At 60.5% G+C, this 55,587-nt stretch carries 57 protein-coding genes, 1 other RNA gene and 2 pseudogenes (2 of these 60 cut by a window edge); 27 read left to right on the top strand and 33 right to left on the bottom strand.

The annotated features are described in order from the left end of the window. From PH562_RS10855 to PH562_RS10835, 6 genes and pseudogenes are all read left to right on the top strand, one after another. Positions 1–722: pseudogene (locus PH562_RS10855) on the top strand (sigma-54-dependent transcriptional regulator) (its annotated part extends 530 nt beyond the left edge of the window); the annotation flags it as partial. A gap of 104 nt (positions 723–826) precedes the next feature. Next, positions 827–1,039: pseudogene (locus tag PH562_RS30810) on the top strand (helix-turn-helix domain-containing protein); the annotation flags it as partial. Positions 1,040–1,214: 175 nt separating this feature from the next. Next, complete coding sequence (locus PH562_RS10850; RefSeq protein ID WP_285172954.1) at positions 1,215–3,167, top strand: peptidoglycan L,D-endopeptidase MepK; 1,953 nt, start codon at positions 1,215–1,217, stop codon at positions 3,165–3,167. A 284-nt stretch (positions 3,168–3,451) separates the two neighbouring features. Continuing rightward, positions 3,452–4,069 carry a glycosyltransferase family 29 protein gene (locus PH562_RS10845; RefSeq protein ID WP_285172953.1) on the top strand — a complete coding sequence of 206 codons (618 nt, stop codon included), beginning with the start codon at positions 3,452–3,454 and terminating at the stop codon, positions 4,067–4,069. 123 nt (positions 4,070–4,192) lie between these two features. Then, a complete protein-coding gene (locus PH562_RS10840; protein ID WP_285172952.1) occupies positions 4,193–5,035 on the top strand; it encodes a glycosyltransferase family 25 protein in 843 nt (280 codons plus the stop codon). An 11-nt stretch (positions 5,036–5,046) separates the two neighbouring features. Next, positions 5,047–5,748, top strand: a complete 702-nt coding sequence (locus PH562_RS10835) for a polysaccharide deacetylase family protein (RefSeq protein WP_285172951.1) — start codon at positions 5,047–5,049, stop codon at positions 5,746–5,748. A 14-nt stretch (positions 5,749–5,762) separates the two neighbouring features. Here PH562_RS10835 and PH562_RS10830 read toward each other — a convergent pair whose 3' ends face one another. Next, the gene (locus tag PH562_RS10830) at positions 5,763–6,035 is read right to left on the bottom strand and encodes a hypothetical protein (protein WP_285172950.1); all 273 of its coding nucleotides are present in this window, start codon (positions 6,033–6,035) and stop codon (positions 5,763–5,765) included. A gap of 347 nt (positions 6,036–6,382) precedes the next feature. Between PH562_RS10830 and PH562_RS10825 the strand changes: the two genes are divergently transcribed. From PH562_RS10825 to PH562_RS10810, 4 genes are all read left to right on the top strand, one after another. After that, positions 6,383–7,645 (top strand): flavin monoamine oxidase family protein, encoded by a 1,263-nt coding sequence (locus PH562_RS10825; RefSeq protein WP_285172949.1) that lies wholly within the window; start codon positions 6,383–6,385, stop codon positions 7,643–7,645. Positions 7,646–7,836: 191 nt separating this feature from the next. Continuing rightward, complete coding sequence (locus PH562_RS10820) at positions 7,837–8,934, top strand: branched-chain amino acid aminotransferase (protein WP_285172948.1); 1,098 nt, start codon at positions 7,837–7,839, stop codon at positions 8,932–8,934. Positions 8,935–9,033: 99 nt separating this feature from the next. After that, positions 9,034–9,960, top strand: coding sequence for an NAD(P)-dependent oxidoreductase (locus PH562_RS10815; RefSeq protein ID WP_285172947.1), 927 nt, complete (start codon positions 9,034–9,036; stop codon positions 9,958–9,960). Positions 9,961–10,025: 65 nt separating this feature from the next. Continuing rightward, positions 10,026–11,066: an NAD(P)H-dependent flavin oxidoreductase gene (locus tag PH562_RS10810; protein WP_285172946.1), complete on the top strand. Its 1,041-nt coding sequence runs from the start codon at positions 10,026–10,028 to the stop codon at positions 11,064–11,066. Between the two features lie 65 nt (positions 11,067–11,131). Here the strand turns inward: PH562_RS10810 and PH562_RS10805 are convergent, their stop codons facing one another. The 3 genes from PH562_RS10805 to PH562_RS10795 all read right to left on the bottom strand — a co-directional run bounded on the left by PH562_RS10805 (position 11,132) and on the right by PH562_RS10795 (position 12,683). After that, the gene (locus tag PH562_RS10805; RefSeq protein WP_015341059.1) at positions 11,132–11,383 is read right to left on the bottom strand and encodes a DUF2312 domain-containing protein; all 252 of its coding nucleotides are present in this window, start codon (positions 11,381–11,383) and stop codon (positions 11,132–11,134) included. Between the two features lie 172 nt (positions 11,384–11,555). Continuing rightward, entirely contained in the window at positions 11,556–11,861 is a 306-nt protein-coding gene (locus PH562_RS10800; RefSeq protein ID WP_113230733.1) for a DUF1244 domain-containing protein, read from the bottom strand. A 27-nt stretch (positions 11,862–11,888) separates the two neighbouring features. Then, positions 11,889–12,683, bottom strand: coding sequence for an N-formylglutamate amidohydrolase (locus PH562_RS10795; RefSeq protein ID WP_285172945.1), 795 nt, complete (start codon positions 12,681–12,683; stop codon positions 11,889–11,891). A 204-nt stretch (positions 12,684–12,887) separates the two neighbouring features. On the opposite strand from PH562_RS10795, the gene PH562_RS10790 reads away from it, so the two are divergent. The 4 genes from PH562_RS10790 (at position 12,888) to PH562_RS10775 (ending at position 16,596) form a co-directional block, all read left to right on the top strand. Further along, on the top strand, positions 12,888–13,376 hold the full coding sequence (locus PH562_RS10790) for a DUF1036 domain-containing protein (RefSeq protein WP_285172944.1): 489 nt from the start codon (positions 12,888–12,890) through the stop codon (positions 13,374–13,376). Further along, complete coding sequence (pyk, locus tag PH562_RS10785; RefSeq protein WP_015341054.1) at positions 13,376–14,815, top strand: pyruvate kinase; 1,440 nt, start codon at positions 13,376–13,378, stop codon at positions 14,813–14,815. The genes PH562_RS10790 and pyk overlap by 1 nt, the downstream gene beginning before the upstream one ends. A gap of 126 nt (positions 14,816–14,941) precedes the next feature. Beyond that, a complete protein-coding gene (locus tag PH562_RS10780; protein ID WP_285172943.1) occupies positions 14,942–15,823 on the top strand; it encodes an NAD(P)-dependent oxidoreductase in 882 nt (293 codons plus the stop codon). Between the two features lie 137 nt (positions 15,824–15,960). Then, complete coding sequence (locus tag PH562_RS10775) at positions 15,961–16,596, top strand: LysE family translocator (protein ID WP_285172942.1); 636 nt, start codon at positions 15,961–15,963, stop codon at positions 16,594–16,596. Positions 16,597–16,604: 8 nt separating this feature from the next. Here PH562_RS10775 and PH562_RS10770 read toward each other — a convergent pair whose 3' ends face one another. The 4 genes from PH562_RS10770 to PH562_RS10755 are packed head-to-tail and all read right to left on the bottom strand — an operon-like array spanning position 16,605 to position 19,034. After that, on the bottom strand, positions 16,605–17,576 hold the full coding sequence (locus PH562_RS10770) for a threonine ammonia-lyase (RefSeq protein ID WP_285172941.1): 972 nt from the start codon (positions 17,574–17,576) through the stop codon (positions 16,605–16,607). A gap of 59 nt (positions 17,577–17,635) precedes the next feature. Next, complete coding sequence (locus tag PH562_RS10765) at positions 17,636–18,238, bottom strand: DUF4865 family protein (RefSeq protein ID WP_285172940.1); 603 nt, start codon at positions 18,236–18,238, stop codon at positions 17,636–17,638. Between the two features lie 2 nt (positions 18,239–18,240). Next, positions 18,241–18,636, bottom strand: a complete 396-nt coding sequence (locus PH562_RS10760; protein ID WP_285172939.1) for a cupin domain-containing protein — start codon at positions 18,634–18,636, stop codon at positions 18,241–18,243. A gap of 5 nt (positions 18,637–18,641) precedes the next feature. Continuing rightward, positions 18,642–19,034 carry a tautomerase family protein gene (locus PH562_RS10755; RefSeq protein ID WP_285172938.1) on the bottom strand — a complete coding sequence of 131 codons (393 nt, stop codon included), beginning with the start codon at positions 19,032–19,034 and terminating at the stop codon, positions 18,642–18,644. A gap of 111 nt (positions 19,035–19,145) precedes the next feature. Here PH562_RS10755 and PH562_RS10750 point away from each other — a divergent pair, with 111 nt between their 5' ends. Further along, positions 19,146–20,087 (top strand): LysR substrate-binding domain-containing protein, encoded by a 942-nt coding sequence (locus PH562_RS10750; RefSeq protein ID WP_285172937.1) that lies wholly within the window; start codon positions 19,146–19,148, stop codon positions 20,085–20,087. Here PH562_RS10750 and PH562_RS10745 read toward each other — a convergent pair. The 6 genes from PH562_RS10745 to PH562_RS10720 all read right to left on the bottom strand — a co-directional run bounded on the left by PH562_RS10745 (position 20,066) and on the right by PH562_RS10720 (position 23,982). Further along, positions 20,066–21,115, bottom strand: coding sequence for an alpha/beta fold hydrolase (locus tag PH562_RS10745; RefSeq protein WP_285172936.1), 1,050 nt, complete (start codon positions 21,113–21,115; stop codon positions 20,066–20,068). The two genes, PH562_RS10750 and PH562_RS10745, sit on opposite strands and share 22 nt — an antisense overlap. A gap of 99 nt (positions 21,116–21,214) precedes the next feature. Continuing rightward, on the bottom strand, positions 21,215–21,844 hold the full coding sequence (locus tag PH562_RS10740; RefSeq protein ID WP_285172935.1) for a tetratricopeptide repeat protein: 630 nt from the start codon (positions 21,842–21,844) through the stop codon (positions 21,215–21,217). An 88-nt stretch (positions 21,845–21,932) separates the two neighbouring features. Next, on the bottom strand, positions 21,933–22,058 hold the full coding sequence (gene ykgO, locus PH562_RS10735) for a type B 50S ribosomal protein L36 (protein ID WP_003582204.1): 126 nt from the start codon (positions 22,056–22,058) through the stop codon (positions 21,933–21,935). 151 nt (positions 22,059–22,209) lie between these two features. Beyond that, positions 22,210–23,268, bottom strand: coding sequence for a 5-(carboxyamino)imidazole ribonucleotide synthase (locus PH562_RS10730; protein ID WP_113230721.1), 1,059 nt, complete (start codon positions 23,266–23,268; stop codon positions 22,210–22,212). Then, positions 23,265–23,762: a 5-(carboxyamino)imidazole ribonucleotide mutase gene (gene purE / locus PH562_RS10725; protein ID WP_173002428.1), complete on the bottom strand. Its 498-nt coding sequence runs from the start codon at positions 23,760–23,762 to the stop codon at positions 23,265–23,267. The genes PH562_RS10730 and purE overlap by 4 nt, the downstream gene beginning before the upstream one ends. A 16-nt stretch (positions 23,763–23,778) precedes the next feature. Next, positions 23,779–23,982, bottom strand: a complete 204-nt coding sequence (locus PH562_RS10720; RefSeq protein WP_015341042.1) for a YdcH family protein — start codon at positions 23,980–23,982, stop codon at positions 23,779–23,781. A gap of 231 nt (positions 23,983–24,213) precedes the next feature. On the opposite strand from PH562_RS10720, the gene PH562_RS10715 reads away from it, so the two are divergent. After that, positions 24,214–24,387: a YdcH family protein gene (locus PH562_RS10715; protein WP_069613224.1), complete on the top strand. Its 174-nt coding sequence runs from the start codon at positions 24,214–24,216 to the stop codon at positions 24,385–24,387. Positions 24,388–24,789: 402 nt separating this feature from the next. Here PH562_RS10715 and PH562_RS10710 read toward each other — a convergent pair whose 3' ends face one another. Next, the gene (locus PH562_RS10710; RefSeq protein ID WP_015341040.1) at positions 24,790–25,050 is read right to left on the bottom strand and encodes an ArsR/SmtB family transcription factor; all 261 of its coding nucleotides are present in this window, start codon (positions 25,048–25,050) and stop codon (positions 24,790–24,792) included. Positions 25,051–25,273: 223 nt separating this feature from the next. On the opposite strand from PH562_RS10710, the gene PH562_RS10705 reads away from it, so the two are divergent. From PH562_RS10705 to PH562_RS10685, 5 genes are all read left to right on the top strand, one after another. Further along, positions 25,274–25,927: a thiamine phosphate synthase gene (locus PH562_RS10705; protein ID WP_113230921.1), complete on the top strand. Its 654-nt coding sequence runs from the start codon at positions 25,274–25,276 to the stop codon at positions 25,925–25,927. A gap of 9 nt (positions 25,928–25,936) precedes the next feature. Continuing rightward, positions 25,937–27,157 (top strand): tetratricopeptide repeat protein, encoded by a 1,221-nt coding sequence (locus PH562_RS10700; protein WP_285172934.1) that lies wholly within the window; start codon positions 25,937–25,939, stop codon positions 27,155–27,157. Between the two features lie 190 nt (positions 27,158–27,347). Beyond that, a complete protein-coding gene (locus tag PH562_RS10695; RefSeq protein ID WP_113230719.1) occupies positions 27,348–28,148 on the top strand; it encodes an inositol monophosphatase family protein in 801 nt (266 codons plus the stop codon). Between the two features lie 135 nt (positions 28,149–28,283). Continuing rightward, positions 28,284–29,327: a flagellar motor protein MotA gene (locus PH562_RS10690; RefSeq protein ID WP_113230718.1), complete on the top strand. Its 1,044-nt coding sequence runs from the start codon at positions 28,284–28,286 to the stop codon at positions 29,325–29,327. Between the two features lie 3 nt (positions 29,328–29,330). Then, positions 29,331–30,362: a peptidoglycan -binding protein gene (locus tag PH562_RS10685; RefSeq protein ID WP_113230717.1), complete on the top strand. Its 1,032-nt coding sequence runs from the start codon at positions 29,331–29,333 to the stop codon at positions 30,360–30,362. Positions 30,363–30,366: 4 nt separating this feature from the next. Here PH562_RS10685 and PH562_RS10680 read toward each other — a convergent pair whose 3' ends face one another. The 4 genes from PH562_RS10680 to PH562_RS10665 form a co-directional block, all read right to left on the bottom strand. Next, complete coding sequence (locus PH562_RS10680; protein ID WP_113230716.1) at positions 30,367–31,614, bottom strand: RNA polymerase sigma factor; 1,248 nt, start codon at positions 31,612–31,614, stop codon at positions 30,367–30,369. Positions 31,615–31,619: 5 nt separating this feature from the next. Then, on the bottom strand, positions 31,620–31,958 hold the full coding sequence (locus tag PH562_RS10675; protein ID WP_113230715.1) for a YciI family protein: 339 nt from the start codon (positions 31,956–31,958) through the stop codon (positions 31,620–31,622). 249 nt (positions 31,959–32,207) lie between these two features. Further along, positions 32,208–32,396 carry a YegP family protein gene (locus PH562_RS10670; protein WP_007701263.1) on the bottom strand — a complete coding sequence of 63 codons (189 nt, stop codon included), beginning with the start codon at positions 32,394–32,396 and terminating at the stop codon, positions 32,208–32,210. A gap of 108 nt (positions 32,397–32,504) precedes the next feature. After that, positions 32,505–34,325 carry an ABC transporter transmembrane domain-containing protein gene (locus PH562_RS10665; protein WP_483315339.1) on the bottom strand — a complete coding sequence of 607 codons (1,821 nt, stop codon included), beginning with the start codon at positions 34,323–34,325 and terminating at the stop codon, positions 32,505–32,507. 174 nt (positions 34,326–34,499) lie between these two features. Here PH562_RS10665 and rpmE point away from each other — a divergent pair, with 174 nt between their 5' ends. Further along, entirely contained in the window at positions 34,500–34,721 is a 222-nt protein-coding gene (rpmE, locus tag PH562_RS10660) for a 50S ribosomal protein L31 (RefSeq protein ID WP_015341030.1), read from the top strand. A gap of 76 nt (positions 34,722–34,797) precedes the next feature. Here the strand turns inward: rpmE and PH562_RS10655 are convergent, their stop codons facing one another. From PH562_RS10655 to PH562_RS10640, 4 genes are all read right to left on the bottom strand, one after another. Continuing rightward, positions 34,798–36,735, bottom strand: a complete 1,938-nt coding sequence (locus PH562_RS10655; protein WP_285172932.1) for an elongation factor G — start codon at positions 36,733–36,735, stop codon at positions 34,798–34,800. 275 nt (positions 36,736–37,010) lie between these two features. After that, the gene (rcdA, locus tag PH562_RS10650) at positions 37,011–37,526 is read right to left on the bottom strand and encodes a protease adaptor protein RcdA (RefSeq protein ID WP_285172931.1); all 516 of its coding nucleotides are present in this window, start codon (positions 37,524–37,526) and stop codon (positions 37,011–37,013) included. Positions 37,527–37,910: 384 nt separating this feature from the next. Beyond that, positions 37,911–38,102, bottom strand: a complete 192-nt coding sequence (locus tag PH562_RS10645) for a DUF1192 domain-containing protein (RefSeq protein ID WP_285172930.1) — start codon at positions 38,100–38,102, stop codon at positions 37,911–37,913. A gap of 29 nt (positions 38,103–38,131) precedes the next feature. Continuing rightward, positions 38,132–39,406, bottom strand: a complete 1,275-nt coding sequence (locus PH562_RS10640; protein WP_113230712.1) for an MFS transporter — start codon at positions 39,404–39,406, stop codon at positions 38,132–38,134. Between the two features lie 226 nt (positions 39,407–39,632). Here PH562_RS10640 and PH562_RS10635 point away from each other — a divergent pair, with 226 nt between their 5' ends. Continuing rightward, entirely contained in the window at positions 39,633–39,794 is a 162-nt protein-coding gene (locus tag PH562_RS10635) for a hypothetical protein (protein ID WP_285172929.1), read from the top strand. 48 nt (positions 39,795–39,842) lie between these two features. Here PH562_RS10635 and PH562_RS10630 read toward each other — a convergent pair whose 3' ends face one another. From PH562_RS10630 to tkt, 8 genes are all read right to left on the bottom strand, one after another. After that, positions 39,843–40,760, bottom strand: coding sequence for a PhzF family phenazine biosynthesis protein (locus PH562_RS10630; RefSeq protein ID WP_285172928.1), 918 nt, complete (start codon positions 40,758–40,760; stop codon positions 39,843–39,845). A 157-nt stretch (positions 40,761–40,917) separates the two neighbouring features. Beyond that, positions 40,918–42,180: a serine hydrolase domain-containing protein gene (locus PH562_RS10625; protein ID WP_285172927.1), complete on the bottom strand. Its 1,263-nt coding sequence runs from the start codon at positions 42,178–42,180 to the stop codon at positions 40,918–40,920. A gap of 334 nt (positions 42,181–42,514) precedes the next feature. After that, a complete protein-coding gene (locus PH562_RS10620) occupies positions 42,515–43,540 on the bottom strand; it encodes a class I fructose-bisphosphate aldolase (protein ID WP_113408244.1) in 1,026 nt (341 codons plus the stop codon). Between the two features lie 213 nt (positions 43,541–43,753). Further along, a complete protein-coding gene (locus PH562_RS10615) occupies positions 43,754–44,956 on the bottom strand; it encodes a phosphoglycerate kinase (protein WP_285172926.1) in 1,203 nt (400 codons plus the stop codon). A gap of 173 nt (positions 44,957–45,129) precedes the next feature. After that, positions 45,130–46,980 carry a potassium/proton antiporter gene (locus PH562_RS10610; protein ID WP_285172925.1) on the bottom strand — a complete coding sequence of 617 codons (1,851 nt, stop codon included), beginning with the start codon at positions 46,978–46,980 and terminating at the stop codon, positions 45,130–45,132. 718 nt (positions 46,981–47,698) lie between these two features. Then, positions 47,699–48,283 carry a putative glycolipid-binding domain-containing protein gene (locus tag PH562_RS10605; protein WP_285172924.1) on the bottom strand — a complete coding sequence of 195 codons (585 nt, stop codon included), beginning with the start codon at positions 48,281–48,283 and terminating at the stop codon, positions 47,699–47,701. A gap of 2 nt (positions 48,284–48,285) precedes the next feature. Further along, positions 48,286–49,296: a type I glyceraldehyde-3-phosphate dehydrogenase gene (gene gap / locus PH562_RS10600; RefSeq protein ID WP_092850606.1), complete on the bottom strand. Its 1,011-nt coding sequence runs from the start codon at positions 49,294–49,296 to the stop codon at positions 48,286–48,288. Positions 49,297–49,359: 63 nt separating this feature from the next. Beyond that, positions 49,360–51,342, bottom strand: coding sequence for a transketolase (gene tkt, locus PH562_RS10595; RefSeq protein WP_285172923.1), 1,983 nt, complete (start codon positions 51,340–51,342; stop codon positions 49,360–49,362). Between the two features lie 402 nt (positions 51,343–51,744). Between tkt and PH562_RS10590 the strand changes: the two genes are divergently transcribed. From PH562_RS10590 to ssrS, 3 genes are all read left to right on the top strand, one after another. Beyond that, positions 51,745–52,020 (top strand): DUF4164 domain-containing protein, encoded by a 276-nt coding sequence (locus PH562_RS10590; RefSeq protein ID WP_015341018.1) that lies wholly within the window; start codon positions 51,745–51,747, stop codon positions 52,018–52,020. Between the two features lie 47 nt (positions 52,021–52,067). Beyond that, complete coding sequence (locus PH562_RS10585) at positions 52,068–52,445, top strand: cell division protein ZapA (protein ID WP_285172922.1); 378 nt, start codon at positions 52,068–52,070, stop codon at positions 52,443–52,445. A gap of 65 nt (positions 52,446–52,510) precedes the next feature. Then, a non-coding RNA gene (gene ssrS, locus PH562_RS10580) (6S RNA) lies at positions 52,511–52,669 on the top strand. A 72-nt stretch (positions 52,670–52,741) separates the two neighbouring features. Here ssrS and PH562_RS10575 read toward each other — a convergent pair. Further along, positions 52,742–54,541 carry a chloride channel protein gene (locus tag PH562_RS10575; protein WP_285172921.1) on the bottom strand — a complete coding sequence of 600 codons (1,800 nt, stop codon included), beginning with the start codon at positions 54,539–54,541 and terminating at the stop codon, positions 52,742–52,744. Positions 54,542–54,870: 329 nt separating this feature from the next. Between PH562_RS10575 and PH562_RS10570 the strand changes: the two genes are divergently transcribed. Beyond that, entirely contained in the window at positions 54,871–55,308 is a 438-nt protein-coding gene (locus tag PH562_RS10570) for a MarR family winged helix-turn-helix transcriptional regulator (protein WP_113230702.1), read from the top strand. A 42-nt stretch (positions 55,309–55,350) separates the two neighbouring features. Here the strand turns inward: PH562_RS10570 and PH562_RS10565 are convergent, their stop codons facing one another. Next, a protein-coding gene (locus PH562_RS10565; protein WP_285172920.1) for an SDR family oxidoreductase crosses the window boundary here: on the bottom strand, positions 55,351–55,587 show its 3' end. The gene runs 474 nt beyond the window's last position; 237 of the gene's 711 nt are visible here — the last part of the coding sequence; its start codon lies off the right edge, out of view — the gene reads right to left on this strand; its stop codon occupies positions 55,351–55,353.

Genomic DNA, 55,587 nt, shown 5'->3' with positions numbered 1-55,587 from the left:
CGTGCTGGAAGGCGAATCCGGCGTCGGCAAGGAACTGGTGGCACGTGCCATTCAGGCTGCCAGCGACCGCGCCGGCAAGCCGTTCGTGACTGTCAACTGTGGCGCGATCCCGCACAATCTCGTCGAAAGCATCCTGTTCGGCCATGAGAAGGGCGCGTTCACGGGGGCGGCCGAACGTCATGTCGGCAAGTTCATGGAAGCCGATGGCGGCACGCTGTTTCTCGATGAGATCGGCGACCTGCCGCTTGAAGTCCAGGTCAAGCTTTTGCGCGCAGTGCAGCAGGGCGAAATCGAGACCGTCGGCGCGCGCGTCGCGCAGAAGGTCAACGTCCGGCTGATTTCGGCGACCAACAAGGATCTGATCGAAGAGGTCAAGGCCGGGCGCTTCCGCGAGGATCTCTATTATCGCCTCAATGTCTTCCCGATCACCATGCCGGCCCTGCGCCGCCGCAAGGAAGACATCCCGCATCTGGCGCGCGCTTTTGCCGACCGGTTCGCACTGGAGCAGAAGCTCGATCATCCGCTCGGCATCAGCAACGACGCCCTTGCGCTGCTGACCGCTTATGACTGGCCGGGCAATATCCGCCAGCTCGAAAACGCGGTCTTCCGCGCGGTCGTTCTCTCCGAAGGCCCCGAGCTGCTCGACACGGATTTCCCGCAGATCGCCGCGCAGTTGCCCGGCTATTTCGCCGCCGAGCATCCGACCTTGGTTGTGGATAATTCGCATGCCTCCTCGGCCGATCTTCTGGCGGCTGAAAGAAGCGAGCGAGTCTCTTACGGGGTCTCGCACGGATCGGCTGCAACCACTCCGCTTGCTTCAGCCGATGCTTCCGACAATGTCATCGTCAGCACGAATACATCGGGCGATGTCAGAAAACTGGCGGATGTCGAGGAAGAATTGATCCGATTTGCCCTCAAATTCTATCGTGGGCAGATGAGTCAAGTCGCGAGAAAGCTGGGTATTGGCCGCTCGACTCTCTACCGAAAGTTGAAAGACTACGGCATAGACCCGGATGACCCGCAAAAAAACGCGGCTTGAAGGAAAGCTTAACGTTTAGGCAAGCATATTTTGTTACCCGTCGTAAAGCACTTGTTAGTGCATCGTTCACCATGTATGAAGGGGTCGATCATGTGTGGCATTTTTGCCATCGTGTCACCGCAATTGACAGCCATTTGGAACACGATGCGACATTGTCTGTCGGACGGGGATCGAATTGCCGAATTTGAGTGCAAATACCAAGCCTAATAGCTTGAGCTGGCATTCTGCGTGCTCTAACCTATTTAGCAAGGTGGCCAAGGTCGTAGCCGTTGGCCTCCTTGCTTTGGCTGTTTCTACCCCTGTTTTCGTCGGCACTCCCTCTCAGGCTGGCGGTGAAACCCGCAGCCTCAAGATCTATTACGTCCATACCGGCGAGAAGGCCGTCATCACCTACAAGCGCAACGGCAAGTTCGATCCGGACGGCTTGGAGAAGCTGAATCGCATCCTGCGCGACTGGCGCAAGAATCAGCCGACCAAGATGAACCCGCGCCTGTTCGACCTGATCTGGGAAGTCTACCGCGAAAGCGGTTCGCATGAATTCATCTACGTGATCTGCGGTTTCCGTTCGCCTGGCACCAACGAGATGCTGCGCACACGCTCGGCCCATACCGGCGTTGCCAAGAAGAGCCAGCACATGCTTGGCAATGCGATGGACTTCTATATTCCTGACGTCAAGCTCACCAAGCTGCGCGAAATCGGCATGAAGCTGCAGGTGGGCGGCGTCGGCTACTATCCGACCTCCGGCTCGCCCTTCGTGCATATGGATGTCGGCGGCGTGCGCGCATGGCCGCGCATGGATCGCCAGGAGCTCGTCCGTCTCTTCCCGGATGGCAAGACGATGCATATTCCGGCCGACGGACGGCCGCTGCCGGGCTACCAGCAGGCAGTCGCCGATTACAAGCGCCGCATCTCGTCCGACGATATCCAGGTCGCCAGCTCCTCTTCGCCGCGCCGCGGTTTCTTTGCCCGGCTGTTCGGCGGTGGCGGTGCGGATGAGGAAGAGGATAATGCAGATAGCGGAACGACGGCGGCACCGGTAGCTATCGCCTCAGCTGCTCGGAAGGGCCAGCCGGCTCCGGCTGCCAGTGATGATGGTGACGATAGCGCTGCTCCGGCCCCGGCCCAGGTTCAGGTTGCCAGCGTAAACGCGCCTGTTCCGCAGGTTCGCCCGGCCTTCGGCAATCAGCCTGCCGGCAGCGATGTGGCTTCCGCTCTCGTCTCGCCGTCGCGTAACGCGGCACAGGATGCGCTTGCCGCCGCCATGCCGGATACCGGCGATCAGCCGCAATATGCCGATCTTCGTTCCTATCATGTGCCCGTGCCGTCGCTGCTTGATCGCCGCTCACCTGGCGATGCCGAAGTGGCATCGGCCGAGGCTGACATGAAAGGCCAGCTGGCTGCCGTTCCAGTGCCGGCGCAGCGTCCGGAATTGGCCGAAAGCCTGCTGGCATCTGCCGATGCCGATCAGGAGGCCGCCGACGACCAGGCTGACGCAGGAGCACTTTCGCCTTCGGTCATTGCGGCTCTCGAGCAAAGCCGTCCTGATCGATCGGATGCCAATAGTGCGGTTCCGGTGGCGCAGCCGTCAAACAACGTCGCGTCGAAGGATCAGCTAGCGCCCGCAAGCAGTGGCATGGCTGACGGCAACGATGCGGCGCAGGCAATTGCCGCCGTGCTGCCGCAGCAGAGACCGGCACAGCAAATGCCGATGCAGGTGGCCGCACTTGCACCGGTCCGCAACGAGGTGAAGGCCAGCAGCCGTCGCTTCAACGACGGATTCGAGCCGACAACGCCGCAGGAACGTCCGATTGCCGCTGGTATCGCGACCAAGGGCGGCCGGCCGAACAAGCAGGATGCCGTCGTGGCCGATTCGAGCCGCGCGACGGTGACGACTGCGCCGACGCTGACGGAGAAGATGATCTCGCAATGGGCGATCGCAAAGGCCCGGGTCGAGATTGTGAACCGCCCGGTCAAGGCGCCGCGCTTCGTGAGCCCGACGCTTCGTGCTCAGCCGACCGCCGTTTACACGGATGGTTTCAAGGTGCAGACGGCATCGATCGATCCCGAACGCTTCAGCGGAAGTGCAGTGAATTTCCTTCAGGTGAAGAAGTTCAATTCGGTCGAATAGGCCAGGCTTCAACTTCCACGTGATTTCAGGGAGCCCGTTTTGGCTCCTTTCTGATTCGGCAGGATACCATCCGTTTGCGATCGCAATCGGGTTTGCGTGGCCCTGGGCTGCATGCAAATCTGAGCTGAAGCGCGGTTTTCAGGCACTGCTGTTGCTTGCAAGTGACATTGCGGCAGCTTTCAGGTTCGTGTCAGGATTTATGCGTCCCTCCCTGATCCGGCATTCAGTTTGGCTTCATTTGGCTCCATTAGGTCGGCGATTTCAGACCTGATGGATGTTCATATTTGACCCGCAAGACGGCAATCATCATTGGCAATGGCAAGCTGCAGCGCGACCTCTCGGAGATCGTGGACAATGCCGAATTTGCCATGCGTTTCAACGAGCCGAAGGCCTCGATCGGCCTGAGCGGTTCACGCACCGATATTCTCATGCTTGCAGCTTCCAGCAAGCCCATGCAGCGCCGACTGACGGACCCGACCTTCCTGACCAGCGCGACGTTCACGGCAGCCAAGGAGGTCGTGCTGGCCTATCATCCCGATATCATCCGCAAGTATCACCCCAAGCCCAATCTTCTTTCGCGCCTCAAAGGCAGGAGAAGCGATTGGACGATGCGGACGATCGAATTGGTGGGCGGTGCCGGCAAGGAAATCCGCATCATGCCGCCACAGTTCTACATCGAGGGCTGCGAGGAACTCGGTGTGAGCCAATGCCGGATGCACCAGCTCTTTCCGAGTACCGGCTTCTTCGGCATCCGATATGCGCTGTCGCGATTGCCCGCCGACGAGTGGGACGTGAAGCTGTGCGGTTTCAGCTGGGAAGGGTGGAAACGCCATGCCTGGCTGGATGAACGCCGCTGGGTTGAAGACAAAATGGCGAGTGGCCGCATCAGCATGCTCGTTTAGCTTCCTTCAGTTGTTCAGATCCGTTGAAAACAACCGTTTTCAGTTTCGCCTCAGGTTTGCCTAAGCTCGCTTTCATTCAGGGTTGCTAGAGCCTCGCGAAATATGATCTCGAGGTATCCATTCATGCAAGCCCACGAATTCAACCCGTCTTCGGCGATGCCGCTCGAAAGATCTCATACGGGATTCGAGTTCGCTCCTGCGTCCAATCCGGTCGGTGCTGTTCTGGACGCGCCCGGCCAACCCGTCATTCGTGGTTTCATCATCCATCTGGATCGCGCCCGTGACCGCATGCCGCAGGTCGAAAGGCTTGCTGCAAAGCTTCCGGTGCAAAGCGAGGTCATCGAGGCAGTCGATGGGCGCACTCTGAGTGCCATCGAGATCGACAGCGTCTATCGTCCTCGGCTGCAGAAGCCATATTATCCGTTCGCCATGAGCACGGGCGAGATCGCTTGCTTTCTGTCGCATCGCAAGGCCTGGGCTGCGATCGTCGAGCAGAATATCGACGCAGGTCTCATCTTCGAGGATGATGTCGAGATCGACGATGCGTTCCATGCTGCTTTTGCTGCCGCCAAAGCCTGCCTGAAGCCAGGTTCTTTCATTCGCTTTCCGTTTCGCATGGGCAAGGAGCACGGCAGATGTGTTCTTTCCCAGGGAGAGACCGATGTCATTCAGCCCACGAGGATCGGTCTCGGCATGGTGGCCCAGCTCGTCAGCCGCGATGCTGCCATCCGCCTGCTGGAGGCTACCCTCGTCTTCGATCGGCCCGTCGATACCACCGTGCAGATGAGCTGGTTTACGCGCGTGTCGCCGCTCACCGTCCTGCCTGGCGGCGTGCGTGAAATTTCCCCTCAGCTCGGCGGCAGTACGATTAAGAGTCACAAGACGTTGGCAGAGCGGCTCTCCAGAGAGGTATTGCGGCCGCTCTATCGTGCCAAGATCGCGCTGCGCTCGCGCCGCATCATCTGAGACGATCCATCGTGGCTGTTCCAATCCTCGCATATCACCAGATTGCGGTGCCGCCGTCGCGCAAGGCGCCGTTCAGAAGCATGGTCGTCCATCCCGAAGCCTTCCGTCGTCAGATGGAATGGCTGAAAAAGCTTGGAGTTCAGGGTGTGTCGCTGCGTGAGGCAATGCCTTACATCCGTGGCGAGAAGGCCGGCAAAGTCGCTGCCATCACCTTCGATGACAGTTACGCAAATGTCTATGAGAATGCCTTGCCCGTGTTGCAGGAGTTTGGTTTCACCGCCACGAATTTCGTTGTGGCGAACCAGATCGGCGGCAGCAATGTCTGGGATGTCCCCCTTGGCGTGGCTCAGGCGCCCTGCATGTCGGTCGAACAGCTGAAGCATTGGCACAGTCTGGGGCATGAGGTGGGGTCGCATACGCTGGATCACGTTCGCCTGCCGCAATTGCCCATGGAAGAGGCGCGCCGTCAGATCACGCATTCGCGCGAGCTGCTCGAAGATTTGCTCGACGAGGGCGTTTCGTCCTTCTGCTTTCCCTATGGCGACGAAACGCCGCTCGATCGGGTGCTTGCCTATGAAGCCGGTTACAGCGCCGCAACCACGACACGCCGCGGCCGGGCAAGGCCAGGCGATGATCCGTTCGGCCTGCCGCGCGCGACCATCCGGCGCAACGACAGCTGGCTGCATTTCGTCAAGAAGTGCGTCGTCGGATAGCCGCATGCCCGCTGTTATCCGGGCGCGACCGTAGAGCCAAAACCGCGCCCATGCATCTTAGTCTTCATTCCTGCGTCATCGCCGCTGCGGCCGTTACTTCTGTTTTGGGGCGCGGAATTGGCCGTCGGATGAGCACTGCTATCGCTGAGTATGGCAGCTCCACCGACATGGTTCTGTGCTGTCGCCGCCGGCGGCAGGAGGGTCCAGGTGAAATAGGCGATCAGACCGCAGACGCCGAGCAGGAAGACGGTGAGGATCGCGGGGATGGACCACTCCTTCGTGAACATCGGTGTTTCCTGACGCGACTTGAAAGAAGTCCGACGTCCGGCCGCCGTCTTATTGAGCTGTGTTGGCACAAGCGCCTCCAATACTGCGCGTCTTGGTCGAACGTGTTTTTGCGAAGGTCGGTTTCCGCACGATCTTCCTCATTATCTGCCTCGATGAAGCACCTACGACATTCGTCATTTCCGCTCAATGCGGCAATTTGGTATGCCCATCATTGTGACCGTTTACAGGCCGCGCCGAGGTCGGCTACAGATGATCGACAGGGCTCCCGCCGGCGGATTGGCAAGCCTCATATCACCAAGTCGCGCGGCTGGATTATTCTCCAGCGCATGTGCGAAGAGGAACGGGAATGCCCATCGAATCCTGGAGAGGCGGCGAGGTCGACGTTACTGTGATCGGTGCCGGCGCAGCCGGTGTGGCTGCAGCCCGGCAACTGCAATTGCTTCGGCCGGATCTCTCGATCCTCTTGCTCGAAGCCTCCGATCGCGTCGGTGGCCGCGCCCGCTCGATCCATCCGTTCGGAGCCGATGCCGCCGCGCTCGACTTGGGCTGCGGCTGGCTGCATGGCGCGCGCACCAACGCCTGGACTGATATTGCCGAGGAAGTGGGCCTGACCGTCGATCGCACGCCCGCGCCCTGGAGCGACGGCGGCCATCGGTTGGAACAGAACGATCCCGATGCGAAGGCTGCAGCTGCCGCCGTCAACGACTTCTTCGAGCGGGTCTATGGGTATGAGGGAGATACAGATGCCGATCTCTCGGCCATGTTGTCGCCTGATGATCCGTGGAATGAAAGGATTTACGCTGTCGGCGCCTTCATGACCGGGGGAGAGCTCGACAAGTCCTCGGTGATCGATCTTGGCCGCTACGATCCCGGCCCCGGTCCTGACTGGCGCGTGCGGCAGGGCTACGGCATGGTGGTCGCCACTTACGGCCTGCGGGTACCGACCGTTGTCGGCGCCGAGGTCAGCCGCATCGATCACAGCGGCGCTGAGCATATCGTGCTTTCGACCGCCAAGGGTGAGCTGCGGGCAAAGGCCGTCATCGTCACCGTTTCCACCAATGTGCTTGCGGCCGAACGCATCGCCTTCTGGCCACCTCTTCCGGAGAAGATCGAAGCGGCATCCCGCCTGCCGCTCGGCTTGGCAAACAAGCTCTTTCTTCGCACAGCCGAACCTCGGATGTTCCCGGAGGATGCGCATGTGATGGGATCGCAGCATAGCCGCCGGACGGGAGCCTATCAGCTGAAGCCATTCGGCATGCCGGTCATCGAAGCCTATTTCGCCGCCGATCTTGCGCTCGATCTGGAGCGAGAGGGCGTAGATGCCATGTTTGATTTTTCGGTCGAGCAGTTAAAGCGCACCTTCGGCGCCGATGTCGGTAGGAAGTTGTCGCCGTTGGCGGCGTCAGCCTGGGCGGGAGAGCCCTTCTTCGGCGGCTCCTATTCTTATGCGACGCCCGGTGCGTCCGATCTCCGCGGCGTCCTCGCCGCTTCCCATGACGGGCGCTTGTTCTTCGCCGGAGAAGCCTGCTCGAAGGCGCGTTATTCTACCGCGCATGGCGCCTATGAAACTGGCGCTGCCGCCGCCGAAGCCGTTGCGAAATCGCTCTGATGGAAGCCCAATGAGACCGATAGTCGGCTTGCAAACGAGAAATAGCGATTCGCCTCATAATTTTATGCAAATCGCTCTTAAACTTGCGTGAGAACAGGCGTAAACGCAATCAAATACCACCCGATTTGATTTACACCATCCTTCGGGAGATGGGCGGCGAAAGCCGCGACACAAGAAGCATTGGAGGAGCCATGAGCAACGGCGAAACATTAACCTTCGACATCCAGAAAAACCCCAATCCCGCGACGGCCAGCGAGCGGGAAGCGCTGCTGCAGAACCCGGGCTTCGGCCGCATCTTCACCGACCACATGGCGACGATCCGCTATTCGCAGGATCGCGGTTGGCACGGTGCCAAGATCGAGCCGCGCAAGGCGCTTGCTCTCGATCCGGCGACCGTAGTGCTTCACTATGCCCAGGAAATCTTCGAGGGCATGAAGGCCTATCATCTGCCCGACGGCGGGGCTGCCCTTTTCCGCCCGAGCGCCAATGCGCGCCGCTTCCACAATTCGGCCGAGCGGCTGGCGATGCCGACCCTGCCCGAGGATCTTTTCGTCGAATCCGTTCGCGAGCTCGTCAAGATCGATCGCGCGTGGATTCCGACGGCCGAGGGGTCATCGCTCTATCTGCGGCCGTTCATGATCGGCACGGAAGTCGCGCTCGGCACAAAGCCATCGGCAGAATACATCTATTGTGTCATTGCATCCCCGGTTGCCTCTTTTTTCAAGGGCGGCGGATCGGCCGTCACGCTTTGGCTTTCCGAGAATTATACGCGTGCCGCTCCAGGTGGCACCGGTGCAGCCAAGTGCGGCGGCAATTATGCCGCAAGCCTTTCCGCGCTTGCCGAAGGCCAGCGTGAAGGTTGCGATCAGGTTGTCTTCCTCGATGCCGTCGAAAAACGCTGGATCGAGGAGCTTGGCGGCATGAACATTTTCTTCGTGTTCAAGGACGGTTCGCTCCAGACGCCGCCGCTGACCGGCACGATCCTGCCGGGCATCACCCGCGACTCCCTCATCAAGCTGGCACGCGACATGGGCCTGACCGTGCGCGAGGAGCCCTATTCGATCGAGCAGTGGCAAGCCGATGCCGAGAGCGGCCGCCTGAGCGAAGCCTTTGCTTGCGGCACGGCAGCCGTCGTGACGCCGATCGGCAAGCTGAAGGGCCGCAAATACGGCTTCACTATCGGCGATGGTGAAGCTGGTCCTACGACCCTGCGCCTGAAAGCTGCGCTGACCGACATCCAGTTCGGCCGCGCGCCGGACAAGAATGAGTGGCTGGACCGCCTGTTCTAAGTAAACCATGAACCCATATCCGGCGGGAAAGGCAAGTGAGCTCTCCCGCCGGCTTCTGACATCAGAGTTCGCATAGTCACCCGAACCGTCGGAGTTGTTATGATGACCAACGTCAGCGAACGTCCCGGCATCGAGCCGGGCGAGGAGGTCGGCTTTGTCGGTCTCGGCGTCATGGGCCAGCCGATGGCCCTCAATCTTGCAAGGGCCGGCACGAAGCTCGTGGTTTGGAATCGTTCGCTCGCCGCTGTGGAACCATTGCGCGAGGCCGGCGCGGCCGTTGCTGCAAGTGTCGAGGACGTATTCGAGCGCGCCCGCATCGTCATCCTCATGCTTGTTAATGACATAGTGCTGGACGAGGTACTGCGGCGCGGGACACCGGACTTTGCCAGGCTGGTCTCCGGTCATGTTGTCGTGTCGATGGGCTCCAATCCGCCTGACTATTCGCGTGGGCTTGCGGCCGATATTCTTAGCGCCGGCGGGCGATATGTCGAAGCCCCGGTTTCGGGATCGAGGAAGCCTGCCGAGACGGCACAGCTCGTCGCATTGCTCGGCGGCGATGCGGAGACGGTAGCCGAGGTGCAGCCGCTGCTTGCGCCTATGTGCCGCGAGACGATCCTGTGTGGCCCGGTCGGCAATGCGCTGCTCATGAAGCTGACCGTCAATCTCTATCTCTGCACGATGCTGGCGGGGCTCGCCGAGGCCGCGCATTTTGCCGAGAGCAACGGGCTCGATCTCAAGACCTTCCAGGCCGCGATCGATTCCGGCCCGATGGCCAGCGATCTGACGCGGGTGAAAATTCCGAAGCTTATCGCACAGGATTTTTCAGTGCAGGCGGCGACGGCCGATGCGTTCAACAGCACGAAACTGATCGCGGAGGCGGCCCGCGCCGCGAACATGGCATCGCCTGTCCTCGATCTCTGCCGCACTCTTTATGGCGAGAGCGTCGAGCTCGGCAATGGCCGGCTCGACATGGTGTCGGTGATCAAGGCGATCGAGGCCCGCACCGCGGCGCTTGGTCGCTCCTAGCAACTCATCGCGCAACACCTATGTTGGGTTGAGATTTGGGCGGGCATTTCCGGAAGGACGATCCTATGGACGGCAATCTTTTTCAACAGCTTGGCTTGAAACATCCCTTGATCGTCGCCCCGATGGCCGGTGGTCCCTCGTCGGTGGATCTCGTGGCTGCGGCTTCCGCTGCCGGCGCTCTCGGCGCCATGGGCGGCGCGTACTCCAATGCCGCGGCCATAGAAGCCTTTGCAGCCCAGGTGCGCCAGCGAACCGACAAGCCGTTTTCGATCAATCTCTTCATCCCGCATTCAATCCCGGAGGTCTCGGCCGATAGGCTTGAGCGCGCGGCGGCGGCGACCGCGCGATATCGCCAGGAGTTGAAGCTGCCGTCGCCGCAGCTTTCTCCTCCCTATGAAGAGGATTTCGATGCGCAATTTGAAGCTGTCTTGCGCATCAAGCCGGCCTGCTTCAGCTTCGTCTTCGGCCTGTTGCCGACCGATCACGTACGCGAGGCGAAAAAGGCAGGTATCCCGCTGATCGGCACGGCGACGACGCTCGACGAGGCGAGGAGGCTGGAAGAGAGCGGCGCGGATGCGATCGTGCTGCAGGGCTTCGAAGCGGGGGGCCATCGCGGCATTTTCGATGCCAAGGCAGCGGATCCGGAAATCAGCATGCGCGATCTCCTGGCGCAATGCGTCGGCACCATTCGTGTGCCGCTGATCGCAGCCGGCGGCATCATGACCCCGAGCGATATCCGGGCGGCGCTGCAGGCGGGTGCGCAGGTCGTGCAGATGGGCACGGCCTTCCTTGCCTGCACGGAGGCCGGAACGTCGGCTCCCTATCGCAAGAAGCTTGTCGAAACATCGGAACGCAGGACGCGCACGACACGCGCCTTTTCGGGCCGCTTTGCGCGCGGGATCGAGAACCGCTTCATGGACGAGATGGATGGGAAGCCGGACGCCATCCTTCCCTTTCCGGCGCAAAACAAGTTCACGCGGGACATCCGTGGTGCTTCGACGGCGACGGGATCACCGGATTTCCTGTCCCTATGGTCAGGAACCGGCAAGGGTGAGCTTTGGCAAGGCAGTGCTGCCGAATTGATCGGTCGTCTTTTCGCTGAGTAACACGCAAAAAGAATGGAGCCGGCAAGCCGGCTCCCGATCATCTCTCAAGGCTGATAACGCCTCGATTATTCCATGCCGAGTGCGGCCATGTAGGTCTGCAGGATGGATTCTTCTTCCAGGCGTTCGTTCGCGTCCTTCTTGCGAAGGCGGATGATGGTGCGGATCGCCTTGGTGTCGTAGCCGCGGCCCTTGGCTTCGCCCATGACGTCCTTGATGTCGGATCCAATCGCGGCCTTTTCTTCTTCGAGGCGCTCGATGCGCTCGATGAATTGACGCAGTTCCGCCGCGGCCACGTTCTCGACGCTGTTCTCTTCCATGCACTTCTCCTAAAGGGTCTCAAAGGGGTCGCTTGCAGCCCGTCGCAGATGAGATCGGCCGGTCACCGATGGGGCACATCGCTTCGTGGCTTGCGCGGTATTTCGAATTCGATCGGGCAGTTGACGTGCCGCGAATGACGCGCAAGGTCAAGCCGAATTGGTGAAGGGAGCGTTAATCTTTTGGCTTGTTCTGCTCGAAAGCGGCTTTTTGCACAGGCGAGGCTTCGTTCTGGTGCAGGTTTTTCCAATCTTCGTAGGGCATGCCATAGATCACTTCGCGCGACTCGTCCTTACTGACGGGGAGGCCCGCTTCTTCGGCCGCTTCGCGATACCAGTTGGAGAGACAGTTGCGGCAGAAGCCGGCGAGGTTCATGAGGTCGATATTCTGAACGTCGCTGCGTTCGCGCAAATGCGAAACGAGGCGGCGAAAGGCGGCGGCCTCAAGCTCGATCTCTTGTTCCTTGGTGAGTGTGGTCATCTCTTTCTCCTCTATCCGCTTGCCGGCTCACGCCTCGTAAGGCCCAGTGCGCGAAGGATAGCGCTTATATTCATGCAGTGCCGGATCGGCATTGATCTCTGAGAAGATCGGTGCCAGGCGGTCCGCCCATTCGGCAATGCCGGCCTCGTCAACGATCAGATCCTGCCGGATCTCCAGCAGCGCATGCGCAATACCTTTCATCATGCAATGGCGGAACATCGTGTCGTTGCGCAACGCACCGTCATAGGGCTCATTGTCTCCGATAACGAGATCGGTATCGGCGCCGAGCTTTGCAAGGAGCGGCGCGACGGCGCGCCTGTCGCTATCCCAGAGCACGCTTGCATGCCAAGGGCGCGGCACGCCTTTCCATGCCGGCGTGAAGGAGTGCATCGAGAAAACCAGGGGCGCCTTGCCCGTTGCCGCGGCCACGGCTGATATCGTTTCGTCGACCGCATGATGATAGGGCCGGTGGAAGGCTTCTATACGGTGGTTCCATTCCTCATCCGTGATCGGATGATTGCCCGGGATGATCGCTCCGTCCGAGATCTTCATGATGAGTGTCGGGTCATCCTCGCCGCGGTTTGGATCGATCAGCAGACGGGAAAAGCCGCCCAGCACGCCCGGCACATCAAGCCGCGCGCAGAGATGACGGCACAGGCTTTCGATGCCGATGTCGTAGGCGATGTGGCGGGAAAAGGCGGTCTCCGGCAGGCCCAGGCTGCCATAATGCTCAGGCAGGCGCCGCATGGCGTGATCGCCGAGGATGACCATGCCTTTGTCACGATTGCCGGGTATAAATTCGAACGGTCTGAAATCGGTCATGCGGATTGTCGATTATTGAAATTTTCAACTCTTTGTTTGATTGCATGTGCGGATGGAAGGTGCAAGGTTTGCAACTTCGATCGGATGAGGAGCGGCGCATGGTGCCGTCACCATCCCGTGAAGAAAATATAATCGATTAGAGTTGCGTTGACATTCATGGGATGGCGGCGCAAGAAGACGCAACAACGAATAACCGGGAGCCAATTGGAAGCCGTGTCCAGCCAAGTCGCGCCACGTTTCGTTAAGCGGTCAGGTCCGCTCGCCCGAATCGCCTTCCTCATCCTCGTTGCGGCAGCGCCGTTCTTCCTTATGCCGAATGCAGCTCATGCCGATTTCCGAACGTGCAACGGTACGCAGAACCTTGTTGGCGTTGCGATCGGCTATCGCGCCAAGGACGGCTGGGTGACGGAGGGCTGGTGGCAGATTCCGGCCAATACCTGTGCGACTTTGATCGAGGGGCCGCTTCAATCCCGCTATTATTATCTCTACGCAGAAGATGCGGCCCGCGGCGGCCGCTGGACGGGCGACGTCGAAATGTGCGTGGCGGAAAATGAATTCAAAATCCCAGGCGTCAAGGACTGCTACGCGCGTGGCTACCAGAAGATGGGATTCAAGGAATACGACACCGGGCGCCAGGCGAGCTGGATGGTTCAGCTTTCCGAGCCCTCGGGCAGCCAAGAAAGCCAGAATTGATGAGACGAAACCGAAAAGTCAAAATCCTCGCAACGCTCGGTCCGGCCTCCTCTTCGGAGGAAATGATCCAGAAGCTTCATGAGGCCGGCGCGGACCTGTTCCGCATCAACATGAGCCATGCCAGCCATGATGTGATGCGTACCCTGATCCAGCGCATTCGCGCCGTCGAAGCTCGCTGTGGTCGGCCGATCGGCATTCTCGCTGACTTGCAGGGTCCCAAGCTGCGCGTCGGCAAGTTTGCTGACACCAAGGTCGATCTCAAGCCCGGTCAGACTTTCACGCTCGACAATCAGGATATCCCCGGCGACAACACGCGTGTCTACCTGCCGCATCCGGAAATCCTGGAATCGGTTCAGCCCGGCCACCGCCTGCTGATCGATGACGGCAAGCTGGCGCTGCGTGCCGAAAAGTGCGACGGCAAGAGCATCGTGACAACGGTCATTTCGGGCACCAAGATTTCCGACCGCAAGGGTGTCAGCCTGCCTGATACGCTGCTCGGCGTCGGCGCGCTGACCGACAAGGACCGCGCCGACCTCGACGCCGTTCTCGCGACCAATGAAGTCGACTGGGTTGCGCTCTCCTTCATCCAGCGCCCGGAGGACCTGACGGAAGTTCGCAAGATCTCGCATGGCCGTGTCGGCCTGATGTCGAAGATCGAGAAGCCGCAGGCTGTCGAGCGCATCGAGGAAATCATCGAGCTTTCCGATGCACTGATGGTGGCCCGTGGCGACCTCGGGGTGGAAATGCCGCTGGAAGCCGTTCCCGGCATTCAGAAGCAGTTGATCCGCGCCTGCCGCCGCTCCGGTAAGCCGGTGGTCGTCGCCACGCAGATGCTGGAATCGATGATCTCCGCGCCGGTCCCGACCCGCGCCGAAGTCTCCGACGTCGCGACCGCCGTCTTCGAAGGCGCCGATGCCGTCATGCTGTCGGCAGAATCCGCTTCCGGCGACTATCCGGTCGAAGCCGTTTCCATGATGGCCTCGATTGCAGGCACCATCGAGCGCGAGCCGCATTATCCGGGTATCATCTATGCTCAGCGTGCTCTGCCTGAAGCAACCGGCGCCGACGCAATTTCGCTCGCCGCCCGCCAGATTGCCGAGACGCTGAAGCTTGCCGCCATCGTCTGCTACACGTCCTCCGGCACCACCGGTCTGCGTGCCTCGCGCGAGCGTCCGCAGGTTCCGATCCTGGCGCTGTCGCCGATCATCCAGACGGCACGCCGCCTGTCTGTGGTCTGGGGCATGCACTGCGTTGTTACCCACGATGCGACCGACCTCGACGACATGGTCAACAATGCCTGCCGCATCGTTGCCGAGGAAGGCTTCGGCAAGCCGGGCGACCGCATCATCATTTCCGCAGGTGTTCCGCTCGGAACGCCGGGCGCCACCAACATGCTGCGCATTGCCTATATCGGTTCGGACGGCCAGTCCGGCGTGTGATTGCCGACATCCGATTGCGGCAGCACCCCAAACATCCGAGACCCGCTGTCGAAAGACGGCGGGTTTTTTCTTGAAGCCGAAGCGCCTGCAATCCGCAAGCAGGCGGATTGAGAAGGAGATATGCCAATGAAAGTCGGATTTATCGGATTGGGCCTGATGGGCAGCGCCATGGCCGTCAATCTCATCAAGGCCGGGCATGAGGTGACCGTCTACAATCGTTCGCGCGACAAGGCCGAGGTTCTGGCCCGCGAGGGCGCCAAGGTTGCGGCGACCGTAGCGGATGCGTGCGGCGGCGAGGCTGTCTTCACCATGCTCGCCCATGACGATGCGCTGTCGGCCGTCGTTCATGGCAATGGCGGCGTTTTGGCAAGCGTTGGCAAGGGTGCAGTCCATATCTCTGCAAGCACAATCAGCGTCGCCATGTCCGAGCGGCTTACTAAAGAGCATGCCGCGGCGGGCCAGCGCTTCGTTGCCGCTCCCGTCTTCGGTCGCCCGGAAGCTGCTGCTGCGGCGAAGCTTTTCGTTGCCGCCGCGGGTGCGCCAGACGCCATCCAGTCGGTTACGCCGCTTTTTGACGCCATCGGTCAGCGCACCTTCGTCCTCGGCGAGGAACCGAAGGCGGCCAATCTCGTCAAGCTCAGCGGCAATTTCCTCATCGCTTCGGTTATCGAGTCGCTTGGCGAGGCCATGGCGCTGGTCGAGAAGGGCGGCGTCGACCGACATGCCTATCTCGATCTCTTGACCTCGACGCTTTTCAACGCGCCTGTCTACAAGACCTATGGCGGGCTGATCGCGGATCGCAAGTTCCAGCCGGCGGGCTTTACCGCGCCGCTCGGCCAGAAGGACATTCGGCTGGCATTGGCTGCCGGCGAGGCGCTGAACGTGCCGCTGCCGCTGGCAAGCCTGTTGCGCGATCGGTTCCTCAACCTGCTGGCGCATGGCGGCGAGGAGTTGGACTGGTCGGCGATTGGCGCGCTGGCTGCGAAAGATGCGGGATTGGTGGAGTAGTTCGAGGGGTGGGAGATACCCATAGCTGATCGAGTTTGTAGAGGGGGGTATCAGAGGTACGGCAGACTGGAAGCAAGCGGACACTTGCTAACCACCTTCCCACATGCAACCTTCTCCTCTTCCAGAGGAGGGACCCCATGCATCTCACCACGCTGCTCGCCTTCGCCGCCGTTTCATTCATCGGTATCGCGACGCCGGGGCCGACTGTGCTTCTGGCGCTGACCAATGGCTCTCGCTTCGGCATCAGGCGCGCCTTGCCGGGCATGATCGGTGCCGTTCTTTCCGATGCGGTGCTGATCAGCGCCGTTGCCATCGGGCTTGGCGCCCTGCTGGCGGCTTCCGAATTCTGGTTTTCGGCCCTGAAATGGGTGGGTGCGGCCTATCTCGCCTTTCTTGGCATCATGATGCTGCGCTCCAAGGGGAGCATAGACGGCGCCTTGCAGGCGAGCGCAAGCCAGTCGAAGGGAACCGCCTTTTCCATAGGCCTGAAGAGCTTCATGGTCGCGGTCACCAACCCGAAGGGCTATCTCTTCTTCTCGGCCTTCCTGCCGCAGTTCATTGATCCCTCGGCGCCGCAGATGCAGCAGTATATCGTTTTGGGTGCGATCTTCGCAGCACTCGATTTCATGATCATGTTCGGCTATGCGGTCTTCGGTTCGCAGGCCGTCCGCGTCCTGAAATCGGAAGGGGCGAAATGGCTCGAGCGCGCCTGTGGCGGCGCGCTTTTGGCTCTTGCCGGATCGCTGGCGCTCTATCGCCGCGCTGTCAACTAGAGGGCGGCTTAATGGCGGCTTAGCGCGGCCTCGAAAATTTCCCTGTCGACATTGCCGCCAGAAGTGACGGCGATCACCGCATCACCCTCGATTTGCCTGCCGTGGAAGAGTGCCGCGGCAAGCGCGACGGCGCCGCCCGGTTCAACCACGATCTTCAGCCGAGTGAAGGCGAGTGCCATAGCTTTCTGCGCTTCCTCATCTGTCACGACGAGGCCGGGACCGCAGAGGCGCTTGAGGATCGGGAAGGTGATGTTGCCTGGCTGCGGCGTGATGATGGCGTCGCAGATCGAGCCCTGCAGCGCGGTATTGCGCTCGATCTTGCCCGAGGCCAGCGAGCGGGTGGTGTCATCGAAGTTTTCCGGCTCGCATGGGTGCACCTTTAATCCCGGTGCGCGGGATTCGAGTGCCAGAGCGATCCCTGAAGCCAGGCCGCCACCGCCGCAGGGCACGAGCACGCTAGCAGCCTCGATGCCTTCCTCCGCCGCCTGTTCGGCGATTTCCAGCCCGGTCGTTCCCTGGCCGGCGATCACCTGCGGTTCGTCGAAGGGCTTGATCAGCGTCAGGCCGCGCTCCTTGGAAATGCGCGCGCCGATCTCGTCGCGATCTTCCTGGATACGATCATAGAGCACGACTTCGGCGCCGAAGGCACGGGTATTGGCGATCTTCAGCTTCGGCGCATCGGTGGGCATGATGATGACGGCGGGGATGCCGTGCAGCTTGGCTGCCAGCGCCACGCCCTGCGCGTGATTGCCGGAGGAGAAGGCGATGACGCCCCTGGCGCGTACGGTCGGTTCCAGCGCGGAGACCGCCGACCAGCCGCCGCGAAACTTGAAGGAGCCCGAGTGCTGCAAGCATTCGGCTTTCACGAACAGGCGGCGCCCGGCGATCTCATCGAGAAAGGGCGAAGAGAGCAGCGGCGTGCGGCGCGCCCGACCGGCGAGGCGAGTGCGGGCGGCTTCGATCATTGCGATATCGACCATGGAGGGATCACCCTTCGGATTCAGAAAGACTTTCCCTCCATAAAGCGCCCGCATTTCCTTTAAAACAACGAGATTGTCTCTGTGACACTTCTGGCGATGCCAGGCAGCGAAAGATGCCCGACATCGTAGGTCTGGATACCTGTCCGGGCCGCATCTTTCGGCGGCTCTGCCAAGAGGTAGAAGCGCACCAGCGTCCAGTGGGTCGGCTCGAAGGCGGCGACCGAGGCGAGGGCTTCACCGTTCGTTATGGCCTGCGCTGCTGCCTCGGCCTCGTTTGCGCGGAGTTCGGCCAGCGATGTTTCGGCGTCGATTGCGACCACCTCGCGTGTCGCGAACTTGGCGCCGCGAATATCCGCAGACGTCTCGACGTGCCAGGCGATCCAGGTGTTGACCTGAGGGCGGCCGAAATTCTCGGTAAGGGCGAGGAAACCGGGACCGCAGACGAAGTCGCTCAGGCCTTCTTCCTGCTGCCAGACGTAGAAGGGGGAGTAAAAATTCTGCCGGCTCCCCGTGACGGCATCGCCCTTTCTTGCCGTCAGATAGGCCTTGAACTTCAGGCCCGGGAGATTGTCGAGCAGGGGGCCCTTTTCGCGAATACGGCGATCGATGATCGCCATGTCGTAATCCGCGGGGAGGGGGAAGTTATATTGCATGGCGATCATCGTCATTCCTCCAGCCAGGTTACGGCGCTTCCATTTTGCGCTGCCTGGATGCTGATATAGGAAAAGGCATTTTCAGGCGTCGCACCGTGCCGATGGCGTTCGTTCGGCGCGAAGCTGATGCAGTCGCCGGCGTGCAGCTCTTCTGCAGGGCCGCCGAAGCGTTCGGCAAGTCCGAAGCCGGACAGAACATAGAGGATCTGTCCATGCGGATGTGTATGCCAGCGGGTCATCACGCCAGGTTCGAGCTCACAACGCATGGCTGTGAGACCGCCGTTTTCAGCGTTCTCCACAAGCGACTCCACCAGGAAGGAGGCGGTGGCGATGCCCTCGGGCGATGGCCGCATATTCGTGCCGGCGCGATGAATGGCCGGCGTTTGGATCGATGTGGTCTGAGGCATGTCTGTCAGACCTGTTCGATCATCTGCGCGCGGCCATCGGAGAAGGACCAATCTTCGCGTGTGGCTGTGGTGATGGTGATCATAATGTCCTCAGGACGAATGCCGGGTGCATCTGCAAGAAGTTCGGCGACGCGGCGATAGAATGCCTGCTTGACCTCGGTGCTGCGCGGCTTGCCCGTTGTGACGTCGAAGAAAACGTAATCGTCCGAACGCGGCTTGCTGGCGAAATAGGTGCGATCGAAGATGAGTTCATGCGGCTCCAGCTGATGAATGGACTGGAAGCGATCGGTCGGCGGCACGTCGAAGGCTTCGACCAGGGCGCGGTGAAAATTATCCGAAAGTGCCTTGAGATATTCCGGCGACTTGCCACGCAGAAGGGTGATGCGGGTGAATGGCATGGGATTGCTCCTGTTTCCGTGTCACTTGACGATCATAGAATGCCAGTGGATAATCATCCTGAAAATCAGATAATTCTGGATACATAGTCCCAAAAATATGGATGGTTATCCATGCGAAAAGTCATCTTCGATCTCGATGTGCTGCGCAGCTTCGTCACCGGTATGGATCTTGGCAGCTATGCCAAGGCGGCCGACAGGCTCGGACGCTCGACGTCTGCGATCAGCGCCCAGCTCAAGAAGCTTGAGGAGCAGGCGGGTACGCCGATCTTCCGCAAGGTGGGCAGAGGGCTGGCGTTGACGGAGGCAGGAGAGACGATGCTTGGCTATGCACGGCGGCTGTTGGATCTGAATGACGAGGCGGCCACGGCGCTCCATGGAACCGAGCTTGAAGGCTGGGTGCGCCTCGGTCTGCAGGAGGATTTTGGCGAGACGCTGCTGCCGGAAGTGCTGGGTCGTTTCGCCCGCGCGCATCCGAAGGTGCGCATCGAGGCGCGTGTGGTGCGCAACGTGGAGCTTGTGGAGCGGGTGACGTCAGGCAAGCTCGATCTGGCGCTTGCCTGGAGCGACGGTTTCCGCACCGCTTACACAGACCGTATTGCCGAAGTGCCGCTCTGCTGGGTCGGTCCGGCTAATGGCACGATGCACTGGCATGCCGATAGCGGTGAGGTCATGCCATTGGCCTCGCTGGAAGCGCCGTGTCTGTTGCGCAACATCGCCACCAAGACGCTCGATCGTGCCGGTATCGGCTGGCGGATATCCTTCGTCAGCCCGAGCCTCGGCGGGCTTTGGGCGGCGACGGCGGCAGGTCTTGGCCTGACACTGCGCACGCCGCTCGGCCTGCCGCCAAAGATACGGCAATTGACGCCTGATGAGGCGGGCTTGCCGGCTTTGCCGACGCTCGATCTCGTGCTGCATCGTGCCGAGACGGAGGGGAGCCCGGCAACGGAGCGGCTGGCATCCATCATGCTGCAGGCAGTGCGGCAGACCATCGAGACCGTGCCGCAGAGCCGCATATTCGAGGATGTGCCTGGTCAGGATGTCGTCACGGCCTGAGAGGAAGGCTGTCGCCCGGAAACGTCGCTGCCGAGGCTGCTGATGCGGATTTCCGCCTGTGCGGCGAGCACTTGCAGATCGCGCGGCTGGCCTGCCAGCCGTTCCATGGCGGCGATCGCGACATCCGTCGTTACATAATCGGGCTTATGGCCGAGATTGCGGATGGTGACGAGTTCGGCGCCCGCGATATCCCGGGCAAGTCCACGTGAATGCAACTCCTCCAGCACGACATCGTCGCTGTCGCCGGTAATGATGATCACGGGTGCCTTGATCTCGCTGTAGCGAGGCGCATGGGCCGAGACATAAGCAAAGAGATTGACCACATCGATCGCGTTGTTGCGGAAGGTCCGCGGCCGCAGCACCAGTTCCGGTGCCGTCTTCATTATATAGTCGGCCGGCCGCGCATTCGGGCGGAAGATGCTGAGCGTGCCGGTCTCGACCCGGCGCAAGCCGAGCGGGATAACGAAGATCTGCGTAAAGAGCCAGCCGAAGACGGGCGTGGCGGCAAGCGTATAGTACCAGTCGACGCCGCCGGACCAGGGGTGTGTTGCCGGCGCGAGAAAGAGCAGGCCCTCGGTTCTTTCAGGATGGCGCATGCCAAAGGCAGCTGCGATTGCGCCGCCGAAGGAGTGGCCGACGATGATGGCGCTCTTGATGCCGCGCTTATCCATCAGTTGGGCGATGGCATCGGCCTGACCGGAGGGAAGGGCGTTTTCGGCGGTCCCGCGTTCGGAATAGCCGTGACCGGGGCGATCGACGAATAGCATTTCAGCGCGGCCACTTAAGGGCGCTGCGAAAGCTGCCAGCTGATCGCGCAGATTGCCGCTGGCGCCGTGGATAAAGATCAAGGCGGGTAGATCCGCGGTTGTGGGGCGCGGCAGATGGACGGCGTTGAGGCGATAACCGCCAATATCGGTAAGCTCGCCAATATTGGGATAGGCCTGCTCGATGGCGCGGGTCTTGTAGGCGGAAAAGCCTGCGGCGAAAACGATAAGGAGAACGATGACGGTGAACAGAGAATCGATCATTGCGGCACGGATCAAATATCTTAAGACGCTAATCTAGCGCGATATTGCGGCTTTTCATCCCTCCAAATGCGATTTCCTCCGGGAGACCACGGCAGAAAATCAGGTGCGGCTGCCGGCAAGTTTTTCCGAGAGCTTGCCGGCTTCTTCCTGGGCCGATCGATTCGCCGGGTAGACTTCCAGAAAACGATCCCAGACCCTGAGAGCCTGTGCGTCGTTGCCGCGCTCGGTCAGCATCGCCGCCATGCCGGCCAGCGCGCCGAAATGGCGCGGCTCGATGCGCAGGACCTGATTGATGTCTTCCATCGACTTGCGATAGTCGCCGATCGCAAAATTGAGCGTGGCGCGGCGGTTCCAGCCTTCGACGTAGTCGGGCTTCAGCGAGATCACCTGATCGAGATAATCCATCGCGGCGGCATTGCGCTTTTCCTGAATGGCCTTGTCGGCCCATTGCATCAGGAGATTGATGGTGGCGCTGCCGGAATCGCTGAGTTCGGCACTGATCTGATCCGCAATCAAGCTTGCCTGGTCGGGGTCGCGTTGGCGCTTCAGCGCTGTGAATAGATTGTCGAGCTGCTGCTTGGGTGACAGGGTGCCGGAGGAATTGCCCGAATTCTGCTTTTCCACAGGGTTCTGCTCGTCAGCCAGAGCCGTATGAGGCGCAGAGGCAGTCAGAGCAAACAGAATCGGCAGGGCTAGATATGACAAAGCAAAAACGCGCATGGCGGGCATAGTAGCCCGCCAATGTCGAAGATCAAAACAAATTTGATGCGATCAACTAAAACTGAAGCCCGATCCATGGGATCGGAGCCGCGCTATATCAGCCCTGACGAGCCTTGTAGCGCGGGTTCAGCTTGTTGATGATGTAGATGCGGCCCTTGCGGCGGACGAGACGGTTGTCACGATGGCGCGCCTTGAGCGACTTGAGCGAATTCTTGATCTTCATTTTTCTGATCCGCGATCTCTGAGGGGGAATGTCACATTCGCCCGGGTCTTTAACAATCAAAAGCGCGCTCAGGGCGCGCTCTTTAGGGTGGGGAGCAAATACCCTGTCGACCGTGCGCTGTCAACCATGTCAGGGCTTTTTCCCGCTGCTCTCAGCGTAGAAGCTGTGTAACATGGCCCATCTTGCGGCCCGGCCGGGCTTCCGTCTTGCCGTAGAGATGCACGAGCGTGTCGTCAAGGCGCAGCCATTCCGGCAGTGCCAGGATGTCGTCGCCGATGAGATTCGTCATGACGCAATCCGAGTGGCGCCGAGGATTTCCGAGCGGCAGGCCGCCGACGGCGCGGATATGCTGCTCGAATTGCGAGATGACACAGGCGGCCTCCGTCCAATGGCCGGAATTGTGGACGCGCGGCGCCATTTCATTGGCGATCAGGCTGCCATCGGCAAGCACGAAGAACTCGATGCCGATGACGCCGACATAGCCGAGCGCCGTCAATATCTTCTCCGCAGCTTCACGCGCGGCCGCGGCGGTCTGAGCGGAAATACTCGCCGGCAGCGTCGAGGTGTGGAGAATGCCGTTGCGATGGACGTTCTCCGCTGGATCGTAGCAGGCGACTTTCCCGTCGCTGCCTCGGGCGGCGATGATCGAGATTTCACGCTCGAAGGATACGAAGCTTTCCAGAATCAGCGGCACGCTGCCCAGGGCTGCATAGCCGCCCTCGGCGCTGTCGGCGGCGGAGCGATAGACGCGCTGCCCTTTGCCGTCATAGCCGAGACGACGGGTCTTCAGCACACCTTGCCCACCGAAATCGGCGAGCGCCTTTTCGAGATCGGCCTGGCTGTCGACGGCATGGAAGCGGGCCGTCGGAATGCCGCAGCCGTTGATGAAGCTCTTTTCAGTCAGCCGGTCCTGCGCCATTTCCAGCGCCTTGGGCGGCGGATAGACCGTTACCTGCAAGGCGAGATCCTCGGCGGCGGTCACTGGCACATTCTCGAATTCATAGGTCACGACATCGCAGCGCTTCGCCAGCTCGGCAAGCGCGGCCGCATCGTCATAGGCAGCGGCAATCTGCGCGTTGGCGACATGGGCGGCCGGGCAATCCGCCTGTGGCTCGAGGATGATGGTGCGGAAATTCAGGCGGGCGGCCGCCATGGCCAGCATGCGGCCGAGCTGGCCGCCGCCGATGATGCCGATCGTCTTCACGTTCATAGGTCGTCCATCGGATATTCGGCGACTGCCGCGCTCTGGCGCGCCCGCCATTCGTCGAGCCGGTCGGCGATCTCTTCGTCGCCAAGTGCCAGGACGGCGGCGGCAAGAAGGGCGGCGTTGACGGCGCCGGCCTTGCCGATCGCGAGCGTGCCGACAGGAATGCCGGCAGGCATCTGCACGATCGAGAGAAGACTGTCCTGGCCGGAGAGCGCACGGGATTGCACAGGCACGCCGAAGACCGGCAGCGGCGTCATGGACGCCGCCATCCCCGGCAGGTGTGCCGCGCCGCCGGCGCCGGCGATGATGACCTTGAAGCCCTCGTCCTTTGCGCCCTTGGCGAAGTTCACCAGCCTGTCCGGCGTGCGATGAGCCGAAATGATGCGCGCATCATAGGTGATTTCGAGCGCTTCCAAGGTGTCCGCGGCATTCTTCATGGTCTCCCAGTCGGACTGGCTTCCCATGATGATGGCGACAGGCGGTCTTTCGGTCAGCATCGTTGCGTTGTGCTCCTCAGGCTATGATATCGGGGATGATCTGGTCTTCCAGCTTGGTCAGCTTGTCCTTGATGACGAGCTTCTTCTTCTTCATGCGCTGGATACGAAGAGCGTCGCAGCCCGTCTCGATCATGGCATTGATTGCGGCATCATAATCCTCGTGTTCCTGGCGCAAACGCGCCACGATCAGCCTGATTTCCGCCTGTTCCTGATCGGCCATGTTCATTTCCCCAGCATATCGCGGAATCGCATTCGTTCCGCCTCCTGAATTCCGCAAGCTCCTATCACCAAATGGCGATAACGGGAAGTTATCCTTCATCACGAATTTGCCGCCTATAGGCCACGTTTTCGCCTTCGACAACGGCCGGATATTATGGCACAGTGGGAGGGTTGACACCTAGGGCCTTGGCGAATGGATGGTCAGGGCCCTTAAAGAGGAAGGAAGGGTCATATGACTGTTCAAGCTCATCTTGAATCGCTCGAAAAGAAACATGTCGCGCTCGAGGAGGCGCTACATGCGGCAATGTCATCTCCCTCTAGCAATGATACGGAAATAGCCGACATCAAACGCAGGAAACTGCGCGTCAAGGACGAAATCCAGCGTCTGCGTTCCTCTGTTCACTGAGGTAACGTTCCAAAGTTCAAAAAAGCCATCGATCTTGGGGCAAGAGAGGCAGATCGAAAGGTCTAGAGGCAATTTTCCAGCCAGGATCGATGAGCATTTCCGTCAAAACGGATGCGCCAGCGTCATAGCGTCGAAAGTAGGGGTTGGCGCAATTTTCCCCATCTTAAACAACAAATGTCGTCGCTGACGACTCTCGGCTCGTTGTAGTCTTCATTCATCGAGGGTGGCCGGGTTTTGATGGCACGTCGCGACGATGCCAGTTTCGTCACGCCGCTGGCCCATCCGGAAGTCATGTCGTTTCTATCGCTGGCTTAGCTCCAGGGGCGGCAGGCCAAAACCGCGGTTCGCGCTGTCATTGTTGTCGCCGCCGGCTGCTAAATGCCGCGAAAGCGAAGGGCCTTTTCAGGACCAGAACTGATCCAGCCATAGGTTCAGCTTGTCGAAGCCGCGGCTGTTGACCGCGTATATGCGTTTCGTGCCTTCATTGGTGACGGAAACGAGGTTGCTGTCGAGCAGCGCCTTGAGATGCTGCGAGACGGCCGGGCGGCTGATTGGCAGGCCCTGCGCCAGTTCGTTGACCGTCTTGGGTGCGCGGCGCAATTCCTCCAGCAGATGACGCCGGTTCGGATCCGCGATGGCTGCGAAAGGGTCCATGGTCGACATGGCGGAAAGCTACGTCAAACACCAAAGGGCGGCAAGTTAATTGTGCGCTGCATGATATATTGTAAGGATGGTTGCCTGCGGAGGTTCGCGCCGTGAGTGTCCTCTGTTGCGAATTGCCGGTTTCGGTCGCTGCCCCTTGTCAGAGAGAGCTAACGGATTTACTCACGATTATCGAACCGGTGCGCCATCGCTGACGATGGAAGCCGAAACCATGGAAGCTCGCATGACCGTGCCTGAAGATCGTTGCCGCCTCGTTCTCATCGTTCCCGACATTGCCGATATAGAGCAGCGGGCGACGGCGGTGGCAGATGCCTTGAGGGGCGGGGACGTCGCTTCGGTGATCATCCCGCAATACGGGCTCGATGACAGCACCTTTCAGAGACATGCGGAAAAGCTGGTGCCGGTCATTCAGGCCGCAGGAGCGGCAGCGCTCATTGCCGGGGACAGCCGCGTCGCGGGCCGTGTCAAGGCCGACGGCCTGCATATCGCCGGCAACATCACCGAGCTTACCGAAGCCGTCGAAAAATTCGTGCCGAAGCTGATCGTCGGCGGCGGCAGCGCGGCCGACAGGCACAGCGCACTGGAGGTCGGCGAGCTTAGGCCGGACTATATCTTTTTCGGCAAGCTCGATGGCGACATCAAGCCCGAGGCGCATCCGAAAAATCTGGCGCTTGGCGAGTGGTGGGCCTCGATGATCGAAATCCCCTGCATCGTCATGGGCGGTACCGATCCGAAGTCGGCGCTGGAGGTAGCCCTGACGGGTGCCGAGTTCGTCGCGCTGCATCAGGCGGTTTTTGCCGACCCTGCCGCTGCCTCGTCCATCGTTGCCGAAGTGAATGCGCTTCTGGACGAAAAAGCGCCACGGTTTGAGGATTGATAGCGATTCATGTCGTCAGCGCCTCGATTCCGCCATCGATCCTTCCTTGCCGTGCTTACAGCCGGACTCGCCGCATTTCCGTTGCTGGCCGCAGCGCAATCAGGCAACAGTGACACGTCGCTGCCCGGTGTTTCGCAGCCGGCGGAGAAGGGCGCACGGCCGGATGAGGGTGCACAATCGGACGACGATACAACCGTGCCAGAGGCGCCGCAGCACAACGACAATGTCATGACGCGGCCTCTGGGCGCCGATGCCGGCACCTTCAAGACCGAAAAGATCCAGCCGGGCGCGGAGCCGAAAGCTGACAGCGACATCAAGCCATCCCAGGGGGTCGGGGTTTTCGAGCGCATGGGGGCAAACTTGCCCGACCTGCCGCCGGAAAAGCCTTTCACCGGCAAGGTGGACGATGCCTATGGCGCCTTCCAGCGCGGCTATTACCTGACCGCCTTCCAGAAGGCATTGCCGCGGGCGCAGCTTGGCGATCCGGCCGCACAGACCTTGATCGCGGAGCTGATGGCAGAGGGTCTGGGCGTCAAGCGCGACACGAAGGACGCCGCCTTCTGGTACAGCAAGGCGGCCGAGGGCGGCGACCCTACGGCGATGTTCAAATACGCGCTGATCCTGATGGAGGGCCGTGATGTGCCCCGCGACCAGAAGAAGGCCGACGAATGGATGAGGAAGGCGGCCGATGCAGGTCAGCCTTCGGCGGAATTCAACGTCGCCCAGATGCTGACGGCCGAAAATCCAGGCCCGAAGGGTCTGCAGATGGCGCTTCCCTATTATGAAAAGTCTGCGCAGCAGGGCATTGCCGACGCGCAATATGCCGTTTCACAGCTTTATCTCAACCTGCCCGATCTGCCACCGGAGAAGAAGGCGCGCGCACGCGAGTGGCTGTCGCGTGCCGCCAATGCCGGCTTCGATACCGCACAGCTCGACATGGGCATCTGGCTGATCAATGGTACTGGCGGCGCACAGGATCTCGAAAACGGCTTCAACTGGATGCGGGTCGCAGCCTATCGTGGCAACGTCGTTGCGCAAAACAAGCTGGCGCATCTTTATATCAACGCCATCGGCACGAAGCAGGATCCGGTTGCCGCCGCCACCTGGTATGTCATTTCCCGTCGTGCCGGCCTGAAAGACCCCGAGCTCGAGGATTTCTATCAAGGGATCGAGGACTTCCAGCAGAAGGCGGCCATCGACGCAGCCAACAAGTATCGGCGCGCGCGATAATAAAGGTGCCGGATCGAGCCTGGCGGAGCTGATCTGAGGTCAGTTTGCGTCTGCCATGGCCTCACCACTTGAAATTCCCGCGATTTTATGGTCTTGAGGCCGCCAATCTTTATTTCCGCTGACGCTCCTGCTCCGTCGGTGCCTGCTTTCGGGCCCGGTCAGCGCTTTCTGCATTATCCAAGGAACCCCGATGGCCCGTTCTGCTCTTCTCAATGTCATGGTTCAGGCTGCCCTCAAGGCAGGCAAGTCGCTCAGCCGCGATTTCGGCGAAGTGCAGAACCTGCAGGTTTCGGTGAAGGGACCGGGCGATTTCGTCAGCCAGGCGGATCTGAAGGCGCAGAAGATCATCCGCGACGAGCTGTTGAAGGCACGCCCGACCTACGGTTTCCTCGGCGAGGAAGGCGAAGAGGTCAAGGGCACGGATGGCGCCCATCGCTGGATCGTCGATCCGCTCGACGGCACCACCAACTTCCTGCACGGCATTCCGCTGTTTTCCGTCTCGATCGCGCTTGAGCGCAACGACGAGATCGTTGCCGGCGTCATCTTCAATCCGGCAACCGACGAACTCTATACGACCGAGCGCGGCGGTGGCGCATTCCTCAACGATCGTCGCCTGCGCGTGGCCTCGCGTCGTGTGCTGTCGGACAGCGTCATCGGCTGCGGCGTTCCGCATCTCGGCCGCGGCAATCACGGCAAGTTCCTGGTGGAACTGCGTCATGTCATGGGCGAGGTTGCCGGTGTCCGCCGTCTCGGTTCTGCATCGCTCGATCTCGCTTATGTCGCTGCCGGCCGTTTCGACGGCTTCTGGGAAACTGGCCTGTCTCCCTGGGATATAGCAGCCGGCATTCTGCTGATCCGCGAAGCCGGTGGTTTCGTCTCGGATTTCCATGGCGGCACGGACATGCTCGGCACCAGTTCGATCATCTGCGGCAACGAGCATATCCAGAAAGCACTCGCCGAAGTGGTCAAGCGACCGATCCCGACGAAGTAAGCCATTCCCCCATTCGCTTTTTCGAATGGCAAAACAGTCTGTTGCCAACGGGCTGTTTTGTGCTTGCCGTCTCTTCAATTCGGCACAATGTTGCTCTAGTCTCCGCCTGCGGAAGATGCGGTGTCGGAGCGTGTGATGGAAAATGTGAATCTGTCGGATCTCGGATCGACCGACAACGTATCGGGAAATTACGCCTACAAGCTTTCAAGCCCGATGGCTTTCTTCTGGACGATGATTCTTTTCCTGGTCATCGTCGGCTTCATCGTGGCGATCCTTTTCCGCCAGGCGCAGGTCGCCTTCTTGCACAATCCCGGCCTCAATGGCTTGATCGTCGGCGTTTTGGTCGTCGGCATCCTGCTTGTCTTCAACCATGTGCTGATGCTGAGGCCGGAGGTTCGCTGGTTCAATCATTTCCGCGCCGTCGGCAATGCGGACAAGGTTGGCCGCAATCCGCGGCTGCTGGCACCGATGCGAGCGCTGCTCGGCAACCGCCGTGCCATGCAGCTTTCCACGGCGACCCTGCGCTCGATCCTCGATTCGATTGCTACCCGCCTCGACGAATCGCGCGATACCTCGCGCTATCTTATCGGCCTCCTCGTCTTTCTCGGCCTGCTCGGCACCTTCTGGGGCCTGATCGGCACGATCGGCTCGATCAACGACGTCATCCAGGGCCTCGATGCCGGCACCGGCGACTCAGGGGACATTCTGAGCGCCTTGAAATCAGGTCTTTCCGGCCCGCTTGTGGGTATGGGCACGGCCTTTTCGTCGTCGCTGCTCGGCCTGTCCGGCTCGCTGATCCTCGGCTTCCTCGACCTGCAGGCCGGTCGCGCGCAGAACCGCTTCTATACCGAACTTGAAAATTGGCTTTCTTCCGTCACCGACGTCGGCTCCGACATTGCCCCGGTTATCGAAGGCGCGACCGGCGCCTCTTCGGAGGATGTGCGGGCGCTATCGGACTATCTGCGCAAGATTGCCGAGGAGGGCGGCGGCCAGCGTTCTGTGACGGCCATGGCAAACCTTGCCGAAGGCATTCAGGGCCTGGTCAAGAACATGCGCAACGAGCAGCAGATGTTGCGCGACTGGATCGAGGCGCAGCAGGAAGAGGCCAAATCGATGCGCCGCACGCTCGATCGCCTCGCCGACAGGATCAGCCATACCGAGAAGACCGGGAGCAAGTAAGCCATGGCGCTCGCCCGCAACCGACGCCACCAGAGAAGCGTCGACTATTGGCCCGGCTTCGTCGACGCGCTGTCCACGCTGCTCATGGCGATCATGTTCCTGCTGACGGTATTCGTCGTCGGCCAATTCATTCTCAGCCGCGAAATTTCCGGGCGCGACGAAGTGCTCAATCGCCTCAACAGTCGCATCAACGATCTGGTGCAGCAGCTGGCGCTGGAAAAAAGCGGCAAACAGGATCTCGAGGATGCCGTCGCCAATCTGCAGGCATCGCTGTCCTCGGCGGAAACTGAGCGCTCGCGGCTGCAGGCTCTGCTCGCGGCAGGCTCCGGCAGTAGCCAGGCTGCGGAAAAGCGGGCCGGATCGCTTTCGCAGGAGCTTGACGAGCAGAAGCAGGTGAGCGCGCGAGCGATGAGCCAGGTCGATCTCCTCAATCAGCAGATTGCCGCCCTGCGCAGCCAGATCGCCGCTATCGAAGCTGCCCTTCAGGCATCGGAAGCCAAGGATCAGTCATCGCAGGTGAAGATTGCCGATCTCGGCCGGCGGCTGAACGTGGCGCTAGCACAGCGGGTGCAGGAACTGAACCGCTATCGTTCCGACTTCTTCGGCCGCCTGCGCGAAATCCTTTCGGATCGGGATAATATCCGAATCGTCGGCGACCGCTTCGTGTTCCAGTCCGAAGTGCTCTTCCCGTCCGGTGCGGCCGATCTCAACCCGGCGGGCCAGGCGGAGATGACGAAGCTTGCCACGGCTCTCATCGACCTTTCCAAGGAAATTCCGCCCGAGATCAACTGGGTGCTACGCGTCGACGGGCATACGGACAATGTGCCGCTTTCGGGCAATGGGCGTTACCCGGACAACTGGGCTCTGTCGTCGGCGCGCGCCATCGCCGTCGTCAAGTTCCTGATCTCACAGGGTGTGCCCGCCGACAGGCTCGTCGCCGCTGGCTTCGGCGAATTCCAACCGATCGCACCGGGCGATACGCCGGATGCTCGCGCCACCAACCGCCGCATCGAGCTGAAGCTGACGGAGAAATAATCCGTCATCGCTCCGGCGATGCGATACTATCGAGGCGTGCTTGCAGGAATTGCCGTACGGCTTCGCTGTCGCTGAGGCCAATCGCGGTCCGATAGGCATTGGAGGCCCTTTCCGCATCTCCCGCTTCGGTCAGCAGGTGAGCCCGCACGGCCCAATAGGGTTGATAGTTGACGATCTCGCGCTCGGCTATCCGGTCAAGGAGAGCCAACCCAGCAGCCGGACCTTCCACTTTGCCAACTACGGCCGCGTGGCTGACGCGCGCGCCGGCCGTCGGCTTCATGATCACAAGCGCTTCATAGAGTTTGGCCAGAGCTGCCCAGTCAGTGATGCCCGAGCGTCGCCGGTCGGCATGCACGGACTGGATCGCAGCCTGACACTGGAACGGGCCGAAGCGTCCGAATGTGCCAGCCTTTCGTAATAGATTATCGGCTTCCAGAATCATTTCGGCATCCCACAGGGCCATGTCCTGCTGGTCGAGAGGAACATATCGTCCATTCGCATCGCGGCGGGCTCCATGACGGGATTGGCTGTAGAGCATCAGCGACAACAAGCCTGCCGCCTCCGGTTCCTCGGGCAGGGTCGCAAGCAACGTGCGTCCGAGCCAAATGGCCTCATCCGCCAGGGATCGTTGCTTGCCGATCTCTCCGTCGACGCCGTCCCAGCCGAGGCCGTAGGCGGCATATATCGCTGAGAGCACGCTTTCCAATCGATCCGGCAACACGGACCGGTCCGGAACGATAAAGGGAATATGTGCGTCGCGGATCTTGATTTTCGCTCGCACCAGCCGCTGGCTCATGGCTTGCGGCGAAACGAGGAAGGCTTTGGCTATGGTCGCGGCATCGACGGCCAGCACGGCTTGCAGCATCAGCGGAGTGTGAGCTGAGCGATCCAAAGCCGGATGGGCGCAGACGAAGAGGAGCTTCAGGCGCTCATCCGGAAAGGTGGAATTGTCGGCATTCATGCGTTCCTCCGCCTCTTCGAAGGCCATCATGATCCTGTCGCGCGCTCCGGCCCTGACGTTCTCGTGCCTGATCCGGCGAAGGAGATTACGCTTGGCTGCAACCAGCAGCCAGGCTTCCGGATTGTCGGGGATGCCGCGTTCCGGCCAGGTGCTCAACGCTGCCGCGATCGCATCGGACAAAGCGTCCTCGGCCGCCGGCACGTCGCGGAAGCGCGCGGCGAGAAAGGCAATCAGCTTGCCGTAGGATTGACGCGCCGTTTGCTCGGCGGCGCGTCCAGCATCCAACTCCATGATGGCTACATCTGCAATCGCGGCCGTATCTCGACCGAACCTTGCTGGGAGATCGGTACGCGCAGCGCCCATTCCAGCGCGGCATCGAGATCCGGCACTTCGATCAGGTAGAAGCCGCCAAGCTGCTCCTTACCGTCAGGGAACGGACCGTCCTTTACCTCGTGGTCCTCGCCCTGACGACGGACAACCGTTGCCGTCTCCGGTCCCGTCAATCCCGCGCCTCCCGTCATGATGCCGGCCTGGATCAGCGCCTGTGTGTAGGCGATCCAGCCGTTCTTATAGGTCGGATCGGCACGACGCCGAAAATCCTCGGCTGATTCACGAATGATCAAAGCATATTGCATGAGATGGGTCTCCCATTTGCAGTTTTGACGACAGCCGGACGGCGTAGCCTGCAAAGCTGAATGCCGGAATATACAACACCGTTGGCAAAACGGCTTCCTGCCGCTTCGATAGAATGAGCCGCGGGCACGAGTGAATTCGACACTCGCGAAAAGATTTCTTGAAATTCGTGGCCGAAAAATCAAAACGGCCGACATGCCCAAAAGGCAGCCGGCCGTTAATGGCTTTGCAGCGAGTGCGTGACGCGAGAATTATGCGGTGGCGGTGGTCTGGTCGTCGATGACGGCGGCACCGACGTGAGCCTTGATCGATTCGATGGCATGCAGGGCCGAGGCCTTCGCCTTATAGCCTTCCGAACCGAACATGGTTTCACCGTTCGAGGCCTTGAAGCGGAAGCGAAACTCGCCAGCCTTATCCTTGTAGACTTCAAATTTGTACATGGTTCTCGTCTCCTAGAATCGCGTCAGCGCGGGATAACGCCGAAAATCTAGCTCAACTTTGAAACTATTTCCACAAGGTTGTATTTGGCACGACTTGCCCGGTTATCGCTATTTCGCGATGAGCATATGTTCTTCGATGCCGGGATCGAATTGCAGGCGGGCGAGCTTCGCATAAATACCGCCATGGCGGATCAGGCTCTGATGCGTGCCTTCCTCGACGATGCGGCCCTGATCCAGCACCAGAATGCGGTCGGCCTTGAGCACGGTCGCCAGGCGATGGGCGATGACGAGGGTCGTGCGTGCCTCCATCAAGCCCTCCAGAGCCTTCTGAACGAGCGTCTCGCTTTCGGCATCGAGCGCGGAGGTCGCTTCATCGAGCAGCAGGATTGGCGCATTCTTCAGGATGGCGCGGGCAATGGCGACACGCTGGCGCTGGCCGCCCGAAAGGGTGACACCGCGTTCGCCGACCTGCGTCTCATAGCCCATTTCGAGGCGCGAAATAAACTCGTCCGCCTGTGCGGCGATCGCGGCGGCGCGCACTTCGTCGCGTGAGGCGCCCGGGCGGCCGAAGGCGATATTGTCATGAATGGAGGCGGCAAAGATCGTGGTGTCCTGAGGAACGATGGCTATGCGCTCACGCAGAGCATCCGGCAGCACATCGCGCGCATCGACACCATCCAGGGCAACCCGGCCCTTCTGCGGATCGTAGAAGCGCAGCAGCAGCGAAAAGATAGTGCTCTTGCCGGCACCGGACGCGCCGACGATCGCGACGGTCTCTCCCGGCTTCACGGAGAAGGAGAGCCCATGCAGCGCCGATCTATTCGGTCGTGACGGGTAGGAAAAGTGGACGTCGGAAAATTCCACGCGGCCCTGCGGCGGCTGCGGCAAGGGCAGCGGATTGGCGGGGGCGGTGATGGGGGACACTTCGGCAAGCAGCTCGCCCAGGCGGTCGGCAGCGCCTGCAGCTTGCGACAGCTCGCCCCAGACTTCCGATAGCGAGCCCAGCGAAGAGCCGGCGATGACCGAATAGAGCAGGAACTGGCCGAGCGTGCCGGCCGACATCGTACCGGCGAGGACATTCTGCGCACCGACCCAGAGAACCGCGACGATGCTGCCGAAGACCATGGCAATGGCGAAGCCCGTCAGCAGCGAGCGGGATTTGATCGCGGCGCGTGCCGCCTGATAGGCATCCTCGACGGCGCTGCCATAGCGCTGCGCCGCTGCGTCCTCGCCGTTATAGGCTTGAATGGTGCGGTTGGCCGCGATAGTCTCGTTGGCATAGGCCGATGCCTGCGCCAGCGTCTCCTGCGCGGCTCGCGAGCGCTTGCGCACGGAACGGCCGAAACTGACCAGCGGCAGGACGATGATCGGGATTGCGATCAGCACGATACTCGAGAGCTTCGGGCTGGTGACGATCATCATGATCACGGCGCCGAGACAGAGGATGAGATTGCGCAGCGCAACGGAGGCTGTGGCGCCGACCGCGGACTTGATCTGTGTCGTATCGGCCGTCAGCCGCGAGACGATCTCGCCGGATTGATTGACGTCGAAGAAAGAGGGCGACAGCCGCGTGACGTGATCGAAGACTTCGCGGCGCATGTCCGATACGATGCGCTCGCCGATGGAGATGACGAAGTAATAGCGCAGCGCGCTCGCAGCGGCGAGCAGCAGGGCCATGATCATGATCGCCACGAAATAGCTGTCGATCAGGCCGCGGTCGGTTTGATCGAAACCGTGATCGATCATGCGGCGGACGGCGACTGGCAAAGCAAGCGAGGTAACGGCAGCGATGACGAGCGATATGATTGCCCCGGCCACCATGCCTCGATATCGCCTGAGGTATGGCGTCAGTCGTCCGAGGGGACGGATTGATGTATTTTTCTTTTCCTCTACCTGGCCAGTCTCAGACAAGTCGTCTCCAATCCCCATATCAGCAAGGGACTCGGCGTTTCGCCCCTTGTTATCGCCGCTGCCTTCATGTATAGGCACGCCATCTTAATTGGAAGCCGTGGCCTTTAACGGACTGCGGCTTCATTTATTCAATCGGTTCGGTTGCCGCAATGCCTTGCGACAAATGGACCCTGGCATGACAGGAAGATTGTTATGAAGGCCAACATTCATCCCGACTACCACACGATCAAGGTAGTCATGACCGACGGTACCGAATATGAAACCCGCTCGACCTGGGGTTCTGAAGGCGCTGTCATGAACCTCGAAATCGACTCCAAGTCCCATCCGGCTTGGACCGGTGGCAACCAGCAGCTGATGGACCGTGCCGGCCGCGTTTCGAAGTTCAACAAGCGCTTCGGCGGTCTCGGCATCTAATTGCTCTGCGATTTGCCGTTTGAAAAGAGCCCGGTTTTGCCGGGCTTTTTTTGCGTTGATACGGAGCCTCGCACCCTCATCGCATGCGCCGCAGGTAATCGGCGCGATCGAACGGATTTGCTGCTGCGCGCTCCCGTACACGGTGCGGACCCGATATCGGCGCATAGTGATCGAAGGCGTGCTCCAGGACGCCAGCTCCGCCCGACAATCCCGGCAATTGCCTTTGGAGCGTCTGGATCATCGATGATGCCACCGTGCCTTCCAGTCGGGCCAGTCCCTCGTCGATTAGCGATTTTCTCATCGATGCGCCGGATTTTGCGAGCAGGCTGTGCACACCGGCCAAAGCCGTTGCCGGTATCTCGACGTGAAAATGCTCGATAGGTTCGCAGAGGATCGTTTGTGCCGATGAAAGCGCCGATGCGAGCACCAGCGGCGTCAGCTTGCGGAAATCCACCGCCGTGCTCGCCGGTGAACTCTGCCGCGCCGCCGTCATGGCGACATGGCAGTCGATGATCTGCCACCCTGAAAGACCTTCCTTCAGCGTTTCGAACGTGGCCTCCTCGACTGCCCGATAGAAGCTTGCGGGCATCTGGCCGACATCCACTTCGAGGGCAAAGCTGTTGCCGGCACCTTCCGGCCGCGGCTCGACACGCAAGCCGACCGTTGCAAGAAACGGATTGGGCTCCTTGAATATGTGCTCAACCGCGCTTCCCGTTCCATCCAGCCTCTCGACATAGATGATGGTGCTTTCTTCGAAGGCGATGTCGAGGCCGAACTCGGTCGAGAGCGTTGCTTGAATGACCTCCTTCTGCACCTCGCCGTAGAGCGAGACATATATGTCGCCCGTCTCCTCATTCGTGCGCAGGTTGATCAGCGGATCCTGCTCTGCAAGTTGCCCCAGAGCTAGCCAGAGTGCTGGTCTTTCAGACGGGTGCAGGGCACGAATGCGGGTTTCCAAGGTCGGCGGCGCGAAGTGGCGCAGCGTGCCTGGCGGGTTTTCGGTGCCGATCCAATCGCCGATGCGGGCGTTCGGGAGTCCACCGACTTTGGCGATTTGTCCGGCGCTGATCTGTGAGACCTTGTCCGCCCTGCCATCCCGAAAGAGCTGAAGGCTGCTGATCTTTGCCAGGCCATTCGCAGTCTCGATATCGTCACGAAGGCCGACCGTGCCCGACGCCAGATAGAGATAGGCGAGCTTCTCGCCACCCCATCCGCGTTCGATCTTGAAGATCGTCCCGATAATCGGGCCGTCATGGTTCGGCTGACGGCTGGGCAGCAAAGCCTGGACCGCCGAAATCAGGGCAGGGACGCCCAGCCCCCGCGTCGCCGCGCCGGCGAATGCCGGATGAATCAGAGACTTCGCCACCTGATCGACAAGGGCTTGCTCCAGTCTCTGCCGCGTCAGGCGGTCGGAAGCCAGAACATAACCTTCCAGCAGGAGCTCGTCGTTGACTGAAAGGGCTTCGCAGAGGCGCGAGAAATGCGGATCGCTTCCGGGATCGGCGGCTTCCACCGTGGCGAGCCTGCTGCCGGCATCATGGACGATCGACATTGCAATGGGGCGGACCGCTAGTTGGGTTGCAATGTCCTCAAGCACCTCATCATAGCGCGCGCCGAGGCGGTCGACCTTGTTGATGAAAAAGATGAAAGGGATGCTGAGACGGCGCAAAGCCCTGACGAGCACCCGGGTCTGCGATTGCACGCCCTCGACCGCCGACACGACGACCACGGCCGCATCAAGCAGCTGCAGCACTCGTTCGATCTCGGCAATGAAGTCCGGATGGCCAGGTGTGTCGATGAGATTAACCGTCACGTCACCGACGGTGAAAGAAACCACCGCGGCCGCGATGGTGATGCCGCGTTGTCTTTCGAGTTCGAGACTATCGGTCTGCGTGTTGCCAGCGTCGACGCTGCCGAGCTTGTCAATTATGCCGGTGTCGAAAAGGAGTCGTTCCGTGAGGCTAGTCTTGCCCGCGTCTACGTGGGCGAGGATGCCCAGATTCAATGTGCGCATGGTTCATCATCTTCTCAGAATTTCGGATTTGATTTTCGTGAGAAGTGAGTCGGCGCATTGGGTCCTCCACGCACATTCGATATCGGCTCGCCCGTCCCTTGAGAGAGGCAGGCACTCTTTTTTACAGAGGTTTCGCTGAGACCGTCAAGCTTTGCCCGCTTGCTACTTGGGGCTTAGCTTCGCGCGCGGCTTTTCTGAGGGATGAATGACTGCCCAAAACAAAACCGGCCGCGCCAGGCGCAACCGGTTCAAATTCATTGCGGATTGTCTGAAGCTCAGTTGCCGCCGAAGGCGGTCTGCAGCAGGGTCAGCTGTGCCTTGACGCTGTTCTGGTTGTCCGGAACGATGGCAGTTTCCGTCGGACGGTAGATCTCGCGATCGAGGATGGCGACGCGGTTCTGCAGGCGCAGCGAACGTTCCACCAGATCGCGGAAGGATTCCGGCAGGTCATTCCAGCCCGGAGCGGTGCGATCGACGTTGAAGCCGTCGAGGCGAACCTTGTTCTTTTCGGCCAATACCTGATCGCGGGACATTTCGCCGTTGTTGACGGCGCGCTGTAGCAGCAGCCACGAGGCCATCTGCATGAGACGGGTCGTCAGTCGCATGGATTCGGCGGCGTAGAGTACGGAGGCCATGCGCGGCAGGACCTTGGAAGCGGCGCGGCCCTGGCCATCGAGATAGCCGGCGGTTTCTTCGACTAGCGACATGCCTTCAGAATAAAGCGTCCTGAACTGCGCCGACGATGCGGCGTGGCCAGCAAAGCTGATCGTGTTCAACCCAAGTTCCGACATCGAATAAATCCCTGCTTCACGCAACACTTTTGTTCAGGAAAAGCCGGTCAAGTCCCTAAGAGCTTTCGGCATCCGCTTTTATGACTTTAAGATGGTTGTTTTAACTGAAATTCGCAAGGCGATTCTTAAGAAAGGGTTAATCTCCACAGTTTCGGCGAGGTCCGCGATACAGGACAAAAAAGAAGAGCCGCAAAAGCGGCTCTCAAGGTAAAACAGGGAGAAAAATCAGACCAATTCGCCAAGTGGAGGAACTGTCTGAGTCCAGAGCGAATCTGGATGGTCATAGTAATATGTCGTAAAGCTTAATATTCAGTTGAGCATGCCTTAATGCTGGACTGCGCCGCGCAGATTTCGTGCTGCGGCAATGCACCTTGGAACGATGTCTCAGAAGCGGAAAAGGCTATCCGCCGCCTTACGGCCGGAGGCCTTGGCGGCAATTTCCTCTTCCAGCCGAGCTATCTCGCCCTGGAGCAATGCGACGCGGCTTTTCAGCTCATCCACGGATAATAACGACAAGTCGCTGCCGATCTCGTGGGCAGACGGCTGCTTGGGACGATCATCATCGAATAGGCTCATTTCGGCTCCTCCTTTCCCTTCACGAGGGATCAGGTGCCGTAATTTACAGTTATATCGTCCTTTTTTGAAGTCTCGCTCCGCGCTAGCGCCATGCTCTCCGGCGTGATCATCTGCGCGTTGGCCGATGGCATGGTCGTGTAGGCGTCACGATCGCCCGCCGGCTTTGCGGCGCGCATGCGGCTGCGGAAGATCGAATAGGAGGTAATCAGCACATGGGCGATGGCGGTGACGAAGAACAGGGAGTAGGGGCCGATGGACGACATGACCGGGCCGCTCAGCGTCGGGCCGATGATCGTGCCGATGCCGTAGAGCAGCAGCAGACCGCCCGACACCTTGACGAAATCCTCCGGCGCGGCGAAGTCGTTGGCATGGGCGACGGCGATCGGATAGAGCGTGTTGGCGACGGCGCCATAGATGACGACCATGCTGATGAGGAAAGCCGGGCTGCCGGGCTTCAACAGGAAGAGCAGCAGTCCGTCGAGGGCTGCGATCGCCGCCATGCCCGCGAGCACGTAGCGACGATCGATGCGATCGGACAGGCGGCCGGCTGGCAGCTGCATTACGGCGCCGGCGAAGATGGTCGAGCTCATCATCAGCGCGATATCGCCTTCGGAAAGGCCGGCCTTGGCACCAAAGACGGCGCCGAGCGTGCCGTATGCGCCATTGGCGATGCCGACGAGCAGGATGCCGATCGAGGCGACGGGCGAATTGCGGTACAGCGCCTTCAGGTCAAGGCTGACGGCCTTCAGCGGCTGCGGCGAGGCGGCGGTCGACAGCGTGGTCGGCAGCATGGCGATGCAATAGCAGATGCCGCACACCATGAAGAGGATGGGCGTGTGGATATCGGCGAAGGGCACCATCATCTGACCGGCGACGGCGCCGATCAGCGTAATGCCGATATAGAGCGAGAAGATCGCGCCACGGCTTTCATTGGTGGCGCGTTCGTTGAGCCAGCTCTCGATGATCATCGAGGTGCCGGCCGTGCAGAAGCCGGTCACGGCACGCAACGCCACCCACCAGATGGGGTCGACGATGATGCCGGTCAGAAGCGCGATGATGGCGATGACGGAGATGAAGCCCGAAAAGGCGCGCACATGACCTATGCGCCGAACCAGTTTCGGCGCGGTCAGGCAGCCTAGCACAAAGCCGGTCGCCCAGGTGGTGCCGAGTAGGCCGAGCGTCGTCGTCGCATAGCCTTCGGCCGTGCCGCGCACGGGCAGCAAGAGGCTGTGCAGGCCATTGCCCGTAAACAGGAACAGCGTGCCGAACAGCAGAGCGAGTACCGGCAATATGTTTCGTTTCATGCTCCCCACCTTCATGCGGCTCGTTTTTAGGAGCCGATAAGACAGGATCGTGCCCTGCCTGCATTCGCTATTGATTGTGTCCCGGATTGCCGCTATCGGCCTGTAGAAACAGTCTGTTGGCGCGGAAAAATGTCCGTCCTATGACAATTAGAGCATGATCGCGAAAGGCGTGCAGCGGTTTTTGGTCGCGGCTGCCCTCACTCTTGCATAAACGGGGAAAAATAGCGTGACAAAAGCCATAGCGGTGCTGCTCCTGCTCGCCATGGCGGTGCATGTCATCAAGCCCTTGGGATTGCCAGGCTTGAGACGCAGGGCGGATTTCTGGAAGATCGCCATCTTCGCCTTTGCCGTCTGGACGGTGGCGCTCGTTATCAACGAGGTGTTTTAGCGCATTTCGGGCTGGTTTCAGGGCTTCAGCGCCGCAACACGCGGCTGCCTAAAGTTGGATCTCTCCGCGCATGACGGAGATGCTGCTGCCCGACAGCAAGACTTCGTTTACCGTGCCGGCAGATTTCCTGACATCGACGCCGATAAGGCTGCGTCTTCCCATCTCCACGCCCTGCTCGATGGTGATCTTTACCTCCGCGTCCTGCGCGGGAAGCAGGGACGTCAGATAGGCGCTGATCGCGGCGGAGGCGCTGCCGGTCGCCGGGTCTTCCGTCACATTGTCAAGCGGGGCAAACATGCGGGCGCGGATAGCCCACGGGTTTTCGGGAGAGCGCACATAGAGAAAGAGCGAGAAGCCAGTCTTGTCTTCCTTGTGCCGCGCGGCCGCCTGGGCAAAAACGGCGGCATTCGGCCGTGCCTTGGCGAGCGTTTCGAGGCGATCCAGCTCTGCAAAGGCGAAAGGCAGGCCGACGGATGCGAAGGTCGGCGCATGGGTTGCGTAGCGGATCGATTGCGGATCGATCTGCACGCAAGCGGCAATCAGTTCGTCGGTTATGGTCTCGCCGATCGTAAGCCTGCCCGGTGCGCGGATGCTTGCGCCGGAGACGCCGCCACCGTTGCGCAGCAACGTTACCTCGACAAGCCCGGCATCCTCTTCGAAGATTAGCCTGTCACTTATGGGTTTTCCGAAGATCGCTTGTTGCTGGCCGAGGACGAAGGCGGTGCCGACATTGGGATGGCCGGCAAAGGGGATTTCGGCCGTGGGCGTGAAGATGCGGACGCGGGCTGTATGCTCCGGGTTTTCCGGCGGCAGCACGAAAGTCGTTTCGGAATAGCAGAATTCGCTTGCGATCTTCTGCATGGCGTAGCTGTCGAGACCGCGGGCATCGGGGATGACCGCCAGCGGATTGCCAACGAAGCGTTCGGATGTGAAGACATCGACGGTGACATAAGCGACAGTGTTCATGGCGGCTCCACAGCTTCATACATCTGCGAGGATTTAGCCGTTGCCCGGCTGATGCTGAAAGCGGGAACTTGTGCCGGTGACAACTTCACCAGCAGTGCCCTCTGGCAGCCCGCCTTACGTGTCAGCTTGAAGGCTGCATCACGCAATGGCGATCGCGTTAATTGCTCTGAAACTGTTTGAGCACGCTGGACCAGAGTTCGACGAGCTCGGCACTGCCGACATCGCCGGGCTTTGCACGTACCGCTGTGTGCACGAGAACCAGGTGTGTCGCCGGATCGACCAGGATGCGCTGGCCTGCTTTGCCGTCCAGGAAAAACGTTCGGCGCGGACCGGGCATCAGCCAGGTTTGATAGCCGTAGCCCCAAGGGTTCGTTTCGTGATTGACCGCAAGAAACGAGCCTTGCTTGACCGGCTGCGTCGCATCGAGCAGCCATTGGCGCGGGATGATCTGCCGGCCATTCAAGGCGCCGTCATGCGCGAGCAGCAGACCAAAGCGGGCATAATCGCGCAGTGTCGCGCTGAAGCAGCAGTAGCCCACCTCCTGGCCGGTGCTGTCGACCTGCCAGTTCGCGTTGGCTTCCGCCCCCATTGGCTGCCATATCCGGGACTGGAGATAGTCCGCCATGCTCATATGCGTGGCGCGTGTCAGGACCAGGCTCAGCCCCTCTGTATCGAGATTGCTGTAGTGCCAGACAGTGTCGGGAGGCGCCACTCGCTTGTTGAAGCGCGATACGGCCGTGATTGGGTCAAGCTTTTCCGGGCCAAGGAGTGAATTGCTGAGGCGAACGTTATCGTCGGGATTGCCGAAGTTCTCGGTGAAGGCAATGCCGGAGGCCATATGCAGCAAGGCGCGGATCGGTGTGACGCCCATTTCTGTGCCTTTCAGCTCCGGCACATAGGTCTCAACCGTATCGTCGATCGAATGGATGGCGCCCTCGGAAATCGCGATCCCGATCATCATAGCGGTCAAGGTTTTCGCCATGGATTGCGAGACAAGGCGGTCGCGGTCGGTGCGGCCATATTGGTAATGTTCAAACAGGATCGTGTCGTTGTGGGCAATCAGCAGGCCCGTGGTGGGATTGGTGTCGAGATATTTCGACAAGGAGGCCGTTTCGGTGCCGAACGTGAACTTGACCGAAATTTCGGACGGGGCGCGTAAAAGCTGTAACGGATGCTCGGCGGCGGCGATCGTATGCGTTGGCGCGAGCTTATCGGCGTGACTGAAGTTGCCGATCATGTTCCGTTGTTCGCTCAGCGGCAGGCCTACGGGGTAGCCGAGTTTCTCACCGTAAGCCTCTGCGTCCGGTCCGGTCGCGGAGAAAACGGGAACAGCCGTCTGCAATTGTTCGGCGCGAGCAATGTCTATTTGTGCAACTAGGACTACAGAAAGAACAGCAACAAAACTGCGCCAAGCAAGCATATGGCAACCCCTCTATTTGGCCCCTTTTATTATAAGTGGGACAAGCTAGTGCCGCGTTTTCGTAACATCCATTTGACATGGTTTGTTTTCCGATATCACAGCAAAGCTATTCTTACCATTGTGTCAGATGTAACTTGCTCTGTTCTGAACGCCCGGTTGGCCATTGTCCGAAAGCAAAAAGCCCCGATCGCATCGCGACCGAGGCTTTTCGTTCATTCGAATACTCAAGCGGTTCAGCTTTCACCGAGTCATTGAACCGCTCTATCCGTTTGTTTCTACGCAACTCCCGACGGAAAATTCCAGTGCACTTTTCCTGGAATTGCTCCAGCTGGCATCAGGCAGCCTGTTCGCGATCCTTCGTCCAGCTGCCCTTGGCGGCGAGATAGTTCATCTCGGCGCGATGGGTGAAGGCGCGCTGGCCGGCGGCGACGTTTTCCGGCTTGCCGCCCCATGCCTTCAGCGCGCTGTCCTGCAGGGCGCGACCATAGGAGAAGGTCACCTTCCAGGGCAGTTCATAGCCGGAATTGATGGCGGAGAGGTGGGCGGTCGCCTCTTCGGTGGACTGGCCGCCGGAGAGGAAGGCGATACCGGGAACGGCTGACGGAACGGTTTCTTTTAGAACCTTGACGGTGCGTTCGGCGACCTGCTCGACCGAGGCTTTGCGGACCTTCTTGCCGTCGATGACCATGCTCGGCTTCAGGATCATGCCTTCGAGCTTGATGCGGGCTTCTGCGAGCTCCTGGAAGACGATCTGCAGCGTCCAGCGGGTAACTTCCTCACTGCGGTCGAGGCTCTGCGTGCCGGGCTCGCCATCCATCAGCACTTCCGGCTCGACGATCGGAACGATCTTGGCCTGCTGGCAGAGGGCGGCGTAACGGGCAAGCGCATGGGCGTTGGCCTTGATGGCGCCATAGGTCGGCAGCGTATCGGAAATGGCGATCACGCCGCGCCATTTGGCAAAGCGGGCGCCGGCATCATAATATTTCGCCAGGCGATCGGCGAGGCCGTCGAGGCCTTCGGTGACGGTTTCGCCAGGGAAACCGGCGAGCGGCTTGGCGCCGACATCGACCTTGATGCCGGGAATGCTATCTGCAGCCTTGATGATATCGACGAAGGGGGTGCCGTCCGCGGCCTTCTGGAAGAGGGTTTCCTCATAGAGGATGACGCCGGAGATGTACTTCTTCATTGCGTCGTCGGAGCGGAAGAGCATTTCGCGATAGTCGCGGCGGCTCTCTTCCGTTGATACGAGAGAGATGGCGTCGAAGCGCTTCTTGATCGTGGCGGTGGATTCGTCCGCCGCCAGGAGGCCCTTGCCACCAGCAACCATCTTTACGGCAATGTCTTCAATTCGTTCGCTCATTTTGTTTCTCCAAGGCGATTTCATTCGGCGACAAGAACAATATAGATCGGCGATAACAGAAGTGTAGAAGGAGGGAAATGGCAGGCTAACTAATTGAAACGATTGAAATGATTTCAACCGTTTGAAAGTCTTTCATGTAATCCTAGCACTCATGGAAAAGCCGCGAAAGCTTTAGCTTTCGCGGCCCGTATCGTTCACGGTGATAAGGCTTGTTTATTTGCTGGCCTGCAGAACTGCGACACCCGGCAGGACCTTGCCTTCCATCCATTCGAGGAACGCGCCGCCCGCCGTCGAGACATAGGTGAAGTCGTCGGCAACGCCGGCATGGTTGAGCGCCGAAACCGTGTCGCCGCCGCCGGCGACCGAGGTCAGCTTGCCGGTCTTGGTGCATTCGGCGGCATATTTGGCAACTGCGACGGTTGCGGCATCGAAAGGCGTGATTTCGAAGGCGCCGAGCGGGCCGTTCCAGACCAGCGTGGTGGCGCGGCCGATCCAGTTGTTGATCGCTTCGACGGACTTCGGACCGACATCGAGGACCATGGCATCGGCAGGGATCGCTTCGATCGCGACGACTTCGTTGTCGGCACCGGCCTTGAATTCGCGAGCGACGACGCCGTCCTCAGGCAGCACGATCGCGCAGCCGGCTGTGGCGGCCTCGATCATGATCTGCTTGGCTGTGTCTGCAAGGTCATGTTCGCAGAGCGATTTGCCGACATTGGTGCCTCGGGCGGCGAGGAAGGTGTTGGCCATGCCGCCGCCGATGACGAGCGCATCGACCTTCTTCACCAGGTTCGTCAGAAGGTCGATCTTGGTGGAAACCTTGGCGCCGCCGACGATGGCGACGACGGGGCGGACCGGATTGCCGAGGCCCTTTTCCAGGGCTTCAAGCTCTGCCTGCATCGTGCGGCCTGCATAGGCCGGCAGCAGGTGGGCGAGGCCCTCCGTCGAGGAATGGGCGCGGTGCGCGGCCGAGAAAGCGTCGTTGACGTAGATATCGCCATTGACGGCGAGCGTCTTGGTGAAGGCTGCATCGTTCTTTTCCTCTTCCTTGTGGAAGCGGGTGTTTTCCAGCAGCAGGATGTCGCCGTTGTTCATCTTGGCAACGGCGTCGGCAGCGGGGGCGCCGATGCAGTCGGAAGCGAAGAGAACGGCATGGTCCAGGACCTCTTCAACCGCCGGCACGATCAGGCCGAGGGAGAGGTCCGGGGAGGGGCCATCCTTCGGGCGGCCGAAATGAGCAAGCAGAATGACCTTGGCGCCCTTTTCGGACAATTCGAGAATCGTCGGGGCGACCCGCTCGATGCGGGTCGCATCGGTGACCTTGCCATCCTTGACCGGCACGTTGAGGTCGACGCGCACCAGTACGCGCTTGCCGGAGATGTCGGTGAGATCGTCGAGAGTTTTGAAGGCTGCCATGGGAGGATCCGATATTGTTGGTGGCGAAAAGCGCGCCGACCATACTACGGATGATCGGAGACGCAAGAACCGTTCGGCGTTTCATCGGATCGCCGAACGGTTCTATTTCTCTGATTTTTGGCAATTCCGCACGGAAAGCCGCCACGCATTTTTCCAGGGGTCGCTCAAGGCCTTCAGGCGTCGTTTTTGCCTGTAGTTGATTCGTCCGCAACAGCTTCATGCGCGCGCTCACGCCGCTTCTGCAGATAGGCGCGGACGCTCTTCAAAATATCGTGGAGATTGATGAAGATCGGCATGATGACGGGCGGTTCCACCGCCTCGAGTGACATTCCAACGGATTGGATATGATCGTTTTCGTCGAGATCGCGGACGATGAGAATAATCTCGCCGAGGCGTACGCGATCGGCATAGTCGGCCTTGCCACCAAGGCGATGGCGCATGAGCTCGGCGATGGTAAGACCTTTCTCCTGTTCGCTGAGGAGCCCCGGCCCATAAGCGGCATCGAGGTCCGCGGCGGGGCGCAGCGGTGATATCGAGAAGGCACCGAAGAATTCGGCATCCTCGGGATCGACCGGCGCGCGGCTGGCGAAGATGCGGTCGAGAAGACGCGAATAATTGGGGGAGACGAAAAGATAGACGATATCGTTTTCGCGCAGGCGGCCGGCATATTGATAGCGCATGGACTTGCCATCGCGAACGATGAGCGATGGCGTCGCCCAGCGCGGAATGCGTTCGCCGCGCAGGACCGGGCTGTCCTTCACGACACGATAGGAGAGGAGTTCGTGGTTGACCGTGCCCGGCAGGTCGACCTCGACCTTGTCGATCGCCCCCATGCGCGGGGGAACGATGAGGCCGAGGCGGCGCGCCATCGGTTTGATGGTCCAGCCTTGGACGAGCAGCGACACCAACACGACGATGAAGGCGACGTTGAAATAGGTCTGGCCGGCCTGCAGGCCGCCGAGGATCGGCATGATCGCCAGAAGAATGGAGACGGCGCCGCGCAGACCGACCCAGGCGACGAAGCCGGTCTCCCGCTGCGTGTAGTCGAAAGGCAGCACGCAGAGCCAGACGGCGATCGGTCGGGCAACGAAGATCAGGAACAATGCCAGCGCGACGGCAGGGACGGCGATCGCCGGAAATTCCGATGGGGTCGCGAGCAGGCCGAGAACGAGGAACATGATGATCTGCGCCAGCCAGGTCATGCCGTCCTGGAAACGCTTGATCGAGGCGGATGCGGGCAGCTTGCGATTGCCGGCATAGATGCCTGCGACATAGACGGCCAGGAAGCCGCTGCCGCCGACGGCGCCGGTAAACGAGAAGACGAGGAGTGCCAGCGCCAGCACGAAGATGGGGGTCAGGCCGCGGTCGGTTTCCAAGCGGCCGACGATGAGGACGATCATCATGCCGCCGAGCAGGCCGAGTATGACGCCTAGCCCCATCTGCTGGACGAAGGTGGCGAGCATGGCGAGGTTGATGCCGGCATAGCCTTCGCCGTTTGCCAGGAGTTCGACCAAGGCGAGCGTCAGGAAGATCGCCATCGGGTCATTGGTGCCGGATTCGACCTCCAGCGTCGAGCGTACCTTGTCACGGATATTGATGCCGCCGATGCGCAGCAGGAAGAAGACCGCCGCCGCATCCGTCGAGGCGACGATGGAGCCGAGCAGCAACCCTTGAAGCCAGGTAAAGCCGAGCAGCCAGGTGGCCGCGAGGCCGAACAATGCGGCCGTTACGATGACGCCGACGGAAGCGATGGTCAGCGCGGGTGCCGCAGCAAGCTTGAAGGCCTGGATCGGCGTCCCATAGCCGGAATCGAAGAGAATGATGGCAAGCGCCAGGGAGCCGAGAATATAGGCGAGATAATTGTTGGAGAATTCGATGCCGAGGCCGTCCGTTCCGGCGGCAAGGCCGATCATGAGGAAGAGCAGCAGCAGGGGTGCGCCGAAGCGGAAAGCAAGGAGGCTGGAGAAGGCAGCAATGAGAATGAGAACCGTGCTGATCAGCACGATGACGTAAAATGCCTCCACCTTTTCTTCCCCTTTTCCGTGCGCCGCTGCTCTGCTGGGGCTAAAAGCCCGGAATGCCGGAGTCCCTTCGTCACCCCATCATGCAGTCTTGCCGGCCATATTGGCAAATATAGCCTCATTCAGAGGAGAGCTTTATAATTGAAGCCCGCTCTGAAGATTGCGACGTCATGGTGTGATGCGCTTTTGCCAGAACGGCGAAGCGGCTTGAAATGCCCTGGGAGACTTCCTACCCAAAATGTACTGGTAAATCTGGACCATAGCAGGGCAGGGGGAGCAAAGATTGGGGCGTTTTGAAGGGCAATTGCGATTGGGCCTCTGAAACCCAAGAATGCACTTCGAAATCTACAATAGATCACCTTACCGCCCGAAACGTTTAAATCGATGGATAGCGAATGAAGTGCTCATGATGCCTTGGGCCATACCGAAAGGCTTGTGTATGGATCCTCGGGTCAAGCCCGAGGATGACGGCGCTTGAGGATGGGCTAAAGACACATAGCGACTTTGGAGATGCATTTCGCTGATTGACTGTGTGGTGACAGTGAAATCCTGTCTAAGCAAACTATCGTTTGCCCACAGGACTACCCCCAATGCCCCGTCATCCTCGGGCTTGACCCGAGGATCCATGCACAAGCTCGCTGCTCGTTGATTTCATGCCAGACAGCGACGGAGCCTTCAAAGGCGACCATACCGATGTCGAGCTCAATACCGAGGCCTTCGCTCAGACGTGCACGCGCCTGAAATAGATTGGATAGTCGATCACGAGCCCATCCTCATCCACCGGAAGTTCGACGGTGAAATCCCGGTCTTCGGCCGCATAGCGGTAAAGTTTCTCCGGCACGATGCAGGTATAGTGCTGACCGTCGCGCACCGGTTCGAAGGTGTCGAACGGGATATAGAGCATGGAGAGCTTGGCGGTTCCGCTTTCGGGCGTCATCTCCAACCGGCGGATCGGCAGACTGTTGGTGAAGGGCGAGCCATAGAGATCGATATCGATGCAGCCGTCGAATTGCGGCAGCGTCATGCCATGCTCGGTGCGCCAGTGTCCCTTGCCATCCGAGATCAGCGCCAGGCGGCGGCCATCGGTGGTTTCGACCGAGAAGGAAAGAACGGCCCAATCGGCGGTGCAGTCGATGCGGTAAGAGACGCCGTAGGGCGTGCCGCCGCGGGCACCAATGATAATGCCGGCAGCGCGGATGGCCGCAGCGCCGGCATTGTCGATAGGAGCGATCGTCAGGTGCTCCAGCCCGTCTCCTTCCAAGGGACGCCAGCGGACTGTCGTCGGAAGGAGCGGGCGGAAGGCCATGATCAGATCAGCTTGGCGAAGGCAACGGCCGTGTCCGACATGCGGCTGGAGAAGCCCCACTCGTTGTCGTACCAGGACAGGACGCGCACGAAGTTGCCTTCCATGACCTTGGTCTGGTCGGTCGCGAAGATCGACGAGTGGCTGTCATGATTGAAGTCGCGGGAAACCAGCGGCTCGTCGGTGTAGCCGAGGATGCCCTTCAGCTTGCCGTTCGATGCAGCCTTGATGGCTTCGTTGATTTCGCCGACCGTCGTTGCCTTCTTGGACACGAACTTGAAGTCGACAACCGAGACGTTCGGCGTGGGAACGCGGATCGACGTGCCGTCGAGCTTGCCCTTGAGGTGCGGCAGAACGAGACCGACAGCCTTTGCTGCGCCCGTCGACGTCGGGATCATGGACAGGGCTGCGGCGCGGGCGCGGTACAGATCCTTGTGCATGGTGTCCAGCGTCGGCTGGTCGCCGGTGTAGGAGTGGATTGTCGTCATGAAGCCGTGGTCGATGCCGACCGCGTCGTCGAGAACCTTGACCACCGGCACCAGGCAGTTCGTGGTGCAGGACGCGTTGGAGATGACCAAATGCTCCTTGGTGAGCTGGTCGTGGTTGACGCCGAAAACGACGGTCAGGTCGGCGCCGTCGGCAGGAGCCGAAACGATGACGCGCTTGGCGCCGGCCGTCAGGTGAGCGGCGGCCTTGTCCCGGGCGGTGAAGATGCCCGTGCATTCCATGGCGATGTCAACACCGAGATCGCGGTGCGGCAGGGTTGCCGGATCCTTGATCGCCGTGACCTTGATCGGCTTGCCGCCGCCAACGATGATCGTGTCGCCTTCGACCTTCACTTCGGCGGGGAATTTGCCATGGATGGAATCGTAACGCAGCAGATGAGCATTGGTTTCGACCGGGCCGAGATCGTTGATGGCAACGACTTCGATGTCGGTGCGGCCGGATTCGACGATTGCGCGCAGGACGTTACGGCCGATACGGCCAAAACCGTTGATGGCTACTTTTACAGTCATGAATGTCACTCCCTTTCATTCAGGGTGTTTATCTATGGGATTTGAGAGCGCTTGTCAGCGCCCTCAGGAAAGCTTTGCCTCAGCAGCGGCAACAACGGCTTCGGTGGTGATGCCGAAATGCTTGTAGACGTCCTTGTACGGAGCCGAAGCGCCGAAGCTCTTCATGCCGATAAAGGCGCCTTCCGGTCCGATGAAGGCATCCCAGCCTTCGCGAACGCCAGCTTCGACGGCAACCTTGACCGGCGAGTTACCGATGACTTCCTTGCGGTAGGCGTCCGGCTGCTCGAAGAAGAGTTCGGTGCAGGGAACCGAAACGACCCGCGTGGAGACGCCCTTGCCTTCGAGAACGGTGCGGGCGGCGACGGCGAGTTCGACTTCGGAGCCTGAAGCGAAGATCGTCACCTTGGCATCGGCATTGCCGGCCAGCGTGTAGGCGCCGAGTTCGCAGAGATTCTTCTCGCTGTACTCGGTACGAGCGGCCAGCAGGTTCTGACGGGTCAGGGCGAGACCGGACGGACGGTTGGTCGTCTTGATGGCGATCTGCCAGCATTCCGCCGTTTCTGTTGCATCCGCCGGGCGGAAGAGCTGGAAGTTCGGGATGGCGCGCAGGCTTGCGACCTGCTCGACCGGCTGGTGGGTCGGGCCGTCTTCGCCGACGCCGATGGAATCATGCGTCAGGACATGGATGGCGCGGATGCCCATCAGGGCAGCGAGGCGCAGCGGCGGACGGCAATAATCCGAGAAGATCAGGAAGCCGCCACTATAGGGAATGAGACCGCCGTGGAGCGCGATGCCGTTCATCGCGGCAGCCATGCCGTGTTCGCGGATACCCCAGTGCATGTAACGGCCGGAGAAATCAGTCGGGGTGATCGACTTCATCTGGCTGGTCTTGGTGTTGTTCGACGGCGTCAGGTCGGCCGAGCCGCCGAGCGTCTCCGGAATGAAGCCGTTGATGACTTCGAGCGCATCTTCCGATGCCTTGCGGGTCGCGACCGTCGGCTTGGTTTCCGCGAGCTTCTTCTTGTAGTCGCTGATGGCGGCGTCGAATCCGGCCGGCAGCTTGTGATCGAAGCGGCGGGTGAACTCGGCCTTCTTGGCCGGGTCGGCGGCAGCAAGGCGGCCTTCCCAGGCCTCGCGAGTGCCGACGGAGCGCTCGCCGGCAGCGCGCCATTCACCGAGGACGTCGTTCGGGATGACGAAGGGCTCGTAGGGCCAGTTGAGCGCGACGCGGGTCGCGGCAATTTCCTCGGCGCCGAGCGGCGAGCCATGGACCTTGTGCGTACCCTGCTTGTTCGGAGCGCCGAAGCCGATGATCGTCTTGCAGGCGATCAACGTCGGGCGGTCGGACTTGTGTGCGGCTTCGATGGCCGCAGCGATGGCGGCCTGGTCGTGACCGTCGATTTCGATCGTGTTCCAGTGAACGGCCTTGAAGCGCATGATCTGGTCGGTCGAATCCGACAATGAGACCGCGCCGTCGATGGTGATGGAGTTGTTGTCCCAGAACAGGATCAGCTTGTTGAGCTTGAGGTGGCCGGCCAGCGCGATCGCTTCATGGCTGATGCCTTCCATCAGGCAGCCGTCGCCGCACATGGCGTAGGTGTAGTGATCCTGAAGTTCCGAGCCGAATTCCTCGCGCAGTTTGCGTTCGGCGATCGCCATGCCGACGGCATTGGCAATGCCCTGGCCGAGCGGGCCGGTGGTGGTTTCGATGCCGGTGGCGTGACCGTATTCCGGATGGCCGGCGGTCTTGGAGCCGAGCTGGCGGAAGCGTGTGAGCTCTTCGACCGTCATGTCGGGATAGCCGGTCAGATAGAGGACCGAATAAAGCAGCATCGAGCCGTGGCCAGCCGACAGGACGAAGCGGTCGCGGTCCGGCCAAAGCGGGTTCTTCGGATCGAAGCGCAGATATTTGCTAAAGAGAACGGTGGCGACATCAGCCATCCCCATCGGCAAACCGGGGTGACCGGAATTGGCCTTCTCGACAGCATCCATGGCAAGGAAACGGATCGCATTCGCCATCCGGTCGTGTTGTTCGCGAGAGTTCATGGGTTTTTCCGCAGTGTTCCGGGTTCGGGGGATGGCCACACGCTTGGGGAGGAGGGTCATCGGTTGAAAGGCGGGTGAAGGGGAGACGCTCTTCCGAACGCCATTTTCAACGTCGCCTCAGGCGGTCGAGACATAGCAGTTAGGGCGAGCAAGTCAATAAATCGAGGACCCAATACAAGCCTCTCGGGGCAATTTTTTGACATTTGCCCGTTCACTTTTACAAAAGACGACAATCATGCGACAAGGCCTGTGCAGGCGGCAAAGGCGGCATTCATCCACAGAATAGGGGGGCTGCCACATGACAGCCTTTATTGACGTGCTGTTGCCGAGTTGAATATTGTTGCGAAATCAGACAAGTGGCCGGATGTTTTGATTCGGGCCTTGCGCGGAGATGCGAAGGGTATGACACCTTCAGGCAAAACGGTGGACGCGGCGCTCGCCCAATTGCGCCAGGCGCTTTCGACTTTGGAGAGCGCGGTTGACGGACGGTTCGAGCGGGAACGGGCGCAGAGCGATATAGAAGGCGAGGTCCGCAGGGTTCACGCCGATCGGTCCCGCCTTGCTCAGGAATTGGACCAGGCCGAGTTCCGTGCGAACCGGCTGGAAGAGGTCAATCGCGAAGTGTCGCGCCGGCTCGTCACGGCGATGGAAACCATAAGAGCCGTGCTGGACCGCTGATCCCTCGGGAGGCAGCCGTCGCAGCGCGGCAATGATCGGAAAGTCGAATGGCACAAGTAACGGTAACGATCGACGGCAAAGCCTACCGGATGGCCTGTGAAGAAGGCCAGGAAGGCCATCTGACGGATCTTGCCAATCGCTTCGACCGTTATGTCATGCATTTGAAGAGCCAGTTCGGTGAGATCGGCGATCTCCGGGTGACCGTCATGGCCGGCATCATGATCATGGACGAGGTGAGCGAATTGACCCGGCGCGTGTCTTCGCTGGAAACGGAGCTGGAAGCCCTGACCAGCACCCGCGATACGACCGTGGCAGCCAATGCGCGGGCCGAGGAGACGCTGGCAAGCGTCATCGATGAGGTGACGACGCGCATTCACGGCATCACCGAGAAGCTTTTAGAGCGGCCGGGCGTCGAGCAGGCTTGAGTTATTTCTGGGGCTGCCCATCGGTGCCCTCTGGTAGAAAGCTTCAAAGCTCTTTATATAGTTCAGGCGGTCTGCGCTTCCCGACAGGAACCACAATCCCTGGGGCCATACTCGATCCAAAGGGAGCTGTCCCTGACCAGGCCCGTGGGCCTGGACACACGGTGCCCACCTACGTTTGTAGGCACCCAGGATCGTAAACATCCATCGGTCGTCGTGGATCGCTCTTAAATTTTCCGGCAGATGGCCAAGGAAGGCGCCGCGCAGTTCTTTTGCCGCGCTGACGCCACTCCTCCCCCTTAGCCTTTGGATCGCAGGTAAGCGCCGCGTTCCAGCTCCGCGCGATTGGTCGCGGTGCGCAGCCGCAGCAGATCCTTACGGGCGATGAGGCCCACGAGGCGGCCGGTCTGCGGTTCGACGACGGGAACACGTCCCGTATCGGCATGGATCATGATATCGGCAACGCGTCCCACGGTATCTTCGGCATAGGCAACGGGAAGAGACGTATCCGAGATCACGTCATAGAGCGACTGATCCAAGAGCTCCGGTTCGCCCTGCCAGCGCAAAGCATCGGCGCGCGAGATCATGCCGACGAGGCGGTCATTCTCTCCGACGACTGGATAGAAGCGATGCGCATCCGGCTGCTCCGTCATCTGCGCTAGCGCTTCCGACAGGCGCATGGAGGCTGGCAAGGTGTCCACCTTGGCGATCATGATGTCGCGAGCACGGGTCAGCTCAAACGGATCGATGCCGTATTCGCGGGTAATGTGCTGGCCACGCCTGGCGATCTTTTCCGTCAGAATCGATCGTTTCAGCAGAAGGACAGTGACGGCATAGGCCGCGACTGTTGCCGCAAGCAGGGGCACCAGCGCACTCGTATCACCGGTCAGCTCGACGGCGAAGAATGTGCCCGTCAGCGGAGCGCGCATCGTGCCTCCCATCATCGCCGCCATGCCGAGCATCGCCCAGAAACCGGGATCGCCGGGCAGGGCGAGGCCGACCAGCCAGCCGAGGGCTCCGCCGAGGATGAGCAGCGGCGCCAGGACGCCGCCCGATGTGCCAGAGGACAGTGCCACCAGCCAGATGCCCGCCTTGACCAACAGGATTGCCAGAACGGCCCCGACGGCGATGCGGCTATGCAGGAGATCGGCGATGATGTCGTAGCCGACGCCCAGCGCGCGTGGCTCGATCAGCCCACCGAGCCCGACGACGAGGCCGCCGAGTGCGGGCCACCACATCCAGTGGATCGGCAGCTTCTCGAAGGCATCCTCGATCTTATAGAGCAAAGTCGTCAGCAGGCCGGATTGCAGGCCGGAGACGATGCCGAGGCCAGCGGCGAGCACGATGCCCCACCAGGAGAGCGACATGTCGAAATGCACGGGGAAGAGCGCGCCGCTGCCGATCAGGAGCGGCCGCCAGACGACCGAGACGCAGGCTGCGACCGCGACCGGGATGAAGCTGCGCGGCTTCCATTCGAAGAGCAGCAGTTCGACGGCAAGCATGACGGCCGCGATCGGCGTGCCGAACACCGCCGTCATGCCGGCCGCAGCGCCGGCAACAAGCAGGGTCTTTCTCTCGGCGGCACTCATATGAAAGAACTGCGCAAAGAGCGAACCGATGGCGCCGCCCGTCATGATGATCGGACCTTCCGCGCCGAATGGACCGCCGGAACCGATCGAGATCGCCGATGAAAGCGGCTTCAGCACCGCCACCTTCGGCGACATGCGGCTGCCGCCGATCAGGATCGCCTCGATGGCTTCGGGAATGCCGTGGCCGCGAATTTTCTCAGAGCCGTAACGTGCCATCAGGCCGATGACGAGGCCGCCCAGGATGGGAGCGGCGACCATCCAAGGCGAGCGTGCCACCGTGGCAAAGGAGAGCGGCTCGGTGCTGATCCTGAACAGCCAGACCGCATTGCTGACGAGCGCGATGAGGTTGATGAGTACCCAGGCAGCGAAGGCGCCGCCGGTGCCGACGACGAGCGCCATGGCAATCAGCATCAGGACGCGCTTGTCCGTGGTGAAATCGCCATTGTCCTTGCGGGAGGCCCCGCCGGAGAAATCGTGGCTGTGACTTTGTGAGGTGGGTATGTCCTGCATGGGAGGCCTTCTGTGCCAGAGCATTTCCGCTTTTCTTCGAATAGCGAAAGCGCTCTATTTTCGTATTCTTACGCATTCCGGACGGAAAACCGCTGCGCACTTTTCCTGGAATGCTCCAAGCGCGCGGGACCGCCTTTCAGCCGTTCCCCGCTTGGAGACGGCAAATATATCGTAATGCGATATAAATCAACCGATGTGCATTGCGATCTGCAAGATTCGGTTTCGGCACTTTTGGTTCTTGATCCAGAGCATAGGGTTGCCGCAAAACCGCTGAAGATTTTGCGCGATATGCTTGAGGACCGCGAATAGCGGCAATGAGGACGATTTTGATGGTGCGACGTTTGGATGAAGCTCTTTCGCAGGCTGACTATGAGGCGCTGGCGACGCTGCGCTATACCCTGCGCAAGTTCATGGATTTCAGCACGTCCGCGGCGCAGGAGGCGGGCCTGCCTCCACAGCAGCATCAGGCGTTGCTGGCGATCAAAGGGAATGGCGCCGCCGAGGCGATGACGATCGGCATGCTCGCGGAAAAGCTGCTGATCGCACCGCATACCGCGACAGAACTTGTGGGGCGCCTGATCGACGGCGGCTATGTCACCCGTCATCCCGATCCAACGGACAAGCGCCGGCAGACGCTGCAATTGACGGAAAAGTCCGAAAAGGTTCTCCAAATGCTCAGTTCAATTCATCTGGTCGAAATCCGTGAGATGGCGCCGCGGCTGATCGAGATCCTGACCCAGCTTCAGGCCCGCGTTCGCAACGACTGAGGGCGCTATTGTCCGATGATGTCGGCAACGGCGCGGTGATTACTAGCCGAGGCGGATGCCGCCGTCGCAGATCAGCGTGTGGCCGCTAGTGAAGCCGTTGCCGATCAGGAAGGCGATGGCTTCGGCGATTTCCCGTGGGTTGCCGACGCGGCCAACCGGCGTGCGTGCCGCAAAGCCGGCAAAGGTTTGCTCCCTCTGCTCTGCGGTGAAATCCCACCAGGGAGTATCGACGACGCCGGGCGACACGCAATTTACCCGGACCGGCTTGAGTTCGACGGC

This window comes from Rhizobium centroccidentale (genome assembly GCF_030182565.1).
In the GTDB taxonomy this organism is placed as follows: domain Bacteria; phylum Pseudomonadota; class Alphaproteobacteria; order Rhizobiales; family Rhizobiaceae; genus Rhizobium.
Note: the sequence above shows the minus strand (reverse complement) of the source record. Positions and strands in the feature narration are given on the sequence as shown.

Bases quoted from the DNA above. Each gene is read 5' to 3' on its own strand.
- PH562_RS10585 (WP_285172922.1), top strand. From the start codon at position 52,068: ATGGCACAAGTAACGGTAACGATCGACGGCAAAGCCTACCGGATGGCC.
- PH562_RS10795 (WP_285172945.1), bottom strand. From the start codon at position 12,683: ATGACCGATTTCAGACCGTTCGAATTTATACCCGGCAATCGTGACAAA.
- PH562_RS10605 (WP_285172924.1), bottom strand. From the start codon at position 48,283: ATGGCCTTCCGCCCGCTCCTTCCGACGACAGTCCGCTGGCGTCCCTTG.
- ykgO (WP_003582204.1), bottom strand. From the start codon at position 22,058: ATGAAGATCAAGAATTCGCTCAAGTCGCTCAAGGCGCGCCATCGTGAC.
- PH562_RS10750 (WP_285172937.1), top strand. From the start codon at position 19,146: ATGCGAAAAGTCATCTTCGATCTCGATGTGCTGCGCAGCTTCGTCACC.
- PH562_RS10820 (WP_285172948.1), top strand. From the start codon at position 7,837: ATGAGCAACGGCGAAACATTAACCTTCGACATCCAGAAAAACCCCAAT.
- PH562_RS10720 (WP_015341042.1), bottom strand. From the start codon at position 23,982: ATGGCCGATCAGGAACAGGCGGAAATCAGGCTGATCGTGGCGCGTTTG.
- rpmE (WP_015341030.1), top strand. From the start codon at position 34,500: ATGAAGGCCAACATTCATCCCGACTACCACACGATCAAGGTAGTCATG.
- PH562_RS10840 (WP_285172952.1), top strand. From the start codon at position 4,193: ATGCAAGCCCACGAATTCAACCCGTCTTCGGCGATGCCGCTCGAAAGA.
- PH562_RS10825 (WP_285172949.1), top strand. From the start codon at position 6,383: ATGCCCATCGAATCCTGGAGAGGCGGCGAGGTCGACGTTACTGTGATC.
- PH562_RS10730 (WP_113230721.1), bottom strand. From the start codon at position 23,268: ATGAACGTGAAGACGATCGGCATCATCGGCGGCGGCCAGCTCGGCCGC.
- PH562_RS10615 (WP_285172926.1), bottom strand. From the start codon at position 44,956: ATGGCAGCCTTCAAAACTCTCGACGATCTCACCGACATCTCCGGCAAG.
- PH562_RS10690 (WP_113230718.1), top strand. From the start codon at position 28,284: ATGGAAAATGTGAATCTGTCGGATCTCGGATCGACCGACAACGTATCG.
- PH562_RS10800 (WP_113230733.1), bottom strand. From the start codon at position 11,861: ATGACCACACTCACCAAGGAACAAGAGATCGAGCTTGAGGCCGCCGCC.
- PH562_RS10665 (WP_483315339.1), bottom strand. From the start codon at position 34,325: ATGGGGATTGGAGACGACTTGTCTGAGACTGGCCAGGTAGAGGAAAAG.
- PH562_RS10770 (WP_285172941.1), bottom strand. From the start codon at position 17,576: ATGGTCGATATCGCAATGATCGAAGCCGCCCGCACTCGCCTCGCCGGT.
- PH562_RS10805 (WP_015341059.1), bottom strand. From the start codon at position 11,383: ATGGAAGAGAACAGCGTCGAGAACGTGGCCGCGGCGGAACTGCGTCAA.
- PH562_RS10765 (WP_285172940.1), bottom strand. From the start codon at position 18,238: ATGATCGCCATGCAATATAACTTCCCCCTCCCCGCGGATTACGACATG.
- PH562_RS10570 (WP_113230702.1), top strand. From the start codon at position 54,871: ATGGTGCGACGTTTGGATGAAGCTCTTTCGCAGGCTGACTATGAGGCG.
- PH562_RS10810 (WP_285172946.1), top strand. From the start codon at position 10,026: ATGGACGGCAATCTTTTTCAACAGCTTGGCTTGAAACATCCCTTGATC.
- PH562_RS10740 (WP_285172935.1), bottom strand. From the start codon at position 21,844: ATGCCCGCCATGCGCGTTTTTGCTTTGTCATATCTAGCCCTGCCGATT.
- tkt (WP_285172923.1), bottom strand. From the start codon at position 51,342: ATGAACTCTCGCGAACAACACGACCGGATGGCGAATGCGATCCGTTTC.
- PH562_RS10620 (WP_113408244.1), bottom strand. From the start codon at position 43,540: ATGAGCGAACGAATTGAAGACATTGCCGTAAAGATGGTTGCTGGTGGC.
- PH562_RS10830 (WP_285172950.1), bottom strand. From the start codon at position 6,035: ATGTTCACGAAGGAGTGGTCCATCCCCGCGATCCTCACCGTCTTCCTG.
- PH562_RS10775 (WP_285172942.1), top strand. From the start codon at position 15,961: ATGCATCTCACCACGCTGCTCGCCTTCGCCGCCGTTTCATTCATCGGT.
- PH562_RS10695 (WP_113230719.1), top strand. From the start codon at position 27,348: ATGGCCCGTTCTGCTCTTCTCAATGTCATGGTTCAGGCTGCCCTCAAG.
- PH562_RS10705 (WP_113230921.1), top strand. From the start codon at position 25,274: ATGACCGTGCCTGAAGATCGTTGCCGCCTCGTTCTCATCGTTCCCGAC.
- pyk (WP_015341054.1), top strand. From the start codon at position 13,376: ATGAGACGAAACCGAAAAGTCAAAATCCTCGCAACGCTCGGTCCGGCC.
- PH562_RS10575 (WP_285172921.1), bottom strand. From the start codon at position 54,541: ATGCAGGACATACCCACCTCACAAAGTCACAGCCACGATTTCTCCGGC.
- purE (WP_173002428.1), bottom strand. From the start codon at position 23,762: ATGCTGACCGAAAGACCGCCTGTCGCCATCATCATGGGAAGCCAGTCC.
- PH562_RS10590 (WP_015341018.1), top strand. From the start codon at position 51,745: ATGACACCTTCAGGCAAAACGGTGGACGCGGCGCTCGCCCAATTGCGC.
- PH562_RS10670 (WP_007701263.1), bottom strand. From the start codon at position 32,396: ATGTACAAATTTGAAGTCTACAAGGATAAGGCTGGCGAGTTTCGCTTC.
- PH562_RS10630 (WP_285172928.1), bottom strand. From the start codon at position 40,760: ATGAACACTGTCGCTTATGTCACCGTCGATGTCTTCACATCCGAACGC.
- PH562_RS10655 (WP_285172932.1), bottom strand. From the start codon at position 36,735: ATGCGCACATTGAATCTGGGCATCCTCGCCCACGTAGACGCGGGCAAG.
- PH562_RS10700 (WP_285172934.1), top strand. From the start codon at position 25,937: ATGTCGTCAGCGCCTCGATTCCGCCATCGATCCTTCCTTGCCGTGCTT.
- PH562_RS10680 (WP_113230716.1), bottom strand. From the start codon at position 31,614: ATGGAGTTGGATGCTGGACGCGCCGCCGAGCAAACGGCGCGTCAATCC.
- PH562_RS10625 (WP_285172927.1), bottom strand. From the start codon at position 42,180: ATGCTTGCTTGGCGCAGTTTTGTTGCTGTTCTTTCTGTAGTCCTAGTT.
- PH562_RS10815 (WP_285172947.1), top strand. From the start codon at position 9,034: ATGATGACCAACGTCAGCGAACGTCCCGGCATCGAGCCGGGCGAGGAG.
- PH562_RS10685 (WP_113230717.1), top strand. From the start codon at position 29,331: ATGGCGCTCGCCCGCAACCGACGCCACCAGAGAAGCGTCGACTATTGG.
- rcdA (WP_285172931.1), bottom strand. From the start codon at position 37,526: ATGTCGGAACTTGGGTTGAACACGATCAGCTTTGCTGGCCACGCCGCA.
- PH562_RS10780 (WP_285172943.1), top strand. From the start codon at position 14,942: ATGAAAGTCGGATTTATCGGATTGGGCCTGATGGGCAGCGCCATGGCC.
- PH562_RS10745 (WP_285172936.1), bottom strand. From the start codon at position 21,115: ATGATCGATTCTCTGTTCACCGTCATCGTTCTCCTTATCGTTTTCGCC.
- PH562_RS10645 (WP_285172930.1), bottom strand. From the start codon at position 38,102: ATGAGCCTATTCGATGATGATCGTCCCAAGCAGCCGTCTGCCCACGAG.
- PH562_RS10675 (WP_113230715.1), bottom strand. From the start codon at position 31,958: ATGCAATATGCTTTGATCATTCGTGAATCAGCCGAGGATTTTCGGCGT.
- PH562_RS10640 (WP_113230712.1), bottom strand. From the start codon at position 39,406: ATGAAACGAAACATATTGCCGGTACTCGCTCTGCTGTTCGGCACGCTG.
- PH562_RS10710 (WP_015341040.1), bottom strand. From the start codon at position 25,050: ATGTCGACCATGGACCCTTTCGCAGCCATCGCGGATCCGAACCGGCGT.
- PH562_RS10715 (WP_069613224.1), top strand. From the start codon at position 24,214: ATGACTGTTCAAGCTCATCTTGAATCGCTCGAAAAGAAACATGTCGCG.
- PH562_RS10755 (WP_285172938.1), bottom strand. From the start codon at position 19,034: ATGCCATTCACCCGCATCACCCTTCTGCGTGGCAAGTCGCCGGAATAT.
- PH562_RS10760 (WP_285172939.1), bottom strand. From the start codon at position 18,636: ATGCCTCAGACCACATCGATCCAAACGCCGGCCATTCATCGCGCCGGC.
- gap (WP_092850606.1), bottom strand. From the start codon at position 49,296: ATGACTGTAAAAGTAGCCATCAACGGTTTTGGCCGTATCGGCCGTAAC.